We start from the raw sequence: 57,671 nt of genomic DNA on the forward strand, positions 1-57,671 counted from the left end.
CAGCTTATGCTCCACAAGTAGAGAAAGAGCAACGATGGTTGCCCATATTAAGTAAAGAACTCACGTTACCTATTCAAATACCATTAGTCAAAGGGGAGCCTAACGAAGAATATCCATTGCCGTGGTCTATCAATAAGTGGGTAGAGGGTGAGACATTAACGTACCAAAATATTAATGATCTTAACCAGTTTGCAAGAGATTTGGGAGCATTTTTAATAGAATTACAATCTATTGATGCTAGTGGGGGACCTTTAGCAGGAGAACATAATTTCTATAGAGGTGGATCTTTAGCTGTATATGATGAAGAGTCTAGACATGCGATTGAGCATAATAAAGATATTTTTAATGAAGATCTATTGAGAGAAATCTGGGAACTGGCATTAGATTCTAAATGGAATTCCAAGCCGGTTTGGGTTCATGGAGATATTGCGCCAGGGAATTTACTAGTCAAAGATGGAAAACTGTGTGCAGTCATTGATTTCGGAATCTTGGGTGTAGGCGATCCTGCTTGTGATGCGGCAATGGCATGGACCTTTTTTGATGAGGATAGTAGAAAGGTATTCAAGGATATATTACAGATGGATGAGGAGACTTGGAATAGAGCAAGAGGATGGGCTTTATGGAAAGCGTTAATCACATATAATGGAAATCGATATTCTAACCCAAAGGTAGCGAGAGAATCTTTGAATATTATCAATCTAATAGCAGATGACTTTGAATTGTAGAAATTGCCCTACATAAAACATGTAAACTAACCCATACTAGTTCATAAGTATGATAATTTATGAACATTTAGCGACTGACAACGATTATCATATTAGAATTATTATAAATAACTTGACAGGCCTTAATTTGGTTAATTATAATAATTACAAATAGTATTCAGATATGTGATGTTTGCAGATTTGAATATTGTATCCACAAAAAATAAAACTTAAAGGAGATTTAAATAATATGTCACTTATCGGAACAGAAGTCCTACCATTCAAAGCAAGCGCATTTCAAGATGGGAAATTCATCGATGTATCAGAAGAAAACTTTAAAGGTAAATGGAGTGTAGTTTGCTTCTACCCAGCTGACTTTACATTCGTATGCCCAACTGAACTTGAAGATCTGCAAAACCAATATGAAACCCTGAAACAACTGGGTGTTGAAGTATATTCCGTTTCCACAGATACTCACTTTACACATAAAGCATGGCATGAAAGCTCTGCAGCTATTGGCAAGGTAAAATACATTATGATCGGCGATCCTTCTCATGTGATTTCCCGTAACTTTGATGTTCTGATCGAAGCTGACGGTCTTGCTGATCGTGGTACATTCATCATTGATCCAGACGGTATTATCCAAACCGTTGAAATTAATGCTGGTGGTATTGGTCGCGATGCTAGTGCACTTGTTAACAAAATCAAAGCCGCACAATATGTACGCAATCATCCAGGTGAAGTTTGCCCAGCGAAATGGTCCGAAGGTGCAGAAACTCTTAAACCAAGTCTCGATCTTGTAGGTAAGATTTAAGGAGCGAAAGCTAAATGAAATTAGATCAAGAAATAAAAGCTCAACTAGCTCAATACCTAGAACTCTTGGAAGGCGACGTAGTACTGAAAATCAGTGCGGGCTCTGACGAAGCATCTCAAGAGATGGAAGCGCTGGTTGATGAAATTGCCAAGATGTCAGCTAGGATAACGGTAGAAAAAACCGAACTGCCTAGAACCCCAAGCTTTAGCGTAAATCGTGTGGGTGAAGATACGGGCGTAACCTTTGCGGGAACTCCGCTAGGACATGAGTTTACTTCATTAGTGTTGGCTCTATTGCAAGTTAGCGGAAGAGCGCCTAAGGTTGAGCAAAGTGTTATTGACCAGATCAAAAGCATTAATGGCGAATATAAGTTTGAAACTTATGTCAGCCTAAGCTGTCACAATTGCCCTGATGTTGTACAAGCACTGAACCTAATGAGTATCTTCAATCCTGGGATTACCCATACGATGATTGACGGCGGAGTGTTCAAAGAAGAGGTAGAACGCAAAGAAATTATGTCTGTTCCAAGCGTTTACCTTAACGGTGAATTTTTCGAAAGTGGTCGTATGACGGTTGAAGAAATTCTAGCTAAAATGGGTAGTACTGTAGACGCATCAGAGTTTGACAATAAAGCTCCATATGATGTACTTGTTGTTGGCGGTGGCCCAGCAGGTGCAAGTGCAGCAATTTACGCAGCGCGTAAAGGAATTCGCACAGGGATTGTCGCTGAACGCTTAGGCGGACAGGTTAACGACACACTCGGCATTGAGAATTTTATCAGTGTAAATTACATTGAAGGTCCTCAGCTTGTGGCTAAACTCGAAGAGCAAGTGAAAGAGTATGGCATTGATGTGATGAAGTTACAACGTGCCACACGTTTAGATAAGAATGATTTAATTGAAGTTGAACTCGAGAACGGTGCTGTTCTAAAGAGTAAGACGGTCATTCTGTCGACAGGTGCTCGTTGGCGCAATATGGGTGTGCCTGGTGAAGCTGAATTCAAGAATAAAGGCGTAGCCTACTGCCCACACTGTGATGGTCCTTTGTTTGCAGGCAAAGATGTTGCCGTTGTCGGCGGCGGTAATTCAGGGATTGAGGCAGCTATTGACCTTGCGGGTATAGTGAAGCATGTAACGGTTCTGGAATTTGCTCCAGAGCTCAAAGCAGATGCTGTACTGCAAGATCGTCTCTACAGCCTACCTAACGTTACTGTGCTTAAGAACGTGCAAACGAAAGAAATTACCGGAACTGATAAGGTAGATGGTATTTCTTATATCGACCGTGCGACAGAAGAAACTCACCATATTGAATTACAGGGTGTGTTTGTACAGATCGGTTTGGTTCCGAACACAGATTGGTTAGGTGACATGGTTGAACGTACTCGCGTTGGCGAGATCGTTGTAGATAGCCATGGTGCCACAAATGTACCAGGAGTATTTGCTGCTGGCGATTGCACTAATAGTGCTTATAAACAAATCATCATTTCGATGGGATCCGGTGCAACTGCAGCTTTAGGTGCATTTGATTATCTGATCCGCAACTAATCGATACTGTTAATTAAAGCAAGTAACCCAAAGTCCTCACTTTTCACAAGGTGGGGGCTTTTTTGTATGCTATCCGTATGTTATGAGAGAAAAAGGGGATTTGCAAACTTTTTTGGAGGATTTTATGAGAATTTCTCGAATACATATTTCAAATATGAATTAAGCAAAATTGAGAATTTAGCACGGTTGGAAAAACCTTTGATAATTTAAATATTACCGAAGGACAGCTTTTAAACAAAGAAGAACCGCTTTACATAGCTATACGAGAGAATCAAGCATTAAAGTCCGATGTTCCGGCCAACTTCTATGGATTCGAGTTTACGGGTACAGCGACACCTCTTCATGATCAAAACGGTCAGGTCATTGGCGGGATTGCAGTTCAGATTCGTAGACAAAGTGAATTAAAGGCTACTTATTCAATCCCAACAAGCTGGTAGAGATGTGGAGAATACTAAGAGGTCCTATCGATTATTAAAAAGGTTGCTGACCAAACGAATTTACTCGGGCTGAATGCAGCCATAGAAGCGGCTCATGCAGGTGAGAAGGGAAGAGGTTTTTAAGTCGTAGCTAAGGAAATTCGGAAATTTTCACGGGAAACCGTTTCTTCAACTCAAAACATAAATGAAACCATGTTACAGATTTAGGGGATTACGAACCAAATGGCTAATTCGATAGAGAAGATAGCGGCTATCGGACAAGAACAGGCTGGATCTGTTCAGCATACTTCTGTATTTATTGAGAAAATAAAAATAATGTCCCAAAAGCTTAACGGGTTTGCGAATAAATTGTAGCAAGAGAATCAGTTCTTTTTTTGTTGAAACAAAAGAATATTTTAAACGTATATTTAAATTCATGAATGGTATAGTAAGATAGTAGTTGAGTAACAAACTTAGGAGGAATAAATTATGTCAACGCCGCACAATGCAGCACAAAATGGTGAAATCGCCAAAACAGTATTAATGCCAGGAGATCCGTTAAGAGCGAAGTATATCGCAGAAACCTATTTGGAGAACCCAACCCAATTTAATACGGTACGGAATATGTTTGGATATACAGGCACTTACAAAGGTAAAGAAGTGTCAGTAATGGGTTCGGGAATGGGAATGCCAAGTATCGGTATTTATTCTTATGAACTATACAAAAATTATGGTGTGGAAAACATCATTCGCATCGGTAGTGCAGGTGCCTACACAGATAAATTGAATTTATTTGATGTGGTACTGGCGGATAGTGCGTGGAGTGAATCTACATACGCCTATGTACAAAGTGGTGTAGAAGGAGATGTGCAGCTGCCAAGTAAAGAATTGAACGAAGTCATTGAAGATGCGGCCAAACGTATTAACAAGCCAATTTTGACTGCAAGAATTCATTCAAGCGATGTATTCTATCATGAAGATAACGTGCCAGGCCACAATGAATTTTACAATGAACATGGCTGTGTATGTGTAGAAATGGAGAGCTATGCATTGTTCCATAATGCGAAAGTATTAGGTAAACAAGCAGCATGTATTCTTACTATTTCAGATTCGTTAGTTACTCATGCAGTAACCACGGCAGAAGAAAGACAAAATTCTTTCAACAGCATGATGGAAGTTGCATTAGAAGCAGCGATTTCTCTTTAAGATTAAGAAGTGAAAGATAAACTAAAACATCTTTATACAGAAATTGTATAGAGATGTTTTTTTTTGTGTTTTCAAGACTAAAGAGGATATACCCTTAGGTTTGTTATTGACAAGAAGAAAAATCCAGATCATAATAACATATGAGCACTTGTTCATATGTTATTATGATCTGGATCTTTTGAATACCACTGCGCGCGCATACTAATACTATCTTGCTGAAGGTAAATAGGAGGTAAATCATGAAGGACAAGAAGAATAATCACAATCATCAGATTGAGCATGTAGACGGGCAACACTCCGATCACGATCACAGCGATCACAATCACTCCCATGCAGGACATGATCATTCCCATGGGCCTCACGGTCATCATCATTTCGATCCTAGCGGAAACAAAAAGGGACTAATGATTGCATTAATAATTACAGTAGGAATTATGTTTTTGGAGTTTTTTGGCGGACTGGTCACTAACAGCTTAGCGCTGCTATCGGACAGTGGGCATATGCTAAACGATGCAAGCTCCTTAGCATTAAGCCTAGTAGCGGTCTGGTTTGCAACTAAACCTGCATCTCCCAATAAAACATATGGATTTCATCGGTTTGAAATTCTAGCGGCACTATTGAATGGGGTCACCTTATTTGTAGTTGCTGGGTTTATCATCGTGGAGGCTTATGGCCGATTCTTCGAGCCGCCTACGGTTGCAAGTGGTTCTATGATGCTGATCGCATGTATAGGTCTTTTAGCCAATGTTGCTAGTGCTTGGTCTCTTATGAGAAAAGGAGATGTAAAGAATAACATTAACCTTCGCAGCGCTTATCTTCATGTGCTTGGCGATGCTTTAGGCTCGGTAGGGGCTATTATTGCAGGTTTAGTTATGATGATTTTTGGCTGGTATATTGCTGACCCGATTATAAGCGTACTAGTTGCTCTATTAATTCTTAGAGGTGCTTGGGGAATCATCAAACATACCGTTCATGTTCTTATGGAAGGTACACCGATTACAGTGAATCCATCTGAGGTGAAGGCAGTTCTTGAGAATATCGAGGGCGTTATAAATGTTCATGATCTTCATATTTGGACAATTACCTCGGGTCTTGATTCACTAAGCTGCCATCTCTTAATCAAAGATCAGGAAGATGATCAACGTATTTTGCAGCAAGCCATTCAGTTAATAGCGGAACGCTTCAAAATCCAGCATACTACTATTCAAATTGAGACATCGGTGATATCCCATGAAGTGATGAAAGTCTAATTATATTTTATATTTTGAATAGATTAGGGGGGCTATAGTATAATAAAACTATATGGAAAGGAGTGATTGGTGCATGGAAGATCATACGCACGAGCACGAATCATGTAGCACGGGTGAACGAAAAAGTCATCACTCTGAGAAGACTAAAAAGAACCTGGTTAGCCGACTCAATAGAATTGAAGGACAAGTAAGAGGGCTAAAGGGATTAATTGAGAAGGACACCTATTGTGATGATGTGCTGCATCAAATCTCTTCGGTCCAATCTGCTTTGAACGGCGTAGGAAAGCTTTTGTTAGAACATCATATGAAGAGCTGTGTCGTAGAACGAATTCAAGATGGTGAAAATGAAGTGTTAGATGAGTTATTAATTACCATCAATAAATTAATTAAATAATTGATAATAGAAAGGATTCGTTGGAATCCTTTTTTATTTAGATTCATGTATAGTATAGGGGGGTATACTAATATTGTTAGAAAATATAATGAAGGAGGACGACCCATATGAACGTAGAGGTATTTACAACACCGACTTGTGAGGATTGCAGAAATTTTAAAAAGTTCTTGAATGAGCATCATATTCCATTTACTGAATTTAATATTGCAGATCATCCTGACCATGCAGATACGTTATTTAATCGAACGGGAAAAAGATTGGTTCCTACCATTTTCATTAACAATCAGGTGTTTTTCGGATTTGTATTTAATCGTCAAGAAATTGAGAAACAGCTGCATGTCTAATGTTCAGTTCGGACAATTTCTCTGAGCATGATAAGTTAGCTCATGATTGGGTATATATAGAGTAGGGGACTATACTAAATTACATCTTGAGAGGAGCTTTTATGATGTCACATCAAAACTACAAAGCGTGTATTGAAGAATGTTTAAAATGTATGGTGGCTTGTAATCACTGTTACTCATCTTGCTTGGAGGAAGATCATGTTGGAATGATGAAGGAGTGCATTCGCCTGGATCGTGAATGTGCGGAAATATGCGGATTCACTGCACATGCCCTGTCGATGAACAGTAAATATGCCAAGGCCTTATGTTTAGCTTGTGCAGAGGCTTGTGAAGCCTGCGGCAACGAATGTAAAAAGCATGACCATGATCATTGCCAGCAATGTGCAGAAGCATGTTTTGCCTGTGCGAAAATCTGCCGTGAAATGGCCGCTTAACTCAGTAGGACTCTCTTCAGAGAGGACGGATTCATGAGGGAGTTTTCTCAGAAACAGGATTTCTGTTACTGAGAAAACTCCTTTTTAAGTATTTAGAGTATAGCTTGTCGCTTGACATATATAGGGTAGGGGGGTATACTAAAATCAAGAAGAGGATGATGCAAACAATGGAAATCATCACAAAAGTGGAAGAGGTGTTTATATAATGACTACTGCTGCGGCGGGACAATCGCAAACTTCATTACAAATCACAGGGATGACTTGTGCTGCTTGTGCGAACCGCATTGAAAAAGGCTTGAATAAACTAGAAGGTGTAAGTGAAGCCAACGTAAACTTTGCAATGGAAAGGGCTACAGTGACTTATGATCCGAACATAGTGGACGTTAGTAAGATGGAAGCAAGTATTCAGAAGCTTGGGTACAGCACAGCTAAAGAAGCTGTAGATTTACAGCTTGTAGGTATGACATGCGCTGCTTGTGCATTGAAAATTGAGAAGACTCTGAATAAGCTGCCTGGCGTAAGCACTGCCAGTGTGAACTTTGCGATGGAAACAGCACATGTCGAATATAATCCCGTTGAAGTTTCTGTATCTGACATGCAGAAGCGGGTGGAGAAGCTTGGATACAAGGCTGTTCCCAAACAAGAGCAAGGTGACCCAGCGGAACAGCGACAACAAGATTTATCCAAGCAAAAGCGTAAGCTGCTGATCTCTGCGATTCTATCGTTTCCACTGCTGTGGGCGATGGTGAGCCACTTTTCCTTCACTTCGTGGATATGGCTGCCTGATCTTTTTATGAATCCATGGTTCCAATTGATTTTGGCAACGCCGGTTCAATTTTATATCGGAAAACAATTTTACATCGGTGCTTATAAAGCGCTACGTAACGGCAGTGCGAACATGGATGTTCTAGTTTCACTCGGGACCTCGGCGGCGTTTTTTTACAGCCTGTACTTAACAATCGTTTGGGCTGTCAATGGTGGGAGCGCGCATCATGGACCAGAAATGTATTATGAAACAAGTGCAGTATTGATTACGCTGGTTCTAATGGGTAAATTGTTCGAATCCTTGGCAAAAGGACGGACATCAGAAGCTATTAAATCCTTGATGGGCTTGCAGGCCAAGACAGCTTTAGTTGTCCGCGACGGTGAAGAATTAAGCATTCCTGTAGAGGAAGTTATTACTGGTGATATAGTACTTGTTCGTCCAGGGAATAAAGTACCTGTGGATGGTGAAGTTCTGGAAGGGATCTCTTCGGTAGATGAATCCATGCTGACCGGAGAAAGCCTCCCTGTTGAAAAGAAAGCCGGAGATTCCGTCATTGGAGCGACGATTAATAAAAACGGCATGCTTCGAATTAAGGCAACAAAAGTAGGTAAGGAAACTGCTCTTGCGCAGATCATCAAAGTGGTAGAAGAAGCGCAAGGCTCGAAAGCTCCGATTCAACGGGTCGCTGATGTCATCTCCGGTATCTTCGTTCCAATCGTTGTTGGGATTGCCGTTATTGCATTCTTAGTGTGGTACTTTATCGTAACACCGGGTGATTTTGCAGGAGCTTTGGAAAAAGCAATCGCCATTCTGGTTATCGCTTGCCCTTGTGCTTTGGGTCTGGCTACGCCAACCTCCATTATGGCTGGTTCCGGACGTGCAGCTGAACTGGGAATCCTGTTCAAAGGCGGGGAGCATTTAGAGCAAACACATAAAATTGATACGATTATCTTGGACAAAACAGGTACAGTAACAAAGGGCAAACCTGAGCTTACCGATATTTTGGTTGAAGGCAACGAGACAGAATTTCTTAGACTGGTGGGTGCAGCTGAGAAGAATTCAGAGCATCCACTTGCAGAAGCTATTGTCACAGGTATCTTGGAAAGAAATATTGAATTGCCAGGGACAGAATCATTTGAAGCCATACCGGGTTTTGGAATCAAGGCTGTCGTGGAAGGCAAAGAGCTGTTAATTGGTACTCGGCGTCTCATGGACAAATACGGTGTAGAGGCAAGTCATGCTTATAACATCATGTCTACTTTAGAAGAATCCGGTAAAACAGCAATGCTTGTGGCTATAAATAAAGGGTACGTGGGTATGGTAGCTGTTGCGGACACCATTAAAGAAACCTCTCAGGCTGCTGTCAGTCGCTTGAAAGGAATGGGAATCCAGGTCATCATGATTACCGGAGATAACGAACGTACGGCAAAGGCGATCGCAGCTCAAGTTGGCATTGACCATGTACGCGCTGAAGTGCTTCCAGAAGGAAAAGCGGAGGAAGTGAAAAAATTACAAGCGCAAGGCAAGATAGTAGCCATGGTTGGCGATGGTATTAATGATGCTCCAGCTCTCGCAACTGCAGATATTGGGATGGCCATTGGTACCGGTACGGACGTGGCTATGGAAGCTGCGGATGTTACTTTAATGCGAGGCGATCTATCCAGTATTCCCGACGCTATCTACATGAGTCGTAAAACAATGACTAATATTAAACAAAATCTATTCTGGGCACTTGGCTACAACTCACTTGGCATTCCGATTGCAGCACTTGGTTTCTTGGCTCCGTGGGTAGCGGGTGCGGCAATGGCTCTCAGTTCGGTTTCCGTTGTTCTTAATGCACTTCGTCTGCAACGTGTGAAGATCCGTAACTAAATCACTAGAGGAATGAGGACGGAGATAAGGATATGGGAGAGATCACAAAAATCGCAGTTGCACCTCCAATTCAAGTGGGGGGAAGCCTGTTTACACCAGAGCAGCTTGCTACAATAGGAGCAATTCTAGGAACGAATGCAAAAATTGAAATGACATCTTTTAAACAGCTTTATTTGGAGGTGCCTCTGGAACAACGTGAAGTGATTGTGGAGCAACTTGAGCGTATAGGATTAGAAGTATATTCAGCGGGTTTTGTCACGAAAAGCCTGATTGCTTGTAATTTTTGTAAAGGGGCTGAGGAAGCAGGTCTGGCAGTTGCACAGAAATTAAATCAGTCCATCGCAGGGATTGAAACACCTATGCCACTGAAGATTGGTTATGCGGGCTGTGCACTCGGAACCAGCGAGCCTCTGTTGAAAGACATTAGCGTTGTGAAAATGCGTAATACCTATGAGATTTTTGTGGGTGGAGAACCAAAAGGGCTTAAGACTTCAATCGCTCAATCCCTTAGATCAGGGATAAGTGAAGATCAACTTATTCCAGTGATTCTGTCATTGATTAACTACTATAAGGCCAACGCCAAAGGGAAAGAGAAATTCAGAAAGTTCATTGACCGGGTGACGATAGAATTGCTGCAACAAGTTGTTGCTGTGTAGGATAAGATTTTAATTTTAAGAGGGGCTTCCTTTATAGGAGCTCCTCTTTTTAGTGTGATCTAAGAATAATGCTACGAAATGCAAAGTTTGTAAAATTAATAAACTATTTAAGTAAATAAAGTGTTAAAATTTATAAAAATAATACCTTTATTATCAAGATAAATAGATGCCATAGGGGATGGCATGGAAGATGCGATGATCATTATATAAACAGAATGAGAGGGAAGTTGACCAAATTATGATCAATCTTAGTTCAGAGCGACAACAGCAAGTTAGCTATATTGGGATTACTGAGGCTGATTTAAATGTATTGAAAAGTAAGGAAAAAGAATTCAAGCAAATCGTAAGCTCCCTTGTAGATGAATTGTATAAGCAGATGATAGAGGAACCTGAGCTACTCCACATCATTGAACAGCACAGTACGCTTGATCGATTGAAGGAAACGCAGCAGTGGTATTTTTTATCCATGGCATCGGGTGTGATTGATGAAGCATTTATTGAAAGACGACTGCTTATAGGTAAAATTCACTCGCGTATTGGTCTGACAACAAATTGGTATTTGGGCACTTACATATTATATTTGGATCTCGCTACAGCTTATTTTGAACGGATATTACCGACTGATTGGAAACCCGTCATTCATGCATTAACCAAGATGTTTAATCTGGATTCACAGTTGGTTCTGGAAGCCTACGAATTCGATGAAAAAGCAAAAATAGAAAATTTATTAGAAAAGCAAAACCACTTGCTTACAGGTGTTAGTTCTGCGGTTCAAGAATTAGTATCCTTAATGGTTCAACTGAAAGATAGCAGTGAATCCATCGAGGAATTAGCTAGTAAGAATGCTGATTATCAAGAGAAAACACATCAAACTGTGTTATATCTTGACAAAGAGGTAGAGTCTATTCATCAAGTGGGTACAATGATTAGGGAGGTTGCTGATCATACGCATCTTTTGGGCTTAAACGCAGCCATTGAAGCGGCAAGAGCAGGGGAGTACGGTAGAGGCTTTGAAGTCGTCGCGAATGAAGTACGCAAGTTAGCTCGTCGCTCTAAAGATTCAATCGGAACGATTGATGAGAAGCTGAATAATATCAACTCCACACTGTCCAAGGTGAAAAAAGAATCGGAACACAATTCCATGTATTCTAGAGATCAGGTGAAGGGCTCTCAAGAACTGGCCTCCTTCGTGAATCTGATTGAAAAAGTGACCGTCGAGTTAGAAAACTTGAAATAATCAAGCATGTCCTCATATTGCGGATCGAATGTTATGTATTCATTTCTGGTACAAGGAGCGATGAGTATGCCTGTAGATCATCATGAACAAGATGTGGAAAATTCATCTAGAAAGATTGTGGCAGGATTATTCATGTCGCTGGATGGAGTGGTAGACTCGCTTGAAGCCTCACCTAAGAAGTGGGGGAGCAATGAAATGAATGAGACGATTGCTGCGGGTGTTGCACAGGCGGATACTGTACTGCTTGGACCACGTACTTACAAGATGTTAGCCCAGTTCTGGCAGCATCAGAGTGACGATCTACCCATGGCAAGATTCCTAAACCATTCTGACAAATATCTGGTCTCCAGTACGATTACGGAGGACATGCTCGAATGGCAACCTGCGAGCCTGATCAAGGGCAAGCTTTTCGAGGAAATAATGAAGCTAAAGCAACAGCCTGGAAAGAACATTCAGATCCCTGGTAGTCCGAAATTAGTCAGATCCCTATTACAAAATGGATTGTTAGATGAGCTTAGGCTTAATATCTGTCCCGTTGTCGTTGGCTCTGGCATGCGTCTTTTTGACGAGATCACGAATCAAGTCCCACTTCATCTTGTGGACTCAAAAGCTTACAGTAACGGTGTAGTAGGCTTAACGTATCGCATATAATCTTTGAAATGAAACACTCCTTCAGAATATTCTGAGGAGTGTTTTTTTGTTTAACAGTGCGGTTTAGACGTCGGTTTTGGAAACACCGTTTAAGCTGGGAACATAATCGGCAGCTTTATCGATGTTTACCATCTGAGCCGCTTCATTAAAGTTATTGTTATTCTGTGCATTGTTTTTCTTACTTGGTTGATGTTTGCCTGGTTCACCTTTGGGACTGGCGTTATTTTTTGGCATGACATTCACCTCCATATTCTCCCCATAGTATGAGAAGGTAGTTTGAATTTTATGCCAGACCTTGACAGGGGGGGCTTCGATTGCATTAGAACGTTGGCAGATGCCAATGGCTGCTTTCGGTGCTTCTACCGCTTAGACCCCTTCCTCTAGGGATGCTGGGGCATCCCTTTTTTTGCTGGTTACAAGCTTAAAATTTGCGGTTTTTACCACAATGATTTTCGGTGTAAAGCTATAAATAATAAGATACACTTTATTCCAGTGATGCATATTACGTGGAAGGAGCTTTGCAAAATGAATAGTAACTTTATGTTAAGCATTATGCTGGGTGTCGCTGCAATTATTGTGCTGAGAAGACTAATGTCGGAACATAGGCCTATGGGAAAAAGAGCGTTTAGGATTATGCTGCCGATTCTATTCTTAAGCCCTGGCCTACTGCTGCTGCTAAACGGTCAGGTACATCTTCAACAGAATGAAACACTGCTGGCTATACTTGTAGGATTAGCTTTCTCGGTTCCGCTGATTATTACAACAGCTTATGAGAAAAGGGATGGCCGAATTTACACCAAGAGGAACATAGGTTTTCTCTACTTTTTCGTAGGGATCTTGATCTTGCGTGTTATTCTCAGAAGTTATCTTCTCCAGATTGAACCGCAAAATATGGCTGTGCTGCTGTTTATCGTCGCGTCGTCCTACATCATTCCATGGAGACTAGCCAGTTATCTGAAGTTTAAAAAGATGATTAAATCAGACGTTTCGATGGAATAACGATACTTGTTTTAACAAAGGATCCGCGGGTAGAATGCGGGTCTTTTCTTATGGGCAACTGGACCACGCAACTGGACAATTTATGAACCAACATAATTGCGGTACTTGGCTCGTAAAAGCGCAAAAGGTTTGTGGTTAAACCAGGGGTGGTTTTCGGTGAAAGGTCTGATAGGCTGTTGTAAGATTGACTTAAGAAAGAAACAAACTCGGCTATAGGATGATTTTCAGAAAAGGATGTGAGTGATATGGAATTGCACGCTTTACACATAGAAGGTGGCATTCCGGAACAGCAATATCTACATCTTTTGCTTTCAACTGATGCTGGTATGCGCAAACGGATTTCTAGCTTCTATAGAAGGGAAGATGCGGAGCGTTCGCTTGCAGGTATTTTCCTTGCCAAAACAGTGATTGCCGACAGAATTGGACAGCCGGTTAGACGCATCCAGTTCCAGGAAAGCCCTTATGGTAAGCCAGAGGTTAGCGGACTGAACATTCATTTTAACATTAGTCACTCCGGTGATTGGGTCACATGTGCTCTCGACGAGCAGCCGATTGGAACGGATATTGAACAATGTCATTCCTTACCTCCCGCTATTGGAGATCTATGCTTCACGGAAGAAGAGAAAGTTTATCTGGCAGCAGATTCGCATGAATATCCTAATCGCTTCTACGAGCTATGGACCTTGAAGGAGAGCTATATCAAGGCTTTGGGGAAGGGGATGTCGATCCCTTTACAATCCTTTTCTATTCAAAAAAGTCAGGAAGAAAGCAGGTTCAAATGTTACATACAGAATCATTTACTGGAAGATTGGGCTTTTGAGACCTTTAATGACATAACTGGTTATCAATGTGCTGTTTGCTGCCATCCCAAGAGCATACCAGGGCAGTTGAAGTTGTGGAGTTTAAATGATTTTTACTATCCTAAGTTGGAGTTGGCGTAATGATGAATCATATAAAAGTGTTCTGTATTCCATACGCGGGCGGTTCTGCAGTCACTTATGAACGCTGGAAGAAGCGGATACCGGATAAGAATGATATGGATTTTATTCCGCTGGAACTAGCCGGAAGAGGTCGCAAGTCGAATCTTCCTTTTTATGAAAATATGGAAGAAGCCGTTGAAGATTTGTATCAGAGTATCAGCTCTGAGTTGTATGAGCCCTATGCGATATTTGGGCACAGTATGGGCAGTCTGATCGCGTTTGAATTATGTCACAAGCTGCAAGAGAAGGGGCTGCCGGGGCCGGAGCATATTTTTTTCTCAGGTAGAAGATCCCCTTTTATCCCCTCGCCTAATCATAACTTTCATATGCTATCTGATGAGGAGTTTGTACAGGAAGTGCTCAACTACGGGGGGACCACTAGACAGGCGTTGGAGCATACAGAGCTTCGCGAGTTATTTCTCCCGATTCTACGAGCTGATTTTAAATTAGTCGAGACGTATCAACCTAGATTAGACCGACCCAAATTTTCAGCCAACATCAGTGTATTCGGAGGGAAAAGGGATGTCCAGGTTACACTTGAAGACCTTCAATCCTGGGGGGAGACGACTACGGGACAGTGCCGCACCAGTATTTTTCCGGGTAATCATTTCTTTATTAACGAATCGTTGGATGACGTCATTATGAAAATTTATATCGCCTTATATTTGGAGAGGATCTTCCGGGTTGCTATACCTGGGAAATAAAGGAGGTTTCAATTTCAATGTCGACAACACCCATTAATCAATTGTCCAAATCCTCTGATCCGGTATGGCTTGAACGGTATGAGGATGAGAATATGAAGCTAGATCTCTCATGGGGAAGTCCACTAAACAGCCAAGCAGTTAAGAATGAGGATTCTCTGGGCTATGTGGATTTCACATTTTCAAGTCGAACATTTACCGCTTTCCGTAAGTTGGCACATACACACGGATTTTCGATATATTCAGGGATAATGACCCTGTATGCGATGGTGTTATATCGGTATACTGGCGAGAAGAATTTCCTTATTAATTACGAATGCTCCACCGGTCATCATGAGATACAGCCGATCCCATGCACGGTAGATTCGGGACAATCTTTTATAGAAGCCTGGGAACAAACTGAGAATCATGCGAGGGAGAATCCGCGGTATGCTGCTGAAGCTTTTATGGAGCGGACTGCAGAATGGATAAGAGAAACACGGTCGAACAGCTATGCTAAAGGTCATTCTGCAATCTATGAGAGCAGGACATTATGTACATTCGCTCCTTATGATCTGGCGCTGAATATCGTTGTAGGTGATAATGATCTATCGCTGCGCTTGATTTATAGCAAGACAGCCCTCCGCAGCGCTTCTATCCGCAGCCTGTCCCGTCATCTAAGCAGAATGGCCACTAATGCCATCCGGCAGCCATTTACCCCTATTGCTTCTATTGAAATGCTCTCCACCTTAGAAAAACGTCGCATTCTGATCGACTTCAATGCAACGGACCCCCTTCTTCCAGTACAACAATCGATTCATGAGCTGTTTGAAGAGCAGGTCAAACTTGCAGCAGAACATCCGGCAATTGTTCACGAAGGCGGTCAAATTTCTTATCGTGAACTAGATGAACAAGCGAACCGATGGGCGAATTTTCTGGCAAGTGAGAAGCAGACGGGACGGGAGACCCGGATTGGCTTATTGATGGAGAGTAGTTCTGAGCACATAATTGCTTCCCTAGCGGTCCTTAAGAGCGGAGGCGCTTTTGTACCGATTCACGTTGGCTTACCTCAAGATCGAATCACGGATATCATCGAGAGTTCAGGGATTGAAACTCTACTGTCCTGTCAAAAACATGCATTAATGTGTGAGCAGCAGGCAGCAGTGACTGACCTGAAGAGCTGTGTATACTTCGATACTGGTAAACAAATGATTCGTACCGACAAAGGATTGGAGCTTGTAACGATATCATGGGAGAACATCAGCAGCAAGAAGCCGGAGCATGTCGGAAAGCTTGAGGATTTGGCTTATATTATTTTCACTTCGGGAACAACCGGTAAACCCAAAGGTGTAATGATTGAACACCGAGGGTTGGTTAATCTGGCAACGATGTATGCCTCTGAGTTCCCTCTGGATGTGCCCAAACGTGTAGTACAGTTCGCTAATGTATCGTTTGACGCATCTATTTGGGAATGGTTGCAGGCACTGACGTCGGGAGGAACACTTTATATCCCACCCCGGGACATCATCTATAATTTCATTCAATTTGAACGATATTTAAATGATTATGAAGTAAATACTGCAACACTTCCACCTGCTTATGCAGCATCCCTGCATCCTGAACGCATACATACGTTAAGACATCTTTTTGTAGTTGGCTCGGCTTCTACACCTGCTTTATTGGAACAGTGGGGGGAGCAAGTTCAATATATAAATGGCTATGGACCCACCGAATCATCTATCTGTGCAACCTATTGGAAGAAGCCGAAAGAGCTTGCGGCAAGCAAGCTCAAAGCGGTTCCTATCGGAAAACCGATCGCTAATTTCCAACTCTATATTATCGATCCTGATCAGAATCCACAGCCTATTGGCATTGCAGGGGAGCTGTGTATAGGAGGCATTGGATTAACTCGCGGTTACTTGAATTTGCCGGAAGTCACCAGAGAAAAATTGGTTCCACATCCTTTTCAATCTGGCGAGTGGATTTATAAGACAGGTGACCTTGCCAAATGGCTTCCTGACGGAAATGTAGAATATATCGGACGCATTGATCATCAGGTGAAGATTAGAGGTATCCGGATTGAGACCGAGGAGATTGAAACTGTGCTGCTGCAACATCCAGCTGTTAAGAATGCAGCCGTCCTCGATAAGAATAACGAAGTGGGTCAGAAATATCTTGCTGCATACTTAGTACTCGAAAGTAAAATTTCTACCTCTGAATTACAACAATATGTACTGAGTAAGCTTCCAGATTATATGCTCCCCCAGCAGTTCATCCAAGTGGATACGTCATTCCCCTTAAATGCTAGTGGGAAGATTGATCGGAAGAGGCTTATTCTTATAACAACTGAAATAAATGATAATAACCTATATATAGCTCCATCAAAACCACTAGAATTTGAGTTAACACTATTATGGCAGCAGGTGCTTAGAACAGATCGGATAGGCGTACAGGATGATTTTCTCCTATTAGGTGGCCATTCGTTGAAGGCTGCGGAGATCATAAGCGCTATTCTAGAGCATTATGAGATTCGCATCACCTTGGCTGACCTGCTCCGCTTAAAGAATATTCGTTCTTTGGCGTCTTTTATCGAGCAGAGCGACAAGACGATATCCACATCGATGGATAAGGTAGCTGAGCAAGCCTCTTATCCTGCTTCTTCAGCGCAGCAGAGGATTTATACACTCTCACAGGCTCACCCAGAGAGTACTCCTTACAACTTGCCAATGGCTATTGAGATCCATGGAGAGCTGGATTTAAGCAGACTCGAGATGGCTTTAAATGAGCTGATCCGCTGCCATGAGTCGCTCCGCACCTCTTTTAGCCTTGAGGAAGACGGTCTTCGGCAGAATGTGCATGAACAAGCAGTATTGAGTCTTAAGATCGCTGACACTCAACAATCTGCCGAGGAGACGATACAAGCTTTTATCGCTCCTTTTGATCTGCACCATGCTCCATTATTTCGGGCTTTATGGAAGGAGCTTGGACCCTCACGCGGGCTTCTATTAATGGATATTCATCATTCAGTCTGCGACGGGATATCCACCGGACTTCTACTGAGACAGCTTAATGCTATATACAATGGAGAGTTGGTCGCGACTCCTGCAAGAATACAGTATAAGGATTGCTCAAACTGGTTAGAGAAACAGCGGTGTATGGAGGACGGCAGAAGAGCAGAACAGTATTGGCTGAAATTATTCGAAGGGGAGCTGCCGATTCTGCAATTGCCCATCGATTACTCAGAAAGACCTTATTCCCAAACCGCAGGAGACCATTTGACACTACCCTTAACCCGAAAATTAGCTGACAAGGTGAAGGAAGCGGCAGGCCGCAGCGGAACAACACCCTATATGGTAATGTTAGGGGCCTTTCAGCTCTTATTATCCAGATACAGCGGTCAAGAGGACATGATCGTCGGTACGGTAAACAACGGAAGAAGTCATTCGGAGATGTCATCCGTTGTAGGAATGTTTGTGAATACCTTACCCTTACGGCTACGCCAGTACGGTACACAAACGGGAAGAGAACTTCTGGAAGCAGTCAAGCAACAGGTACTGGCGGCTTCTGAACATAGCTTGTATCCCTTTGAGAAGCTGGTTGGGCAGCTAGAGTTCTCTCGCAGCCATGAACGGAATCCATTATTTGATATTTTGTTTTCGATGGAGAATCTGGAACTGCCAGACTTGCGTCTTGGAAGTGCCCAAGGCATTCCTTATCCATTCCAAGACCCTGTATCCCGGTTTAAGTTAGCTCTGATCGTAACGGAGCAAGGCAAAGAGCTCTCTTTGAAATGGGAGTACCTCACCTCCGCGTTCAAACAAGAGACGGTGGAGCGAATGAACGAGCATTACTTACAGCTATTGGAACAGCTGGTGACCAGACTGGATGACTCTATTTCAGAGTTCGAGATGATTACTATACCGGAGAGGGAGCAGCTTCTGAGCATCTTCAATACTGAATCCGTAGCGTTTCCTGAAGAAATAACAGCTTATGAATGGTTTATGTGCCAATCGGGGAAAACCCCGGAGCAGACCGCTGTGATCTGCGGCACGGAACGTTTGACATACCGAGAGCTAAATGAACAATCCAATCGCTTGGCAAGGGCACTAATAAGCAAAGGTCTGGGAAAAGACAGCATTGCCGCTGTGATGTCCCGTCCATCAGTGCATATGATTGCAGCAATCCTAGCCATTCTGAAGAGTGGAGCAGCTTATCTTCCTATTGATCCTGATTATCCAGCGGAGCGCATTTCTTATATGCTTCACAATAGTGGTGCAGAGATCCTGTTGACACAAAGCCAATTCCCAGCTCCAGATGATTATGCTATAGAAATGCTGGATATAGATCATATGGAATGGTGTCTGGATTACGGAGCCGAGGATTTGGAATCCTTGAGCGGACCGGATGATCTGGCTTATATCATCTATACCTCCGGGTCTACAGGGATGCCTAAAGGGGTTATGATAGAGCATCGCTCACTGGTCCAATTATGTCATTGGCATCACCGGGCTTTTGCACTAAATGAGCAGGACCGGACGACTCAGTTTGCCGGATTTGGATTCGATGCAGCGGCATGGGAGATCTTCCCCTCCCTTTTATGCGGAGCCGAGCTTCACCTCGTTCAGGAGAATCTTCGCAAAGATGTCCATCGATTAAATGAATATATGAATTTAAATGGAATTACGGTTAGTTTCCTGCCTACGCCGATCTGCGAGCCTTTTATGTCGCTTCAGAATCAATCCCTACGCTTACTACTAACTGGAGGAGATACTCTGAAGTCGTTTATTCCGCAACGTTATAAACTAGTTAACAATTACGGTCCAACAGAGCATACGGTTGTAGCCACTAGCTTTCAGGTAGAGGAGAGCAGCGGGAAGATCCCTATCGGTAAGCCCATTGATAATACCTCCATTTACATCATAGATCCTTATTTCAGATTACAGCCGGTAGGCGTGGAAGGTGAAATTGCTATCGCGGGTACAGGAATCGCTAGAGGTTATTTGCATAATGAAATGTTAACTAACCAGAAGTTTGTGGACGATCCTTTTCATCCCGGTAGAAAAATGTATCTAACCGGAGATCGGGGCCGTTGGCTGACAGATGGCAATGTTGAATATAAAGGGCGGTTAGACGATCAAATCAAAGTTCGTGGCTATCGGATTGAGCTTGGTGAGATTGAGGCGAAGCTGCTGCTTAACCCTGAGATTAGAGAAGCTGTGGTGATCAGTAAGAAGGGAAATAACGGGGGCAACGAATTATATGGATATTGTATCCCAGTTCACCCTGGTGTCGTTGAAGAATCGATCAGGGAGCAGTTAAGAGAACAATTGCCTGAATATATGGTTCCTGCACAGCTTGTCTTATTGGAGAGCTTACCGCTTACTCCTAACGGGAAAATAGACAAAAAGCAGCTTGCACAAAAGGTGACGGAAAAAGCTACGAATATGATTAAGTTACCACCTACGAATACCATGGAACGGATTCTGGTCGAAGTATGGAAAGATGTACTCGGTGAGACTGCGGGGATAGAAGATCACTTCTATAGCTTGGGTGGAGATTCGATCAAAGCCATTCAGGTGGCCTCTCGTTTACACAAATATGGCTTGCAACTGGAAGTGAAGCACATTCTTCAGCAAAATACGATTCGCCGAATCGCACCGTTCGTGAGGACCAAATCTGTGCGGGGAGGAGATAAGGTGAAACTGGAGTCGGCTGTGCTAACACCAATCCAGAACTGGCTGTTTCAGAATCCAGAAAGGGTACGCCATCATTTCAACCAATCCGTGCTTCTCTTCCATCAAGAAGGCTTTAGCCCTGAATGCGTTGAACGGAGTTTTGATCTTCTGTCCAGTGTACATGAGGGTCTGCGAACCAAATTCAGAAGAACCACAGAAGGGCAGTTTGAGTTTGAGGCTATAATCCAAGATTCTATCATCGAAGGTGGATTTTCAGTAAATGTGTATGACATACGAGAAGAAGAACATCCCGAACAGAGGATGAGCGAAGAGGCGGATACGCTTCAAGCGGGATTAAATATAGAACATGGGCCACTTGTAAAGCTAGGGATATTCAGAAGAACTGAGGGTGATTACCTTCTAATTGCTATTCATCACCTTATAGTAGATGGGGTGTCATGGAGAATCCTTCTTGAGGATTTCAGAAATATCTATACTCAGTTAATAACGGCAGAGCATGATACGAAAATTCAGCTTCCAGAATCGACTGATTCATTCTTCTATTGGGCGGAACAAATGAATCAGTACAATCAAAGCAAAGAGCTGCTTAAGGAGCTTGATTTCTGGAATAGAATCACCTCCTGGGAAGAAGAACCGCTGTATCCTGGTCTAACCTCCACCCATTTGGTTAACCAATCCAGCAGTGTTACCTTGCTATTTACCCGTGAACAGACGGAGGCGTTGCTGAAGGATACCCATCTCAGTTATAACACGGAAATTAACGATTTACTGCTGTGTGCAGTGAGCTTAGCGGTTAAAGATTGGATTGGACGCCGGGCCATCAAAATTACAATAGAAAGTCATGGACGCGAAGAATTGTTTGTTGATACGGATGTGACTAGAACAGTAGGATGGTTTACCTCTGTGTATCCATTGCTGCTGGAGCTTATCGATCCCGATGACATTGGAGACTCCATCAGACGAACTAAAGAAACGCTGAGGGCCGTGCCACATAATGGTATCGGATACGGTGTATTGAAATACTTGAGCACAGAGCATAGACAAGGACTTGGTGAGATATCGCCGCCAGTGATTAGCTTTAACTTTATGGGGCAAATGGATAACGAAAATGAGTTATTCAGTGTATCGAATCTCTATAGAGGGCAGGAAGTGCACCCGGAATTTAACCATAATCATGCGATAGCCTTGGAAGGTGTAATCAGCGGCGGCTGCCTTGAAATGGTCTGTCACTATAATAGGGAAACCTTAGAACCAGCTGCAATACATGCATTCGCTGAGGCCTACAGACGTAGCTTACTGGCAATCATTGAGCATTGTCAGAACCGGAGAGAAGGGGAATTGACGCCGAGTGATTGCTCATCTGGTCAAATTGATTTTGAACTGCTTGGCGAGATCTTTGAATCCATCGGCAATTAAAAACGAATGTTTAGGGGTAGAGGCAAATGTATACAAAGGCGGATATTAAGGATATTTATTTTCTGACACCTATGCAGGAGGGAATGCTCTTCCATCATTTAATGCATCCAGCTTCCAGCGTCTACCTAGAGCAATTTCATTTTAGTCTGCAAGGCGAATTTAATCCACGTATCTTTGAAAAGACGATCGCACTAATCGTTGAGAAATACGAGGCTCTACGTACCGTGTTCATTCACAAGAATGTGAAAAAAGCGGTGCAGGTCGTGCTGAAGCAGCGGGTGCAGGGTATTCGTACAGAACAGGTTATCGGGTTGGATGAGACAGCACAATCTGAATTTATAGAACAATATAAAGCATCGGACAGAAGTCAGCCGTTCGATTTAACGCTGGATGCTCCTGTCAGGTTGACGGTTATTGAGCGGAGCGACCGCCGAGTCGATGTCATATGGACGTTTCACCATATCATACTTGATGGCTGGAGTGTGGGCTTGCTACTACGGGATTTCAGACGTATGTATCGGCAGCTTAAAAGAAACAGACCGATAAGAACTCGGCAGGTGTTGCCGTTCTCTAACTATATTCAGTGGTTAGAGAAGCAGGATAAAGATTCAGCGATGGATTATTGGAACCATTATTTGTCGGGATATGAGCAGCGTGCGGGAGTTCCTGCATGGAAGCTGGATAATGTCGAAGGTGAAGCCTACTCGCTCTCAGAAGTGAACTTTACCGTAAACCGGGCGTTGACCGAGAGATTAGAGGCCTTAGCCCGAAAGAGTGGTGTTACGCTCAGTACGATGCTGCATATGATCTGGGGCATTGTACTACAGAAATATAATAATGTAGATGATGTAGTGTTTGGCTCGGTGGTCTCTGGGCGTCCACCAGAGGTGAGCGGGATTGAGCAGATGGTCGGCATGTTCATCAATTCCATTCCGGTTCGTATTCGCAGAAATGATCAGACTACTTTTGCAGAATTGCTAGAAACGGTAAGAGATCATGTAGCACTTTCTTCAGGGAATGAATTTGTAGCTTTACCTGAAATTCAGAACGCTTCGTTACTCAAGCGGGAGCTTCTGGACCATGTGCTTGTCTTTGAGAATTACCCGTTAGAAGAAGGGATTCAATTAAAAAATGAACGTGATCTTGGCTTTGTATTAAGCCAAGTGCAGGTCTTCGAACAGACCAACTATCACTTCAATGTTGTAATCGTTCCTAGTGGAGAAATCTCCATACGTTTGGGTTACAACACCAAGGTATATGATCAGGATTTTATAGAGGGCATTCAAAGACATATCGAATTAATTGCCGAAAGTCTTCTGGATCGGACGGATATGAGAATCAGCGAATTGATGCTGCTATCAGGTACAGATGCTGCTACTTCAGGATCGGCAAAGGGAACAGAGTATTCTGCTTTGGAACAGCCAGGGACCCTTACACAGTGGCTTAAGCAACAGGCTATTCAGAATCCGGATAACGTTGCACTCGTATATGGCGAAAGCAAGTTGACCTACGCTGAGCTGGATGGAAAATCGAATACGCTCGCTCGTGAGCTCAGAGAATGGGCGATAGGCCCCGGAGATATTATAGGGATTATGGCAGAGCCTTCGCTAGAGATGATCGTAGCAATCTGGGGTGTGTTAAAAGCGGGAGCTGGATATGTACCGATAGATCCTGAATTCTCGGCAGAACGGCAAGCTTATATGCTAAAAGATAGTGAAGCAAGGCTGTTAATTACACAAGAGGGCAATCTTCGGGCAGAGGAACTTCCGGTAGAAACGTTGTATCTAGATAGCAATCAAATGGAGAATGGTGCGGAGATCCAATGGCCGGATAATGATCCAACGGATACGGTGTATGTGATCTATACCAGTGGAACAACGGGAGTTCCTAAAGGAGTCGCGATTGCTCACCATAATCTTGTGAATTACTTGATCTGGTTCCAGCGTACAGCAGAGCTTCGGTCCAGTGATAAGACGGCCTTAACCTCTTCCTTTGCCTTTGACCTCGGATATACCGCTCTTTTCTCAGCAATGGTAAGTGGGTGCGAACTTCATTTACTGGATAAAGAGTTATATGCATCTCCACAGCGGCTTCTTGAATATGGTAGAGTTCATAATCTTACCTTCTTAAAAATGACACCAACACTTTACAGCACGTTGCAAAACGAAACAGAGGCTGAGGATCTGTTCTTCCCATCCTTGAGAGTGCTAGTACTTGGCGGTGAACCGATTCATGTGAGGGACGTGGAACGGACTTTCCAGCTTAGCAGTAACATTCGAGTAATGAATCATTATGGCCCTACAGAAGCTACAATCGGCAGTATTGCTCATTGGATGGAACGAGATGGATTAGAGCGATTTAGTCAGATGCCTACGATTGGCAAACCTATTGATAATACTAGAATCTACATTGTGGATAAGAACAATCATCTGATGCCGACGGGTTTAGCCGGGGAAATCTGCATTGCTGGAAATGGAGTAGGCAAAGGGTATATAAACCGTGAGGATTTGAATAGCAGTAAGTTTCTAATCCTGTCTTTATCAGGACGTGAAGAACGATTATACCGTACAGGTGACAGAGGTAGAGTGCTGCCAGATGGTTCTATTGCTTACCTAGGACGGATAGATGATCAGATAAAAATAAGAGGCTACCGAGTGGAACCCGCAGAGGTGGCATATCAGATACAGCAGCATAAGGACATCACAGATGCGGTCGTGATTGGCCGTCAGGATTCCAGCGGACAAAATTTACTCTGCGCCTATTATGTAACAGATTCAGGTCTGAAACCAGCAGAGTTAAGAGCTTTCCTGACTCAATTATTACCTGATTTTATGATCCCGACCTATTTCATGGAGCTGGCTACCTTACCTGTAACTTCTAACGGTAAAGTCAATAAGAAGGAGCTTCCCGAACCGGAAGCAGGTGCTTTCTTATACAACATCTATGAAGCTCCACGCAATAAGCTGGAGAGCAAGCTGACTTATATCTGGCAAGAGGTCTTGAATATAGAACGTGTAGGTATTCAAGATGATTTCTTCTTACTGGGAGGTCATTCGCTTAAGGCCATGGTGCTTGTATCTCGAATTCAAAAGGAGCTTAGTATCGAGGTGCCACTTAAACAACTATTCGTCACTTCCACTATAGCAGGTCTTGCGGATTGGATGGGAGGGGCGATCCAGCGAGTACAGCTACCAATCCCGGCAGCTGAGTCACGGGTGATGTATTCGGCGTCACCAATGCAGCAAAGAATTTACGCCTTAAGTCAGCTGGATGATCAATCGACCACCTATAATATGCCGAATATATGGATCGTGGATGGGGAGCTGGATCGCGTACGGTTGCAGCAGGCCATGAAAGATATTATCGGACGGCATGAAATTCTGCGGACGTCTTATCTTATGACGGAGGAAGGGCTAATGCAGCAAGTGCATCAGGAGTTCTCTTTTGAAGTCCCGGATATTACAGGAGATAGAGATTCTGTTGCTTCATTAATTGATGAGTTTATTACTCCGTTTGCCTTAGACAGGGCTCCGATGCTCAGAGCACAGACGGTTCGGGTTGAGGATGGAAGACAGCTGCTACTGATGGACATTCATCATATTGCTTCTGATGGCATCTCCACAGCGATTTTATTTCAGGAACTGATGGATCTTTATGCTGGTTATTCTATAGAAGAAGCTACTATCCAGTACAAGGATTACACTGAGTGGAGATTGAGTTCAGAAGGAGTGGAGGAGCGCGGTAAACAGGAGAAATTCTGGAAGGAACAACTTCAGGACGATCTTCCCGTCTTGAATCTGCCAAGTGATTTTCCAAGGCCAGCTATACAAAGCTTCAAAGGTGACTTTATTGATTTCACCTTGAATGGAGCGGTTGTCGATGATATTCGGCGGTTGTCTAGAGAAACGGGTGCCACTTTATTTATGGTCTTGCTGGCAGCCTATAACATTCTTTTATCAAAATACACGGGGCAAGAGGATATTATTGTCGGTTCAGTCTCCATGGGAAGGCCACATGCGGATTTGGAACGGACGATGGGCATGTTCGTGAATACGGTAGCGCACAGAAATTATCCGGAAGGTGACAAGACCGTTTTTGATTTCCTGAAAGAAATCAAGGAACGTTCGTTGGATGTATTCGAGAATCAGCATTACCCTTTCGACGAGCTGCTGGATGTGCTTCAAGTACGAAGAGAAAAAAGCAGGAATCCGATCTTTGATACCATGTTTATTCTGGAGAATATGGATGTTCCGCAGATTGAACTGGGCCATGCCAAGCTGTCTTACTATCCTTTTGATTATAAGATAGCCAAGTTTGATATGACGGTGTTTGCCGAGGAGCGTATGGATGAAATTGTTTTCCGATGGGAGTATGGAACTGATTTGTTCCACCAGGAGACGATACGGCGTTTTACAGAGCACTATTTGAATATTATACGGGAGATGACTCGGAAGACAGATGCCCCAATAAAAGAACTGCAGCTGATGAGCGAGGAAGAGAGAGCAGTCATTGTTCAGGAATTTAACGATACCTGGACGGACTATCCAAGAGATCTAACGGTTCCACAGTTATTTGAGGAGCAGGTGGCAAAGTTTCCTACACATGTTGCCCTAGTCTCTGGTGAAGAGCAAATGACATATGAGGAGCTAGATCAGCAGTCTGGAAGGTTGGCTTATCTGCTTCGAACTCAAGGTGTTGGCCCAGGTCATAGAGTGGGGCTGATGGTGGAACGTTCATTTGAAATGATCATTGGGATCTTAGGAATATTGAAAGCAGGCGGAGCCTACGTACCTATAGATCCAGAGTATTCACAAGAACGTATCGGCACCATTATTGAGGATGCACGGATTCAGGTACTTTTAACCCAAAGCTTATTAGTAACAAAAATTCATGAAACAACGAGAGAAGTTCTGCGTGAAGTGATCTGGCTCGATGGTCTGCATGCGCTTCAGGTTAACGAATCATTCATACCTTTTCCTTGTCAGATAGATTCCTCCTCTCCAGCCTATGTGATGTACACTTCAGGATCTACCGGCAAGCCGAAAGGAACGATAAGCAGTCATTCCGGCATTATTCGCATAGTAAGGAATACTAACTATATCAAAATTACTGAAGATGACGCACTGCTGCAATTGTCCAATTATGCTTTCGACGGATCTACCTTTGATATCTTCGGCGCTCTTTTAAATGGTGCTAAGCTGGTGCTAATTGACAAGGAGTCGATTTCGGATATCACGGAATGGACGAAGATGATCGAGAACGAACGCATTTCGCTACTGTTTATTACCACCGCATTATTCAACACCGTCGTGGATGTGAACGTTGAAGCTTTGTCTCAGGTAAGGAAAGTCCTCTTCGGAGGGGAACGCGTTTCTGTGAATCATGTTCGTAAAGCACTCGATACCTTTGGTGATGATAAGCTGATTCATGTTTATGGTCCAACGGAAAGCACGGTGTTCGCTACTTACCAGGAAGTAAAGGCTCTTTCAAATTCGGGGACCCTTCCGATCGGCAGACCGGTCTCCAATACCCAAGTGTTCATTGTGGATCGTTACCATCAATTGCAGCCTATAGGTGCGCTCGGGGAAATTATGATTTCCGGTGATGGCTTATCGCTCGGCTATCTGAATCAACCGGAGATGACCGCAGATAAATTTGTAGAGCATGCATATCTGGAAGGCTGCACGATGTATAAGACGGGGGATTTGGGCCGCTGGCTTCCGGACGGATCGATAGAGTTCCACGGCAGAATAGATCAACAGGTAAAGATTCGTGGATTTCGTATAGAGCCAGGGGAAATAGAGGCAGTGCTGCTACAGTTGGCTGGAGTGCAAGAGGGGGTAGTGCTCGCCAAGGACAACGGTATAGGAAACAAGCAATTATGCGCGTATCTGGTTACTGACGAATTGCTTAAGCCGACGGATATCCGCCATTACTTAAGTCAAAGATTGCCGGAATATATGATTCCAGCCCATTTCATCTTTATGGATGCACTGCCTTTAACCTCAAATGGCAAGGTGAATACTCGGGCTCTGCCTGAGCCAATGTACGGATTATTAGAAGCGGGCGATCAACTCTTTGAAGGACCAGCGAATACACAAGAAGAGCTGCTACTGCAACTCTGGAAGGAAGTACTGGGTGTTCAGAGTATCGGTGTGCATGATGATTTCTTCAGGCTTGGCGGACATTCGCTGAAGGCGATGGTCCTTTTAGCCAAAATACAGCAGCGATTTCAGCTTCATCTGCCACTTTCAAAATTATTTTCAGGTCCGACGGTTAGACAATTATCAGAGAATATGAACCTGGCGCAGCCTAACTTAGAACGGGTTGTTCCAGTGGCAGAGTTTCAGGTGTTGTACCCGGCATCTTCTGCACAGCAGCGGATCTACGCTTCATCCATGAGAGAACCGGATAGTATCGGCTACAATATCCCCTTTGCGGTATACCTGGATGGGGAGCTAGACCTTGCAAGACTGGGAGAAAGTCTTCAGGAGTTAACGAATCGTCATGAAGCTTTACGTACTGTATTTGAAGAGGTAGAGGGGACGGTGGCTCAACGGATTCTGCCAGAGCAGAAGATTCCACTTGAACATTACCAAGGGACAGAAGAGCAATCAGAGGAGATGATTGGAAGCTTTATTCGTCCCTTTGAGCTTACCAAAGGACCTTTGGTACGTTGCGGAATCGGAACACTGTCTACTGGAAGGTATCTGCTCATGCTCGATATGCATCACAGCATAAGTGATGGCAGCTCAATAGCGATTCTTTTTAAAGAGTGGATGCAGCTCTATCGTGGGGAATTACTACCACCAGTGTGGCGCCAGTATAAGGATTATGCAGTCTGGCAGCAGCAGTTCATCCGCTCTGAAAGTATGAAGGCTCAAGAGAACTACTGGATAGAGCAACTTCAGGGTGATATTCCGGTGTTGAACTTGCCAGTGGATTTTCCGAGACCAGCTGTTCGTTCCTTTGAAGGTGCCAGCTTGACGGCCACATTGAATGAGGAATTGTTCGGAAGGATCGGAGCACTCAGTCGAGAGACAGGTACGACATCCTATATGGTCTTAATGGCCGCTTTTCAAATCATGTTAGCCAAGATTACTGGAGAACAAGATCTACTTGTAGGGACCGTGGCAGCGGGAAGAACAGAGGGTGATATCCACGATACGGTAGGGATGTTCGCTCAAACCTTGGTCATTCGAGGAAATCCAGCTTTCGATAAAACAGGAAAGCAATTTCTACAAGAGATCAAAATGACTACACTGAATGCTTTTGAAAATCAGGACTATCCTTTCGATCATTTAGTTCATGCACTCGATGTAAAGCCTGATGCTAGCCGTAATCCACTATTTGACGCCATGTTCATCTATGAGAATACCGAGACAGGCCGACTTCAGTTTGGAGATACCGTATGCACACCTATTCAGAACAGTGCTGGTAGTGCCAAGACGGATCTTACACTAGTGGCTGTGGAAGAGGTAGCTGGCGGGATCTCACTGAAATGGGATTATAGTCGCCAACTATTCAAGCTAGAGACGGTAAAAAGACTTAGTCGTTACTTTACTGAGATGTTGAGCCAGTTGTGTAGCTGTCCTCATGCCAGTATCTCCATGCTTGAGATGGTGAATGGAGCTGAAAAAGAGGCGCTCTTGTTCGGCTACAACAACACTGCGGTTGAATACGAGGAAAATAATACTTTGCTCCTGTTGTTTGAAGAGCAGGCAGTATCGAACCCCGAGCAGATCGCATTAGTCCATGGCGACTCACAGATCACCTACGGAGCGCTAAACGAGCGTGCAGAGCAAATGGCAAGAGGGTTTGTCAGCTTGGGTATTCAACCTTCAGCTACGGTTGCTGTGATGCTGGATCGTTCGATCGAGATGGTTATCGGAATTCTAGCGATATGGAAAGCTGGAGGGGCTTATGTACCTCTTGATCCTGATTACCCGCAGGAAAGAATCTCTTTCATGCTGGAGGATTGCGGAGCCAAGTGGCTGCTAACTAATGAACAAGGAAGCAAGAAGATTAGTTTCTCAGGTACGGTGATTAATTTTGAAAATCCGGTGGAGCATCAGGACGAGGGAACATTGCCTTTGAAGAAATCACCAGATGACCTAGCTTATGTCATCTACACTTCGGGTACGACGGGAAGACCAAAAGGAGTGGCCGTTACTCAGCGGAGTATAGCCAATACGCTGCAATGGCGCCGTGAGGCTTATGCACTCGGGATCTCGGACACTGTGCTTCAGTTATTTTCTTTCTCATTCGATGGCTTCTTGACGAGTCTATTCACTCCACTTATCTCGGGAAGTCGAGTGGTTCTACTGTCTGATAGTGATGCTAAGGATCCGTTTGTTATCGCGGACAGTATTTCTGATTACCATGTAACTCATTTTATAGCAGTGCCTAGCCTGTATCTGGCTCTTCTCGAATGCTGTGAAGCGGAGCGTCTGCATTCGCTAAATCAAGTGACATTGGCGGGTGAACAGATTACGAAACACGTGATTGAAGAGAGCAAACGGCTGCTCCCACACACAGAGTTGATGAATGAATACGGACCTACGGAGAATAGCGTGGCAACAACCTTCTTTAGAAATTTGCAGCCGGATAGACCTGTATATATTGGTAAGCCGATTACAAACACGGAGATCTACGTACTTGGCAAGGATCATCTTCTGATGCCAGCAGGTATGGAAGGGGAGCTATGTATTTCAGGTACAGGCTTGGCTGTCGGTTACTTGAATCGACCGGAGCTGAACGCAGAGAAGTTCATTTCCAATCCTTATTTTCCTGAAAAACGCATGTATAAGACTGGGGATTTGGTGAAGTGGCTGCCAGACGGAAACCTTTGCTACATCGGAAGAATAGATCGTCAAATCAAAATTCGCGGCTACCGGATTGAGACCGATGAAATTGAGAACGAGCTGCTCCGTCATGAAGAGGTAACCCAAGCGCTTGTTATCGGCAGAAAGGATGATGAAGGCAAGTTATACTTGTGTGCTTATATTATCGGCGAGGGAAAGGTAGAAGAACGAGAATTGCGGAAGCATCTATCCTGTCGTCTTCCAGATTACATGCTTCCAGCCGCTTTTATTCATCTGGAGCAGTTCCCACTGACGTCTAATGGGAAAACGGATATTGCAGCATTGCCTGCCCCTAAGTTCACCTCCAAGCGAGGAAATGAGGATACAACTTTCCAGAATGAGTGTGAACGCAGTCTGGCAGAGGTATGGAATAAGGTTCTAGGGAAGACGGGGGTGAATGCCTCGGATAATTTCTTCGAACTCGGGGGCGATTCGATCCGGGCGATCTCGCTGGTGTCCGAAATTCATAAGCAAATGGGCATTAAGGTGGCTATTGCTGAATTGTTCCATTATCCAACCATCCGGGAGCTTGCAAGCTTACTTGAAAAAGAGCAGCGGGAGACCTTGGCAAGAGTTGTAGTATCACTGGAAGCTAGCGGATTGTACCCTGCTTCCTCAGCGCAAAAACGGATGTTTGTACTGAACCAGATGCAGGAGAGCAGCACGGTCTATAACATGCCTGTAGCGCTTATGCTTGACGGCGTTCTGGATCGTACCCGGTTAGAACAGGCCTTGGAGCAGTTGATTGCAAGGCATGAGCCGTTAAGAACCTCCTTTAATCTGAATCAAGGCAAGATTGTACAGCAGGTTCATTCCGAAGTTCCATTTCGCATGGGGTATCGAAAAATCCCTGAGGTTAGTCTGGAAAAAGCACTGAAATCGTATAGTAGATTCTTTGATGTGACTCGTGCTCCTTTATTCCGAGCCGTTCTGCTTAACATTCATGAGCAGAGAAATGTATTGTTCCTTGACATGCACCATATTGTTTCAGACGGAACCTCAATATCTGTTCTGCTTCGCGACTTAACTGCGCTATACAACGGAACAGGCCTTTCGAAGCTGGAAGTGCAGTATAAGGATTTCTCTGTATGGCAGGAGAACTTTCTACAGTCCGAGATGTACAGTGAACAAAAGAGCTATTGGATGAAGATGTTTTCAGGTGTTCTTCCCTCTAAAGATCTCCCGACCGACTACCCTCGCTCTGTAACTAGAACGTATGAAGGCAGGGACGTCTGCTTTGAAGCAGAGCCTGAATTGAGGGAAGCCCTGAAGAAGCTTTCCATAACGGAAGGAACTACCCTGAACAATGTGCTGGCTGCTTGTTATCATATTTGGTTGTCCAAGTATGTGGATAGCGAGGATGTTATTGTCGGTTGTGGCGTATCTGGTAGAAGTCATGGCGATTTAAGCTCCATGGTGGGCATGTTGGTGAATACAGCTGCTATTCGCAGCCGTCCGCAAGGGAAGAAGACCTTCAGAACCTTCCTTAGAGAGTTGAAGGAGGAGACGTTGTCTGCATTTAACCATCTGGATTTCCCTTTCGAGCATATGATCAGTGATCTGAAGCTTGCACGAGAAGCATCCCGAAATCCATTGTTTGATACCTTATTCGAGCTCCAGAGCTTGGCGGATCCAGGAGCAGATCCGGTGATGAATGGGCTTGCCGTTCAAAGGCTGGATATACGTTCAGGGTTAACCAAGTTTGACCTGGCACTGTTCGCCGGGGAAAGAAGCGATCAATTGTACTTTAGCTTCAATTATAGAACTTCGCTTTTCCGCGAAGAGACCGTAGTCAATATGGCCAACCAATATATGCGGGTTCTTCGAACCATGGCAGAGGCTCCTGATTGTTATATTCAGGAAGTGGATATCCACTCTCCGGCTGAAGAGATATACTCCTAATTTATTGTAGAAGGAGGTCAGTAAGGAATGAATGATATTCAAAAGGAGGAGAAGAGATGGCAGTAAATAAACGGGTCATGAGCGGCTTTCCGGAGCAAGAGCATGATCGGAAGTTATGGGATCTTAGCGATGATTCAGAGAAGCAGCAGTCTAAGGGGGAGCTAATCTGGAGTGGATTTCCTGAGGAACATGAACAGAGAAATCTATTTTCTGAAGAAGTCTATCAATTTCAGCAGTGCAGAATACCCTTACCCTCTGCTCTAGCTGAAAGAGTAATGGAGGTGGTATCTAACTCCTCCAGCGGAAAAGTTTCTCTACTGTTAAGAGCCGTGCAATATATGCTCTTCAAATATTGCGGTAATCAACTGATTACAACCGGGGTGCTAACGAAAAGTGCAACTGGTTCGAAGGTGGAGAGAAGGGTATATCCTGTGCTGACTTCTATCGATCCTGGTTCTTCTTTGATGGAACAGCTTGTAGAATCGGGCATCATGGAATCTTTCACCGAGGATTCCATCAAGAGATCATCTTTGAAGCCTAAAAAAAGCTTGGAGCCCCTTAAGGTAGAACGAGGAGAGTCACCTTGGAAAACGCTAGTGCTTACAGAAGCACTCGAAAGTGCAGAAGAAGCGGAAATTATTGGTGCGGAAATGGCTTTTGCTCTGGTAGAGCGAAATGAAGCAATGATTCTGGAGGTAGTATACAACGGCCTGTTGTTCTCAGCGGAGAAGGTTTCTACCCTCTCGGGCCAATTGCTTCATTGGTTAATGGAAGCCCTGAGCCATCCCAATCAACCGTTAATGCAGCTTGATATTGTTCCTCCTGAGGAGAAGAACAGATTGCTTTATGAATTCAACCCTATCGCTACTCTTTATCCGCAGACCCAAACCGTGGTTAAGCTGTTTGAATCGAAAGTACTGGAGACGCCGGATGAAGCGGCGGTCACATCCGGCAATCAGCAATTTACTTACCAGAAACTTAATGCAGCTGCCAATCGAATTGCTCACCAGTTGCAAGCACAAGGCATAGGTTCGGGCTCCATTGTAGGTATTATGGCTCAGCCCTCACTGGAGATGTTCAGTGGCATACTTGGCATTTTAAAGTCAGGAGCTGCTTATCTGCCGATTGATCCCGAATATCCGCTGGACCGTATTCAGTACATGCTGAATGACAGTAAAGCAGAGGCGATGCTATACCAGACAGAACTGGAACTGCCCAAACATTATGGAGGAAAATTACTTGATCTGAAGGTTTTGGGGGAAGGGGACGAGGAAGAGAGCTTAGGTAATCCAAACGTGCCATATACTCCTGAAGATCTGGCTTATGTTATTTATACATCAGGATCAACAGGAGCACCCAAAGGTGTCATGATTGAGCATCGAGCTTTACTCAACCTATGCTTCTGGCATCTGGATCAATTCGAGGTAACGGCTACCGATCGTGCAACAAAATATGCTGGGTTCGGATTTGATGCATCAGTATGGGAGATATTTCCTTACTTGCTGGCTGGTGCTTCCATCCACATTGTTCCTGCGGAAGCTAAGCTTGATATGGTGATGCTTAATCACTTTTTTGAAGAGAAGGGGATATCCATTAGCTTTCTGCCCACTTCCATCTGTGAAAGATTCATTAGGCTGCCAAATCATAGTCCATCACTTCGTATCCTGCTTACAGGTGGTGATCGGCTGAAGCAGACGCGAAATACACCTTATAAGCTGGTGAATAACTACGGCCCCACAGAGAATACCGTTGTCGCTACCAGCTATACCATTTACGATTCCCGCTTAGCCAATCATATAGGACGCCCAATTCATAACACGCGGATTTATATTGTTGATGAGTATGGAGCATTACAACCAGAGGGAGTGATTGGGGAAATGTGTATCGCAGGGGATAGTCTCGCACGAGGCTACCTGCATAATGAAGCATTAACTGCAGCTAAGTTTGTTAGCAATCCCTTCGAGCCGGGAGAGAGAATGTACCGTTCAGGTGATTACGCCAGATGGCTTTCCGACGGAAACATAGAATTCATCGGAAGAATGGATGACCAGGTCAAGATTCGAGGGGTTCGTATTGAACTCGAGGAAATCGAAAATCGATTGTCTCAATATCCAGAAGTAGAGGGCTGTGTAATCACAACCCGTGAGAATGAGGAATCTGGTAAATACCTTGTTGCTTATTATGAGGCCAGACAGGAGATTCCGGTTTCGCAGCTTCGATTGTTCCTCTCAGAGACCTTACCCGAGGCATGGATGCCTTCGACTTATATGTATTTGAAGCAGCTACCGATCACCCCGAATGGGAAAATCGACAGACGCGCTTTACCGGAGCCTAGTGTAGCACGACCTATGCTGGAGGTTCTATATTCCTCATCCAAGACGGAGACTGAACAGATGCTTTCTCGGATTTGGGGGGAGCTGCTAGAGGTCGAGCAGATTGGTCTCGATGATAACTTCTTTGATCTAGGCGGGAATTCTCTGCTTTTAGTATCAGTTCATGCCAGATTAGAGGAGGAGGCTCCGGGAAAAGTAAAAGTCGTTGATTTGTTTGATTATCCGTCCATATCCAAGCTTGCGTGCTTTATAGATGAGAGTTCACAGCCAGCGGTGATCGAACCCGTTCATACAGAAGTAATGCTTAGAGCGGATTGCTTGCGAAGCCTCGAGGAAGAGGAAGGGGATGGAAACATTCGATTCCGTCTAGAGGGATGGAGAGCGGAGCAACTGCGTGATTGGGAGGAAGGGTCTACCTTTGATCTACCTAGCTTGTTCTTAGCTGCATTCTTCTATCAGATATTTGAAATGAGTGTGCAAGAAGAAATTGTGGTCCAGGTCCTTTCAGAGGATCTGCAATGGATTGTGCCGGTTACAACAGATTTCGATGACATTTATCAATTTAATGAGCTTCTTGAACAGGTATCTACAACTATTTCAGGACTGAAAGGCTCAGATGGCTATCCGGTCTATCAAGCTATTGATTGGCTGGAAACGGATCGCTTGAAGAACAGCAAATCGATCGTGCCATACTTCTCTTATAACGAATATGAGGAGAATATGAGTCTTCACCAGGCTGATTTATATGTGCAAATTGTTGAGGATTTAGAGGGCTATGAATGTATCTGTGATTATCGTACAGATCTGTGGAAAGAAGCTAAGGTTTTTGAATTTTTGGAGAAGTACGCGGACAGCGTTGTCAAAATGCTTGAGGTCCAAATATAGAAGAGGAGTGATTGTACATGGGCAAAATCGCATTTTTATTTGCAGGTCAAGGCTCTCAATATGCTGGAATGGGTAAAAATTGGGTGCCGTTATACCCCGAAGCTCAAGAAGTATATGAAGAGGCAAACGAAGCTGCTGGATTCGATCTAGCTAAGCTGACTTTCGAAGGCAGTATAGAGGAACTAACCCGTACGGAGAATACGCAGCCTGTTTTAGTGGCCATGAGTGTTGCCGCTTATCGCGTGTATATGAATAGAATCGGCGCCCAGGCGGATCTGATGGCTGGACATAGTCTTGGAGAAATTTCCGCATTAGCTTGCGCCGGTGCGATATCCCTGACGGATGCCATCCGAATTGCCCGTAAAAGAGGGCTGCTAATGCAAGCCGCAGCAGCCGATGGAGCAGGAGCCATGGCTGCGATCAGCGGAGTGGATCAAGCAGAGATTGAAAAACAATGTGCGTTGGCATCGCGGGATGGATACTCAGTTGCTATATCCAATATTAACGCTCCTTCACAAATTGTGATTTCAGGTAATAAAGAAGCAGTCCAATCGGCGATTGAAGCTTTAAAGAGTATTGGAGGACGCGCAGTTCTTTTAAAAGTGGGGGGACCCTTTCACAGTTCATTGATGGCACCAGCAGCAGAAAGTTTCTCCGAGGAGCTGTTGAAATACAGCTTTAAGAAAGGGCCGTTTGGAACTCCAGTCCTCTCGAATATCTCTGGTCGTCCTTATGAAGGTGGAGAACAAATTGTTGCCAATTTAGTGAAACAGATAGTCGCTCCGGTTCAGTGGGTTGCCAGTATGAAATATTTGGCTGAACAAGGGGTCACCACAGCGATTGAGTTTGGGCCAGGCGCCGTACTCACTAATCTTATGAGCAGAACAGCGCCTGAAATACAAACCCTCTCTTTTGATAAGTCGCCATCCCTTGAAGTAATCAAGGAGACCGTTGAGCAGGTTCAAACCGTTCCAACATCAGGTTCTCGGCCAGCTTTATCACTGCTAGCTCGAAGCCTAGGGATTGCTGTCAGTACTAGAAACCGCAATTGGGATCAAGTAGCCTACAAAAAGGGAGTATCTGAACCCTACAAACAAATTCAACAACTGCAAGAGAAACTTGAGCAGGAAGGAAGAGAACCTAGTTTAAGTGAAATGAAAGAAGCTGTGCTTATGCTGGAAAGCGTGTTTAAGACCAAGGGCACACCGCCAGAAGAGGCAGTGGAAAGATTCGAGCAGCTGTTCGCAGAGACGGGTACCGGCCATTTATTTCAGGATTATAAAGTAATGGTATGAGCGTAGGCTGATCACGGGACTAGATGGAGGTGAAGGGCATGGCCAACAATGATTTTAAGTTTGAAAGCGGAAGGCGGAAGAGAGATACGGAAGCTTCCAGACCCGGAACAAATAGAACGGATCAGGGATCCAGACGGGATATTGCAGTGATCGGGCTCTCCTGCCAATTCGGGAGCTCTAAGAATCGCTATGAATACTGGGATGCTTTAAGCACCGGAAAAGACCAGATTGGACCTTATCCACAGGAACGAAGAGCCGATGCTGAAAACTATCTTAGACATTTTATGAATGCTGATGACGCAAAGAAATTAAACTTTTCTGAAAAAGCATATTTGGAGGAAATTGATAAGTTTGACTATCAGCTATTCGCTATTTCTCCTACAGAGGCAAGTTTGATGGACCCGAATCAGCGACTGTTTCTAGAGGCAGTGTGGGGGGCCATTGAAGATGCCGGATACGGAGGTAAGAAACTGGTAGGCAGTAAAACCGGGATTTATGTTGGATACTGCAATATTTCATTGGAAGAATACTTACGCTTTATAGAAATGGCGGATCCTTCTCTATTCAACATTTCCATCCCGGGAAATATTAAGTCCATTATCGCGAGCAGAATCAATTACTTATTCGATCTTAAGGGTCCGAGCATGTTGATTGACACCGCTTGTTCTTCGTCCTTAACAGCGGTTCACATTGCATGCCAAGCTATACGTAACGGAGACTGCGATTTGGCTGTAGCAGGTGGGGTGAAGCTGAACCTGATTCCGGGAGTGAAGAGTGAGAACGAAGATATTGGTATCAGCGCTTCAGATGGCAGAACCCGAACTTTTGACGACAGCTCGGATGGTACGGGAGGCGGCGAGGGTGTGGGAGCCATACTTCTGAAACCTCTGCATCAAGCCATGCTCGATGGCGACGATATCTATGCGGTCATTAAAGGCAGCGCTATTAATCAGGATGGCAGCTCGGTGGGGATTACGGCCCCTAATTCTGCCGCACAGGAAGCTGTGATTCTTAAGGCGTGGGAGGATGCCAGAGTTAATCCTAACACCATTACTTATATCGAAGCACATGGAACAGGCACGAAGCTGGGCGATCCGGTAGAAATGAATGGATTGGAGCGTGCCTTTCGCAAACATACGGATAAGAAGCAATTTTGTGCAATAGGCTCCGTGAAGACGAATATTGGACATTTAGACGGTGCGGCAGGCATGGCGGGCATGATTAAGGCTATTCTTTCACTTCATTATAAAAAGCTTCCTCCTAGCCTGCATTTCAAACGCCCGAACCGGAGCATACCCTTTATCGATTCCCCCCTTTACATTAATGACCGCCTAATGGAATGGGAGTATGAAAAGGGGCCACGGAGATGTGGAGTCAGCTCTTTCGGCTTAAGTGGCACGAACAGTCATGTCATTCTGGAGGAGGCACCTCCTGTAATTCATAAATCTTGCGCATCTGGGGAGCGATTGTTGACACTGTCGGCGAAGAGTAAGGAAGCTCTCAAAGCTTTAGTTGGACATTACGGTGAGCACTTGCTGGCCGAACCGGAAGTTGCACTGGAAAGTCTATGCTATACAGCAAATACAGGAAGAGGACATTACAATTACCGTTTAGCGCTGCTTTTGTCGGATAAGGAGGAACTTCGGGATCTTATACAAATTCTGCTGAATCAAGATCCAGAGAACGTTAATTCTCCCAGAATTTATTACGGAGAGAGCAAACTGATCTCCCAACTGAAAGAGAGCAGAGAGCAGGGCGAAATCACTAAGGAAGATAAACACCGCCTGACTTGTGAGGCTGAGGAATGGATCATCCGCTTAAAACAACATGCAGATACGGCTTCTCTTGCCGCATTGGCTAAGGTATACACGAGAGGTGCTGAAGTGGAATGGGAGCATCTGTATGAGGGGCAAGAAATTCACAAGACGAGAGCTCCTTTATACCCATTCACTAGAAAAAGATGCTGGATAGAAAGTAAAGGTCACCATGAGCGCAGACCTGCTTCTGAGAAAACCATTGGTCATCCTCTATTGGACAGATGCTTAGCTAAGTCGATAGATACTCAAATTTACTCCACGATATTTAGTATCGAAAGACATTGGGAGCTTCGCGAGCATGTGCTTGGAGGGCATTCTATCCTTCCTGGAACATCTTATATTGAAATGGCCCGTGAGGTAGGTAGTCAGTATTATGGAAGCCAGAATATCGAGCTGAGAAATGTCCTCTTTACACTACCTTTAGTCGTGGATCAGGACGAAGAGAAAGAGGTTCAGACCAGTATTCGGATGTTCGCTGACCATCTGGAATTCACGATTGTGAGCAAAGCGCGACCGGAATCGGAGTGGGTGAAGCATGCCGAGGGATTTATTTATCCATTTGCTAGCGGGAAACCTAAGAAGCTGGATATCAGCGAGATTCAGCAGCGTAGTCTCCACCAATTGATCATCGATGATGAGGCCCTGGCAGGAGCACTTGTGCACACTGGTCCTAGATGGAGAAATATTCGCAAGCTTTATATTGGTGATGATGAGGTACTTGCGAAGCTAGAAATATCTGAGGCTTATGTGGATGAGATGAAGAAATATTATTTATACCCATCCTTGCTGGATGGTGCGGTTAACGCTGCTAATGGTACTGCGGGAGAGGGGCTGTACTTACCACTTCACTACGAAAAAGCCAGATTCGCAAAAGCAATCCCTGGTCGATTCTATAGTTATCTTAGGAGAAAAAGCATGTCCAAGGCCAGCGACGAAGTAGCAGCCTTTGATATTTCTCTGGTGGATCTAGATGGCGAAGTCTTCGGCGAGATTGAAAACTATACGATTAAGAAGTTGCATGAGTTCGAGACGAAGCTGCAAGAGATCTCAGGAAAGCAGAGTAAATATCATGAGATTTGCTGGATACCCAAACCGAGAGATGCTCAGCTGACCGAAACTCAGACTCAACCAAAGCGAATGATCATGTTGGCGAATGACAGCTCTATTTGTCAGAAGATGTCTAGGTATTTAGAATCCTCCGGGGTAGAGGTTACGCAAGTCCTTCTCGGAACAGTGTTTCAGCAGATTGATGGGAGAACCTTTATACTGCCTAACACGCTGGAAGGATTTGCACAATTGCTTCAGGCTACCAAACATCTATCAGCGGACAAAATCATTCACGCTTGGGGTTTATCGGAAGACGAGAGCCCGGCAACTGTGGAGCGAGTGAATGAACAAATACAACTGGGCGTAATTAGCCTCTTTCACTTATCTAAAGCTTTAGCGGGTACAAAGAGGGGAAGAGAGATGGAGCTTATTGTTATGGCTACTGAAGCTTTTGAAGTGAACGGTGAGGAACAAACAATCCATCCTCATCATGCCTCACTTTTCGGGCTAGCTAAAGTAATCAGCCATGAAAATACCAAAATTCCAGTTCGCTGCGTAGAGCTCGATGGAGATGAGTCTGTATCCGCAGCCAGTGCAGAGATACTTATGCCTAAGCAGGAATTCACTTCGTCTTATCGAAATGGCGTTCGTTATGTAGAGCAGTTCACTGAACTTCAACTTCACCGGGAACTTGAGAATGGATTGAAGATCCGACCGGGTGGAGTATATGTAATCACGGGTGGAACAGGAGGTATTGGGCTTGAGATAGGTAAATATCTTGCTTCCTTCGGAGATATAACCATTATTCTCTTAAGCCGAACCGCTTATCCAGCGAAAGGGCATCAACCGGAACTGGCGAAACAGAAATTGCAGGCTGGATATCATCGGCTGCTAGACGCAGTGAGAGAGATGGAGAGCTGCGGAGCTACAGTGGAATGGATGTCAGTAGATATTACGGAAGAGCACCAGCTTGAGCCTGCGCTTGAACATATCCGCGCGAAGTATGGAACGCTGAGCGGCATGATCCATTGTGCAGGTGTAGCTGGGGAGGGTTACATCATCCGCAAAGAAGTGGAAGAAATGGTGAGAGTGCTTAAGCCCAAGGTACAAGGGACGTGGCTGCTCGACAAGCTTACGGAGAAAGATCCATTGGATTTCTTTATTCTCTGCTCATCCTTGACCTCGGTCTTTGGCGCACCTGGACAGAGTGATTATACCGCCGCGAATGCTTATCAGGATGCGTACTCATTTTTCAGAAATAAGCAAGGTAGAAAGACCCTCACCATTAATTGGGCAGGCTGGAATGAAACCGGAATGGCTCTGGACTACGGTGTCAGCGAGAAGGCGGGCATGTTCAAACCCTTAACTTCTGTAGAAGGGATTCTGGCCTTAACAACTATCGGCAGCTTAGAGCATCGACAGGTGCTTGTAGGTGAAGTGAATGATTCGATTTTTGCTGAATCGATTCCATTTCTTCCGGTCAGCTTATCGCCTGCGCTGAATGCTAAATATAAACGAAGTCATACGAGCAGTAATAATTTAGAGCAAGTTGATAACCTGGATGCTGCGATTACGATCAAAGGGAAGGATCGAGAGGCATTAACTCCAACTGAGCTCCGCATCGCAGGCATTTGGGCGAAGGTTCTTGGCATGAGTGAAATCGACATCTATGACAAGTTCTTTGAGATTGGTGGGGATTCTCTTCTGGCTTCACATCTGCTGAAGGAAGTAGAGAAGGTATATCCCGGTGTTATCGACATTACGGATGTATTCATTTATTCAACCATTCTAGAAATGGCAGGCTTTATTGAAAGCAAGACCGTTCCTGCAGTTATCGAAGGCGTGAATGTAAGCAGTAGCTTTGAGGATAACATTGATTTCATATTGGAGCGGCTCGCGTCTGGTAAGCTTGCTGCGGATCAAGCGGAGGCCTATATACAGGACTAATATTGTGAGGAGATGGGAAGATGCAGCAAGTTAAAAAGTATATTTTGGAACAAGTAGCTGGACAAAATCTGTCACAAAAAGATGCTAAAAACCTCCTATTAGAAATACACAATTCGGATAACAAGCAAAATAGTGATGTTGCAGTCATTGGGATTGCTTGTAATTTTGCAGATACAGACTCTCCAGAGGCTTACTGGAATCACTTAGAGAACGGGGAGTCCTGCATGGTGGAATACCCGGAAGAACGCAGAAAATATTTTTCTCCTCTAAGTGATAACGCCCATTATGCGGAGTTCCTTGGCCAGAAGCTGATGTCAGAGGAAGAGAAAAAAGAATCACAGAGTGTTAAAGCTGGCTATATCAAGGATATTGAAATGTTCGATGCGGGATTCTTCAATATTCCTCCACGCGAAGCACGTTTTATGGACCCTGCACAGCGACTGTTCTTGCAAACTGCATGGAGTGCTGTTGAAGACGGAGGGTATGGCGGAGATCGTATTGTCGGCACCAATACTGGTGTCTATGTAGGAAGAGACTGCACCTCTGGAACGTTCTACCGCTTCTTGACGGAACCGGACCCTATGCATTTGACGGGGACATGGGAAGGCATACTGGCTAGCCGGATTAACTATTTGTTCAATCTGCGTGGACCGAGCATGGTGGTCGACACCGCCTGCTCTTCTGGTCTGGTGGCTATTCACACCGCCAGTCAAGCCTTGCGGAATCAGGAGTGCGATATGGCAATTGCCGGCGGAATTTCCGTGGGAACCTCTGCTCAAGGCAATACTGAAGACGGAAGTGATGACGTACTTAGTTCGGTGGCCTCCACGGATAACATCGTCAGAACCTTCGATAAGAAATCTACAGGTACAGTATTTGGTGAAGGTGTTGCAGCACTGCTGCTGAAGCCGCTACAAAAGGCACTTGCGGATGGAGATCATATATATGCCGTAATCAAAGGAAGTGCAGCTAATAATGATGGTGCTTCCAACGGAATTACTTCTCCTAATCCAATCGCACAGGAGGAAGTAATCACCAAAGCTTGGGAACAGGCTGGAATTAACCCTGAAACCATTGGCTACATTGAAGCACATGGCACGGGAACCTTGCTTGGAGATCCGATTGAGATCAAAGGTCTGAGCAATGCGTTCCGTAAGAAGACGACCAAAAGTCAATTCTGCGGGATCGGTTCAGCCAAGACGAACATGGGACATCTGGTTGGTGCATCTGGTGTTGCTGGTATTCTGAAGGTGATCTTAAGTCTTAAGAATAAAAAAATACCAGCCAGCCTCCATTTCGAGGAGCCGAATCCACACATTCCATTCACGGATTCCCCACTGTACGTTGTAGATCGACTCACAACTTGGGATAAGGGGGAACATCCTCGCAGAGGTGGTGTGAGCGGGTTCGGATTTAGCGGTACGAACTGCCATATCGTGCTGGAGGAGGCACCGGAAAGAATGGAATCGAGCAAGGAAGCAGCAGATGAGCAGCAAATGCTGACGTTATCCGGTAAAAGCAAAGAAGCGTTGGTGCGTATTGTCGATCGCTACAATAAATACTTAGCAGGTTCACCATCGGCCAGTCTAGCCCAAATCTGCTACACCTCTAATACTGGCCGCGGGCATTTCGATTACAGATTGTCTGTTGTTGCCCGAAACGTAGAGGAGCTTCGCAGCAAAATAGCCTGGGTACACCGCGAAGGCTTAGAATCAATCCAAGATCAGCCGGATATCTATTTTGGCAAACATAAGGTGGTCTCTGATAAGAAGAAGCTGAAGGATGAAGGTGAAATTTCCGAAAGCGAGAGACGGATTCTTACGGAGAAAGGGAAGCAAGCTACCCTATTTCTCACGAAAATCCATACGGAGCCTGAGACGGCTGATCCCTACCGCCAGCTAGGAAAGCTCTACGTAGAAGGAGCTATGATCGACTGGTCTATCTTGTATCAAGGTCAGGCGATACAGAAGGTGAGTCTACCAGTATACCCTTTTGAACGAACTCCTTACTGGGGAGAGATTAAGGTCAGTAAGTTGAAGGTAGCAGCGGAACCTGTGAAAGAGGGGAATTATCCTTTGATTGACCGCTGTATTCTCAAGTCCTACAAACAGGAGATTTATTCGGTCTCTCTAAACACAGAAAAGCACTGGGTGCTGAAGGACCACATGCTATTTGGTACCTGCATCGTACCAGGCACCGCTTATGTGGAAATTGCCAGAGAAATTGGGAAAAGATATTATCCGAACGGCGGTCTGGAACTGAAGGATATCATCTTCCTTTCCCCAGTTTCGGTAAGAGAAGAAGAGAACAAAGAAGTACAGTTTATCGTGCAGAGGGAACGGGATCATCTCCACCTGATCGTAGCGAGTGAAGCGAAGCAGGAGGAAGAAGCTGCTGGAACGTGGACCGCCCATATGGAGGTAGATATTTATCCGATGTCTGATGTCCAAGATGTATTTTATCCTCTAGAGCAATTACAAAATCAGAGCGGACGCCGTGAGTTGATTGTCGATAATGATGCATTAACGAACAAGAGTGGCAGAGTTACCTTCGGTCCAAGATGGCTGAATGTAGTGCAAGTCTACTTAGGAGAAAAGGATGTTGTTGCCGAGCTAAACATTCCCGAAGCCTTCGTTTCGGATTTGGAGCAGTATGGATTACATCCCGGCATGCTCGACAATGCCGTTAATGCCGCTACACAAAGCTTCGGTGAGGGTATGTATCTTCCTCTCTCCTATAAGAACTTCAAGTTTTATAGAGCAATGCCTGAACGCTTCTATACCCATATCCGCAAAATTGAGAAAGAGTCTAAGAACAAAGAAACGATCAAATTTAATATTTCTTTGACAGATATGAACGGCAAAGTATTCGCAGAAATCGAAGAGTACACGATTAAGCGAATTCAAGTGAAACAATTTAAAGAATCGAACCAGCTTCATCATTACTACAAAACATCATGGGTAGCTGCTCCGATCATGGAAGAAGCTCCAGCTTTCGCTTCCGGAGAAAAGATTCTCATTCTTAAACAAGATTCAGAATTTACGCGGTCACTAATGGCAGAATTGCATAATAAGGGCATGAGCATCGTTGAATCGCAGTGGGGAGAGGCTTATGAGCAGATCGATGACAACCATATCATCATTGATGGTACGGAGTCTGGATATCGCCGGATGTTCGAAGATCTGGCTGGCAGTGGAATTCATAAAATCATTCATACCTTGTCATTAGCTGGAGAACAACAAATCAATGAACTCTTTGAACTGAAGCAAGCCGTGAAGCAAGGGGTAGACAGCCTTTACCATTTGAGCCGGGCGTATGTTCAGAGCAAAGTGAAACAGGAATTTGAACTTATCATTCTTACAGATAATGCTCATGAAGTGAATGGGGAAGAACGTGTTATTCATCCGCATAATGCTGCATTGCTAGGCTTAACGAAGGTAGTGGCTCAGGAGTTCCCGGAACTATCCTGCCGCAGTATTGAAATAGACCCGAACACTTCGGCTGAACGTGTTATTGCTGAGCTTGGAACCACAGCTCCAAGCTTTCGGGTAGCTTATCGTGAGAACGAGCGATATACCGAGCAATTGGGCCATGTGGATTGGGATCAAGTCAAGTCGGAGCCGGTTGAGATTACGGCTGATGGGGTCTATGTGATCACTGGTGGTACCGGTGGTATCGGGTTGGCACTGGCACGGCATTTAGCTTCCAAACAGTCGGTGCGTTTAGGCTTGATTAACCGGTCACAGCTGCCAGATAAAAAAGAGTGGGCAACCATTATCGAACAAGGCGAACAACAGTCCCTTATCGACAAATTATTGAAGATTCAAGAAATTGAGAAGCTGGGATCTGAAGTGCTATGCTTCAGCGCAGATCTTAGTAACGAAGATGAGGTAACGGAAGCCTTAAGTACCTTGCGCCATAAGTTCGGAAGAATTAGTGGGGTATTCCATGGAGCGGGTGTAGCTGGTGATGGATTCCTAATTCGCAAAGAGAAGGGAAACTTTGATGAAGTTATTCATCCAAAGCTGTATGGAACGTGGCTGCTGGATCATTTGACAAGGGAAGATCAATTGGATTTCTTCATCAGCTTCTCTTCCATCGCTACCTTGTTCGGTTCAAGAGGCCAAGGCGATTACACAGCAGCCAACAGCTATCTGGATGCATTCTCCTCCCAGCGCCGCAGGGTGGCAGGCAAAACAGCTACAGTAAACTGGCCAGCTTGGAGTGAGGTCGGAATGGCAGTGGACTACAACATTTCTGAGGATGTAGTGCTCTTCCGCTCCGTGAATAATGAGCGGGCTTTTGAAGTGATCAGCCAGCTCCTAGAAACGGATCTATCCAATGTGATCCCTGGTGAAATCAATCTTACGCTACTCTCAGCGATCGAGCCGCAATTACCGATGAGTCTGTCTCGCTCTTTACGAAAAATGCTCAGCAAACATCAGCAGCATGCGGGGGCGGCAGGGGGTTCCGCAACACCACAACCTCTTGGAGAAATCACCTTTAGTGGGAAGGGTGAAGATGAATACACCGAGACTGAACGCACCATTGCCTATATCTATGCCCGCGGTTTAAACATGCCTGTGATCGACATCTATGAGAGCTTCAACGCGATGGGTGGTGACTCAATTATGGCCACCGAGCTGTTAAAGTACATCGATCGTGAATACCCAGATCTCGTTGATATTTCTGATATGTTTACCTATTCGAATGTAGCTGAGATGGCGGAATATATCGATACCAAACGAGGGGTAATCCAACCATCTTCCGCGCCTGAGAATAAGGATGCTACAGAGGAAGAATATCTGGATCAATTACTTGGACAGTTTGAGACCGGAGATGCGGATATGGCTAGTGTCCTTGAGTTTATCGCCGCAGATTTGGAGTAAGGAGGGGGAGCATGAGTGAGACGGAGGTTATCAATCGCAAAATCCTGGAGCTTCTTCAAAAAGGTGAACTCGATAGAGGTACAGCCTTAACTATGCTGAAAAAGATGGCTCCAGTTAACCGTGACATTGCGATTATCGGTCTGGCTTGTAAACTGCCGGGTGCTGACCATCCACAGCAATTCTGGAGCAACATGGAGATGGGTATCTCCTCGGTTATTCCTTTCCCGGAAGGCAGAAAGCAGGACATGGATGTCTTCCTTCCGGAGCATCTGCGTGGCAGTGATCCTTATTTCAGCGGTGGATATTTAGAGAATCTGGATCAATTTGATGCTGAATTCTTCCGGATTCCTTCGAAGAAGGCAGAGAGTATAGATCCCTATCAAAGACTCTTTCTAGAAACAGCCTATGAAGCGCTCGAAGAGGGGGGATATGGGGGAACAAAACTCCATGGCAGTAAGACTGGTGTATATGTTGGCAATGATCATACCCATCGCATGTTATTTTCTTACTTGGATGTTCAAAGAACGAGGGATGCAGATACGCTCTTAGGCTCATGGACAGGAATTCTGGCCAGTCGGATCTCAAATTATTTGAATCTTAACGGTCCTAGTCTAGTTGTGGATACCGGTTGTTCTTCCGGCATGGCAGCCGTACATACGGCCTGCCAAGCCATTCGGAATAAAGAATGCACTATGGCCATTACGGGTGGTATTAATCTCTTTCTGTATCCTATCGTTCAGAACAGCATGCTTGAGACTAGCAAAGATACTACGCGAGTCTTTGACCGCAGTCCTGGAGGGGTAACCTGGGGAGAAGGAGTAGTAGTTCTCTTATTGAAGCCCCTGCAGAAGGCCGTACAGGATAGGGATCACATTCATGCGATCATAAAAGGCAGTGCTCTCAGTAATAATGGAAGCACAAGTAAACTGGCGGAAATGAGCGCAGAGGGAATCCGAAATGCGATTACTGATGCTTGGGAAGATGCCAAGATAGATCCTGAAACGATTACCTATTTAGAGGCACACGGACTCGCGACAAAGCTTGGCGATTCGATAGAGCTTAGCGGAATCACTTCTGCTTTCAGAACACGGACAGATAAGAAACAGTTCTGTGCGATAGGCTCTACGAAAGGAAACATTGGTCATCTGGTTGCCGGTTCAGGTGTTGCCTCCTTGCTCAAGGTGATCGGTGCACTTAAGCACAAGACGCTGCCTCCAAGCGGAGGCTTTCAAGAGCCAAATCCCTTTATCCCATTTGTTCAGTCTGCCGTTTATGTGAATGATCGAAAGGTAGCTTGGGAGGTTGAAGGCACTCCGAGAAGAGCGGGAATCAATTCTTATGGCTATAGCGGAACCAACTGTCATCTAATTGTGGAGGAAGCTTTCAGTGACAATGGCAGCAAAGAGGTTGAAGTCTCCAAAACAACTTTGCCAGAGAAGGAACACCGTCTGAAAACGCATATCTTCACACTTTCAGCCACTAACGAGACTTCGCTGATCCGATTGGTGAACGCGTATATCTCCTGGATTGAGGATCACCCTTCAAGCGCTATAGGAGACTTATGCCATACAGCCAATACAGGGAGAGGTCAGCATGAGTACCGTTTGGCTATTCCAGTTACGAGCCTAGAGGAGCTGCTTATCCGTCTTCAGGAGATCATCAGCAGTGGCATAAGGTATTTACGGGATAAGGGAATATACGCAGCAGGATCATCTGACACTGCGATCACCGAAAGCCAGAGGAGAAAACAATCGGAGGCAGCAAACCTGCTTCTCCAAGCAGCATTGCAGGATAGAGAGGCACCCGTAGAACAGACGGAAATTGCGCGGGAGATCTGCCAATTATTCGTTAACGGAGCCGTACTGGACTGGAAGCTATGGTATAAGGATTCAAGCTGGAACAAGCTGAGCGTGCCGGTGTATCCCTTTAACCGTACTCGCCACTGGGCTCAATAATCAATTATCTAAGAGGAGTGAGAGTTAATGATATTGGAACTGAATGGCATCGTAAAACGCTACCAGAATAAAACGGCTGTAAATCAAGTAAGTCTGACGGTAAAAGAAGGCGAAATCTTCGGTCTGCTAGGCCCGAATGGTGCAGGGAAGACAACTTTGATTAGTACTATTTGTGGATTGAGTGATCCTGAGGAAGGCGAGATTCTTCTGTTTGGCAAAACGATGAAATCCGCAGGAACGGAAATCAAAAAGCAAATCGGTGTTGTTCCGCAGGATATTGCCGTAATCCAAGGGCTGACTGCCTACGAGAATGTAACGTTTTTCGGCAAGCTTTATGGATTGAAAGGAAAGCTTCTTAAGGAAAGGGTAGAAGAAGCATTAAATTTCACAGGTTTATGGGACCGCAGAAAGGATAAGCCGGGCAAATATTCAGGAGGCATGCAGCGCCGATTAAATATTGCTTGTGCGATCGTACACCAGCCGAAGCTGATTATTATGGATGAACCCACGGTTGGCGTAGATCCCCAGTCCAGAAATCATATTCTCGAATCTATCTGCGAATTAAACCGGAGAGGCTCCACTATCATTTATACCTCCCATTACATGGAGGAGATTGAGGAGATTTGCAGCTCCATTGCCATTATGGATGAAGGTCGTTTAATCGCTTGCGGCACTAGTGAAGAACTAAAGGAACAAATTGCGAATGAGGAAAAGACTTTTATCGAAGTGGCTGCGACGAGTCAAATGTTTGCAGACAGTCTGAAGAATGTAGAAGGCGTAACTGAGTGCTTGGTAGATGAGAACAGGATTACAGTCGTTTCGACAAAAGGCAGCAATAACTTGACCCGTATGATTGAACGGTTAACCAGCGCACACGCCGAGATTATTACCATAGGTGTTGAGCGACCTAGCCTGGAAAGCGTCTTTCTTACTCTAACCGGAAGGACCCTTCGGGATTAGGAGGTACCTTATGAACATTTTATATATCGCGTATTACACGATCATCACGAACGTTAGGGATTACCGGACGTTTGTCAAAAGATTGTTTATGCCGCTGCTGATCACACTAATTCTAGGAACCGCGCTGCAAGGGGTTTTTGAGCCAACTAAGCTGGAGAAGACCTCCGTCGTATACTACAACGCGGATGCAGGGGATGTCTCCCGTAATTTCGATGAGTTTCTTAAGCTCGAAGCGATCACCACATTGCTTAACGTCAAAGAGGTGAAGAGTGAAGAGGAAGGGATGACGAGCGTAAAAGATGGCGATGCTTCCGCATTCATCTATCTGAATCAGGATTACTCGAAGGCGATTATGGATAAGAAAAAGAGCGCTATCTCTATCTATAGCAATAACGTGAAGAACAGCCGGGTAACGATTGTACAGAACATTGTAGACAGCTTTATCATCGGTGCTAATACTACAGAGGCACTTGCTAAGCTGGATTCCAAAATGAATTATGATGCCAAGTCTGGAGGGATAGAAGAGGTTCCCGTTTCTGTTGGTGGTAAGACACCGGGATCTATGGACTATTATGCAGTAACCATGCTCATGCTTACCCTGATGGCAGGGGCATTATACGGTAGTGATGAGATGTCACAGGACTTCACAGGCGCGCTTGGACGTAGGCTTCGCAGTTCGCCGATGAGACCTATGCAGCATTTTGTGGGTAAGATCATCGGTTGTGTCACCCTATTGTTCGTGCAGGCTATGATCGTCTACTTCTTTACTAAAGTAGCATTTGATGCGAACTGGGGAGCAAATCCAGGAATGATTATGCTGGTGGTGCTGACACTGGCCGTGCTTTCAACTGCCTTGGGAGTTATGATCAGCATGTTGTCTAAGGATCAGGCACGCTCTACATCTATTCTAAATATGCTGGTGCCGATCATGACTTTTATTGGTGGAGGATATGTCAAGCTAGACCTTGAGCAGCTCATGTATTTATCGCCTAATTATTTAGGGCAGACGATTATTTTCAATAATATTTATGGAGGTACAATAGGTTCGGCCTCATGCTTTATTGCCTTATGGACCATTATTGCGGTAATCTTTATCATTTCCGGATGGGGAGCTAGGAGGAAGTTAGCATGATTATATTCCAAAATAATCTCAAGCGGTTGTTCAAGAAGAAGGGTAAGCTTATCACCATGTTGGTTATACCTATTGTGTTCACAATGATTATTATCGGAGGTTCCGTACAGCAGAGTAAATATAAGGTTGGTATTGCCGACGAGGATAAGACGCCTTACACTCAAATGATTCAAGACAAATTATCGAAGGACAGTCGGTTGATTGTACTGAAGAAAGAGGATATACAGGATCAATTAATTAATAACAAGATTGATTACGCGATTCAAATCGATCAAGGGCTCACGGAAAAATTGATTCAAGGGCAGGACGCCAAGATTAAGACCTTTAGTGTGGAGGAATCCGATGCGACGCTCCCCATCAAAATGGATATTCAAAGTTTTACTAATGCTGCTGCAAATATAGGGAAATCCTCTGGAGGGAGCAGCGAGAGCTTTTATGAGGGATTAAAGCTCTATCAGAACGGAAGCTTCACTTCCGAACTAAAGGTCATCGAAGACAAGGGGCGGGACCTCAGTCAATCGTTGCGAGCCTTGGGATTTCTGGTCATGAGCATGGTATTCTTGATTACAACTTCTACAACGATGATTATCGAAGATAAGACCTCGGGTGTATACAAGCGTCTCTTGTATTCACCCATGAAACAGAAGAGCTACATGCTTCAGAATATTCTGAGTTTCTTGGGCTTATCGGTCTTCCAGATTCTTATTGTGTTTTATGTCATGATTAAGGGCTTCAAGCTTGATATGGGAACGCATCTCGTAACACTAATCCTTTTCTTTATGTTATTCTCGCTAGTATGCATCTCCATGGGTGTACTAGTCAGCAGCTTCTCGTCAACAACCAGGCAGGCCAATGCGTTAATCGGTTTGATTAATGTTCCTATTTGTATGCTGGGTGGATGCTTCTGGCCAAGAGAAATGATGCCTTCTGTACTGAAAGGAATCAGTGAGTTTGTTCCGACGACCTGGATCCTTATCGCAGCGGAGAAAATTCTGAACGGCAAAGGTTTCTCTTCCCTTTATCTGGAGACGGGGGTATTGCTATTGTTCTTCCTATTGCTCTTCTTGTTAAGCAGTATTCGTAAGCCGAGAATCGTATAAATAAGCTAATCGAATATGCTGGAAAAGGGCCGTGCTCTAATGTGAATGATGTTCACTTTAGAGCACGGCCTTAATCTATTTTTTCTCTATGAATCTATCTTAATGTATAATTCTATCATATTTTGTATATAATGCATGTGTTGCTTATTCAAAATATAATAGACAAGGGTAGGTGAGGAGATTGATCTCGGATAAGAAACAATCCCTGATATTTATTGCCATTGTATGGGCCATGGCGCTTGGCATGCTGCTGCTCCCGGATTCATTACAAGGCATATACGGGTATACTCCGTTTTTTGCGGTGTGTATCATGATGTTTCTCGTTGTAAGGGATGGATACAGTTCGGCAGGCTGGAGAAGGCTGGGCTTTAAATTTAGAGGAGGACAAGAGTACATATTGGCTTTGCTCATTCCCTTATTTTCACTGGGAGCGGGCTATACAGTTTATTGGAGTGGATGGAAATCAGGCTTGATTTCTCCCGATTCATGGATCGAGACGGGTGTTTACTTGGCTGTGTATATTGTGCTTGGTTCGCTGTCCGCCTTGGGAGAAGAAATAGGCTGGCGAGGCTGGCTCCTCCCGCGTTTTCAGTGGATGGGCAGAGTGAGCTCAAGTATAACAATGGGCTTCATTTGGGCATTATGGCATTACCCGGCAATTCTTGGCCCTCGTGCTTATCATTCTTCAGGGAACCGTTATATTGTAGTAGGCTTGTTCACCCTATCTGTTGTTTTTGCAGGAATCGTTATAAATGAATTACGCCTGACCTCAGGCAGTATCTGGCCGGCTGTACTTTTACATGGAACTAATAATGCTGTAGACAGCGTGTTTCGTAATATTTCATCTACTTCGTCACCAATGCTGGAATATATTGCGGGGGAGAGTGGGATAGTCCCCGTTATCATATACGGCGCTACGGCCATCTGGATACTTAATCACAACCGAAGAAAGAAGCGGCAAGCAGCTACATCCGATCTGATGATTTAACGAGCTTTGGATAAACGTAAAAGAATGGCGGGAGATTGCAATAAGGTTTTCGGTGTGAAGCAGCTACTTCTATCATATGATAACGGTATAACACTGCTCATTGAAAAGGAAGTGAGTGTATGCCTAGTTTATCGGATGAGGAGGAGCTGGGTGAGTACCAAGGAGATCTGGAGGATCTATCTACCCGGGAATTATTAGTAGGCACCCGCATGAAGATGGTTTACTCGCTAGTATTACAAATGCTGGGGAAATCACTATTTATGAATCGTCAGAATAATAGTCTCCCACAGGACTACTTGGAGGCTCATCCATCTAAGAAGGATGAGTTGAACGTCAGAGAACCCTAAGCCACAGTAAGCGTCATATTTTTCCTAGTCTTCATTATAGGAAAGGTGGCGCTTTTTTTAATATAAGCATTCTTATACTGTGCACTATTATCTTCATGTCGTTTCTTGTATTTTGAACTATAAGGAATAATATGGGTTAGGGTATATTATTTTCAAAATAATTGTTTTAAAATGGTAAAGTGGTTATTTTCTCAAGGGTGAGGGATCGAATGGAACAACTGAGGGAGAATGTTGAGGCTGAACTACGGGAATTACTCAAAAAATACTTTTTAGTAGGATACCTACATGAGACAGCTGTAGCTTTTCTGGAAGTGAAGTTGAAAGAAACCTTATTGTTCAGCAAGTTATGTGTCATTCACTACCGGATGTTTGCTGGTGAACAGACAGATATTTATCGTGCAGCCGCATCCATTGAGTTAATGATACTCGGACTGGACATTATTGATGATTTGCAGGATCAGGATCAACCCTCCACCATATGGTGCCAGACGCCACCTGAGATCTCCTTAAACATAGCGATAGGCTTCCTTACGCTGGCACATCAAGGTTTACTCGATTGTGACTTTCCGCAGGACAGGCTAATGAAGGCATCCGAAATTATGAATCGGCAGATGCTTACGGCCATCAATGGTCAGACCCTAGACCTTATGAATGAATCCAAGAACGAAGAAGAATACATAAGCATAATTGAACAAAAGTCTTCGGCACTGCTTATTTCTGCCTGTATGATAGGCGTTATTCTCGCTTGCGGGGATTGGAACGAAAAGGTAGCGGTTTATATCAATGAAGTGGGCATTGCTGCTCAAATGAAGAATGATCTCCGTGATTTGCTAAACTGGGAAGAGAAAAATGACTTTTTGCATCGCAAGAGAACAGTGCCTACCTTATATTTACTGAAAATGGCTGCTAATGAGGAACAGGATTGGTTGATTGATTATTTTAACGGTAAAGGCACAACAGAAGGGATATTAAGTCGTAGGCAGGAGATCGAGCAGATATGTAATGATTCTGGTACGTTGTTGTATTCGTCCGCTCGGATGCGTACACATTATTACAAATTTCTAGAACTCGTGGATCAGATGGAACTGGAAGCCCATTGGAAAGAGCTTTTACTTCTTCAGTTAAAATAATTACACAAGCTTCCTCACCGAGACCGCAAGTCCACGCAAGTGTAACCGCAATTAAAAACTGCGGTAAATATCAATCACATTGTCGTTTTACATCCCTATTTCTATTGATATATTGAGAGCAAGAAGAAAAAAGGGAGGAATTAACAATGTTGAAAGAATGGATCCAAGTTTTGTTAGAAGAGCCAATGAAGGTTAATGAGCTTCTGTCGGGAAAACTGCAACTTGCTGGTATGCCAGCTGCTGAGCAGCTAGCTTTAAAGGATACATTTCTTCGTAAGAATAGTAAGAGTGATGAATTCATAACGGATGCCTGGTTCTAAAACATTAAGATCAATTCGGGGGACCTCAAATGTCAGCTAAAATTCGTAATTACATCATAGCGGGATTGATTTGTTTGTTTTCTTTTCTTTTGATTCACTCTGTACAAGTAATATACTCTAATGTACTGCTCGGAGTGGGAATAGAGAAGAATACAGAGGGACAATATGTTATCTCTGAAATCAGCGCGTCTGAGGAAGGCTATAAACAGAATTTACGATTAGGAGATATCATAGTTCAGGTCAATGGTGTAGACGTCGAACTAGCGGATAAAGTGGTGCGGTATAATGTCCTGGCGCAGGTCCAATCAGTGGATATTATCCGCACCTCAAACGAAGGAAACTCCATTCATATGCATGTCAATATAAAGAATGAGTATTCACTTTATCACAAGTTTACACAGCTTGTAGTCCCTGGAGTAACGTTACTTTTTCTAATGATATTAAGTCTCTTTTTGTATCGCAAAAGGGCAGGAGAACGTTCGGCTGAATTGTTAATTTTATTTTTTTTGATGGTGAGCGTAACTTACTTTGCGGGTTATGCCTCAAGCAGATCAGATCTCATCGGTAGGATCACTTTAAGTTGTATGCTGCCTTTAATTCCGGTGGTGTTTATCCACTTTCTCCAAGTTTATCTGAAGCGGTTTAATATCCAATTTATATCTACTTTTCTACTCAAGGTATACTATGGATTAGTCATTCTTCTAAGTATACTTACAACCTTTAGTTTAGTCATATATTCGTGGGATAGATCTTTATATTCCTTTATGCGTCTGTTTGTTATCGGGTTCTTTGTGGTTGGCATCCTATACAGCATATTTAAGCTGTTATCTCTATATATCAATAATCGGAAATCAGCATTTAAATCTATGTTCAAAATTATGCTTACCGGACACGTTCTTGCGTTTACACCGTTTGTTCTCTTCTCTGCTGTACCCATTGTTTTTGGGGTTAGCTTGATTCCTTTCGAGGTCACCACGATCTTCTTATTTTTGATGCCGGTTACCTATTTTTATCTGCTAACTGCTAAACAACTATTTGATATTGATTTTGCTTTTAATCGCTTTAAATATTATCTGTTAATTGCCTTTCTTCCAGCACTAATGATTGTAGCTGTACTTGCGATCATACAGAGTAGGCAAGAATATGATTGGATCAAATGGGTTCAGATGTTCTTGGTGGTTTATTTATCGATTACGGCCTTCTTATTTTTCAAGGAGAAAATAGATTATTATTTCCGACCTAGGCTTTTTCGTGAACTTTATCATTATCAAGGCAGTCTGGAGAGATTCTCCAAGCAAATTTCCAAAGTGATGAAGCGATCTGATTTGGAGGCTGCACTTTACAAGGAAATCAATGAGATTCTACCGGTTAATCGGTCGGCTTTTTTTGAGATAGATGAGGATTTGAGTAATCTCGCACAAATCGTGGACAATTCGGAACAAGAGATCAATATACAATTTGTTTCGATATCTCCAGTTCTTAAAGTAGGCGAAGTAGTCCAGCTTCAGCAGGGGATAGCACTCGTAATCGGCCGTCACAAAAAGAAATTCCACCTTTTATGGATTGATCATAAGAAGAATCACACCAAGTTTAATACAGATGAACTAAATTGGTTAAATACCATTGCAAACTATGCAAGCATTGTCTATGAGAATTTATATCTGATAGAAGGTCTGATTGAAGACCTTGAAGCTGAAATGAAAAAAGATCAACATGCGGCACCATGGGTTCTTCGTCTGATCTTTAACCTATCTGAGAATGAACGAAGAAAGCTGGCGGCGGATTTACATGATTCTGCGCTTCAGGATCAACTCATTTGGCTTCGTAGACTTGAAACGCTAATCTCGGATCATGTTATTCCCAATGAAATCCTACCTGAGTTGCTTCAAATTAAAGAAGGTTTATTAGATGTTATCCATCAAATTCGTGAGACCTGCAATGAGCTACGCCCGCCACTACTAAGAGAGACTGGAATCGTCAAGGCACTAGAAATTTTGTTTGAATATGCTCAGTTACAGTCCAATTATATTATTACCTTTAAATCAAGCCCAATAGGGGCGCTAAGCGAAGATCTAGTGATTGCCCTTTATCGAATTGTACAGGAACTTCTGAGAAATGCCGGAAAGCACGCCAAAGCGAATCAGATTGAGATTGAGCTTGACCAGCAAGAGCAACTCTATTTCCGTTACAAAGATGATGGAATAGGCATGAATATCTTAGATATTAAAGAATCTTTTCAGCATATGGGTCTGTCCGGAATTAAAGAGCGTGTAGCAAGCTTAGAAGGAGAGTGCCTGTTTAACTCGGAGAAGGGTAAAGGGCTGGAGGTCATTATTTATTTACCGACAACAGCTTTTGCGGAAGGAAAGAACAGAGGAGGCGATGACGATGATACGTATCTTGTTGGTTGATGATCATCCTTCAGTAGGAGAAGGGACTAAAAATATGATTGAGCAGGATGCTGATATGGAGGTTACCTTTGTTTTGTCAGCAATAGAAGCTTTCGATATGCTGGAGAAGCAAGAATTTGACGTGATCTTATGCGATCTTAACATGCCTACGATCAGCGGACTGGAATTCACCAAAAGAGCTGTTCAGCTTGATCCTGAATCAAAAGTGGTGATTTATACCGGATATGAAATCAGTGCACATTATAACCTGTTGATGGAGTCAGGGGTTACAGGATTTATCTCTAAGACTG

General features: G+C 44.1%; 34 protein-coding genes (2 of these 34 cut by a window edge). 33 read left to right on the forward strand and 1 reads right to left on the reverse strand.

Annotation, left to right across the window (positions count from 1 at the left end):
* The 14 genes from ACQKMP_RS26045 to ACQKMP_RS26110 all read left to right on the forward strand — a co-directional run.
* On the forward strand, nt 1–725 hold the 3' portion of the coding sequence (locus ACQKMP_RS26045) for an aminoglycoside phosphotransferase family protein (protein WP_427471803.1). The gene continues 154 nt to the left of window position 1, outside the view; 725 of the gene's 879 nt are visible here — the last part of the coding sequence; the start codon falls outside the window, past its left edge; the stop codon is at nt 723–725.
* A 229-nt stretch (nt 726–954) separates the two neighbouring features.
* A complete protein-coding gene (gene ahpC, locus ACQKMP_RS26050) occupies nt 955–1,518 on the forward strand; it encodes an alkyl hydroperoxide reductase subunit C (protein WP_042192019.1) in 564 nt (187 codons plus the stop codon).
* Between the two features lie 14 nt (nt 1,519–1,532).
* On the forward strand, nt 1,533–3,062 hold the full coding sequence (ahpF, locus tag ACQKMP_RS26055; RefSeq protein ID WP_042192017.1) for an alkyl hydroperoxide reductase subunit F: 1,530 nt from the start codon (nt 1,533–1,535) through the stop codon (nt 3,060–3,062).
* Nucleotides 3,063–3,529: 467 nt separating this feature from the next.
* Nucleotides 3,530–3,622 (forward strand): methyl-accepting chemotaxis protein, encoded by a 93-nt coding sequence (locus ACQKMP_RS26060; protein ID WP_427471932.1) that lies wholly within the window; start codon nt 3,530–3,532, stop codon nt 3,620–3,622.
* A 99-nt stretch (nt 3,623–3,721) separates the two neighbouring features.
* Nucleotides 3,722–3,853 carry a hypothetical protein gene (locus tag ACQKMP_RS26065; protein ID WP_427471805.1) on the forward strand — a complete coding sequence of 44 codons (132 nt, stop codon included), beginning with the start codon at nt 3,722–3,724 and terminating at the stop codon, nt 3,851–3,853.
* A gap of 114 nt (nt 3,854–3,967) precedes the next feature.
* Entirely contained in the window at nt 3,968–4,684 is a 717-nt protein-coding gene (gene deoD / locus ACQKMP_RS26070; protein WP_427471807.1) for a purine-nucleoside phosphorylase, read from the forward strand.
* 239 nt (nt 4,685–4,923) lie between these two features.
* Nucleotides 4,924–5,934, forward strand: a complete 1,011-nt coding sequence (locus ACQKMP_RS26075; RefSeq protein ID WP_081951218.1) for a cation diffusion facilitator family transporter — start codon at nt 4,924–4,926, stop codon at nt 5,932–5,934.
* 73 nt (nt 5,935–6,007) lie between these two features.
* Nucleotides 6,008–6,328, forward strand: a complete 321-nt coding sequence (locus ACQKMP_RS26080; RefSeq protein ID WP_042131123.1) for a metal-sensitive transcriptional regulator — start codon at nt 6,008–6,010, stop codon at nt 6,326–6,328.
* A 107-nt stretch (nt 6,329–6,435) separates the two neighbouring features.
* Nucleotides 6,436–6,672, forward strand: coding sequence for a glutaredoxin family protein (locus ACQKMP_RS26085; protein ID WP_042192013.1), 237 nt, complete (start codon nt 6,436–6,438; stop codon nt 6,670–6,672).
* Between the two features lie 104 nt (nt 6,673–6,776).
* On the forward strand, nt 6,777–7,106 hold the full coding sequence (locus ACQKMP_RS26090) for a four-helix bundle copper-binding protein (RefSeq protein WP_042192011.1): 330 nt from the start codon (nt 6,777–6,779) through the stop codon (nt 7,104–7,106).
* A gap of 205 nt (nt 7,107–7,311) precedes the next feature.
* On the forward strand, nt 7,312–9,744 hold the full coding sequence (locus ACQKMP_RS26095) for a heavy metal translocating P-type ATPase (protein ID WP_042192009.1): 2,433 nt from the start codon (nt 7,312–7,314) through the stop codon (nt 9,742–9,744).
* A gap of 32 nt (nt 9,745–9,776) precedes the next feature.
* The gene (locus tag ACQKMP_RS26100; protein WP_427471810.1) at nt 9,777–10,400 is read left to right on the forward strand and encodes a nitrite reductase; all 624 of its coding nucleotides are present in this window, start codon (nt 9,777–9,779) and stop codon (nt 10,398–10,400) included.
* Between the two features lie 238 nt (nt 10,401–10,638).
* Entirely contained in the window at nt 10,639–11,637 is a 999-nt protein-coding gene (locus ACQKMP_RS26105) for a protoglobin domain-containing protein (RefSeq protein ID WP_427471811.1), read from the forward strand.
* A 66-nt stretch (nt 11,638–11,703) separates the two neighbouring features.
* Nucleotides 11,704–12,288 (forward strand): dihydrofolate reductase family protein, encoded by a 585-nt coding sequence (locus tag ACQKMP_RS26110; RefSeq protein ID WP_427471813.1) that lies wholly within the window; start codon nt 11,704–11,706, stop codon nt 12,286–12,288.
* A gap of 63 nt (nt 12,289–12,351) precedes the next feature.
* Here ACQKMP_RS26110 and ACQKMP_RS26115 read toward each other — a convergent pair whose 3' ends face one another.
* Complete coding sequence (locus ACQKMP_RS26115) at nt 12,352–12,522, reverse strand: hypothetical protein (protein ID WP_156113190.1); 171 nt, start codon at nt 12,520–12,522, stop codon at nt 12,352–12,354.
* Between the two features lie 291 nt (nt 12,523–12,813).
* On the opposite strand from ACQKMP_RS26115, the gene ACQKMP_RS26120 reads away from it, so the two are divergent.
* The 19 genes from ACQKMP_RS26120 to ACQKMP_RS26210 form a co-directional block, all read left to right on the forward strand.
* Complete coding sequence (locus ACQKMP_RS26120) at nt 12,814–13,287, forward strand: CcdC protein domain-containing protein (RefSeq protein ID WP_042192000.1); 474 nt, start codon at nt 12,814–12,816, stop codon at nt 13,285–13,287.
* A 245-nt stretch (nt 13,288–13,532) separates the two neighbouring features.
* On the forward strand, nt 13,533–14,228 hold the full coding sequence (locus ACQKMP_RS26125; RefSeq protein WP_427471816.1) for a 4'-phosphopantetheinyl transferase family protein: 696 nt from the start codon (nt 13,533–13,535) through the stop codon (nt 14,226–14,228).
* Nucleotides 14,228–14,971: a thioesterase II family protein gene (locus tag ACQKMP_RS26130; protein ID WP_427471818.1), complete on the forward strand. Its 744-nt coding sequence runs from the start codon at nt 14,228–14,230 to the stop codon at nt 14,969–14,971. The genes ACQKMP_RS26125 and ACQKMP_RS26130 overlap by 1 nt, the downstream gene beginning before the upstream one ends.
* Before the next feature lie 17 nt (nt 14,972–14,988).
* Nucleotides 14,989–22,059, forward strand: coding sequence for an amino acid adenylation domain-containing protein (locus ACQKMP_RS26135; RefSeq protein WP_427471820.1), 7,071 nt, complete (start codon nt 14,989–14,991; stop codon nt 22,057–22,059).
* Nucleotides 22,060–22,085: 26 nt separating this feature from the next.
* Nucleotides 22,086–32,825 carry an amino acid adenylation domain-containing protein gene (locus ACQKMP_RS26140; protein WP_427471822.1) on the forward strand — a complete coding sequence of 3,580 codons (10,740 nt, stop codon included), beginning with the start codon at nt 22,086–22,088 and terminating at the stop codon, nt 32,823–32,825.
* A 56-nt stretch (nt 32,826–32,881) separates the two neighbouring features.
* A complete protein-coding gene (locus ACQKMP_RS26145) occupies nt 32,882–36,043 on the forward strand; it encodes an amino acid adenylation domain-containing protein (protein ID WP_427471824.1) in 3,162 nt (1,053 codons plus the stop codon).
* 17 nt (nt 36,044–36,060) lie between these two features.
* Complete coding sequence (fabD, locus tag ACQKMP_RS26150; protein ID WP_427471826.1) at nt 36,061–37,338, forward strand: ACP S-malonyltransferase; 1,278 nt, start codon at nt 36,061–36,063, stop codon at nt 37,336–37,338.
* Between the two features lie 38 nt (nt 37,339–37,376).
* Entirely contained in the window at nt 37,377–42,149 is a 4,773-nt protein-coding gene (locus tag ACQKMP_RS26155; protein ID WP_427471828.1) for an SDR family oxidoreductase, read from the forward strand.
* 20 nt (nt 42,150–42,169) lie between these two features.
* Nucleotides 42,170–47,038 carry an SDR family NAD(P)-dependent oxidoreductase gene (locus ACQKMP_RS26160; RefSeq protein ID WP_427471830.1) on the forward strand — a complete coding sequence of 1,623 codons (4,869 nt, stop codon included), beginning with the start codon at nt 42,170–42,172 and terminating at the stop codon, nt 47,036–47,038.
* An 11-nt stretch (nt 47,039–47,049) separates the two neighbouring features.
* Nucleotides 47,050–48,993: a beta-ketoacyl synthase N-terminal-like domain-containing protein gene (locus ACQKMP_RS26165; protein ID WP_427471832.1), complete on the forward strand. Its 1,944-nt coding sequence runs from the start codon at nt 47,050–47,052 to the stop codon at nt 48,991–48,993.
* Between the two features lie 27 nt (nt 48,994–49,020).
* Nucleotides 49,021–49,953, forward strand: a complete 933-nt coding sequence (locus tag ACQKMP_RS26170; RefSeq protein ID WP_042191992.1) for an ABC transporter ATP-binding protein — start codon at nt 49,021–49,023, stop codon at nt 49,951–49,953.
* Between the two features lie 10 nt (nt 49,954–49,963).
* Nucleotides 49,964–51,085, forward strand: a complete 1,122-nt coding sequence (locus ACQKMP_RS26175) for an ABC transporter permease (RefSeq protein ID WP_042191990.1) — start codon at nt 49,964–49,966, stop codon at nt 51,083–51,085.
* On the forward strand, nt 51,082–52,185 hold the full coding sequence (locus tag ACQKMP_RS26180) for an ABC transporter permease (RefSeq protein ID WP_042191988.1): 1,104 nt from the start codon (nt 51,082–51,084) through the stop codon (nt 52,183–52,185). The genes ACQKMP_RS26175 and ACQKMP_RS26180 overlap by 4 nt, the downstream gene beginning before the upstream one ends.
* Nucleotides 52,186–52,366: 181 nt before the next feature.
* A complete protein-coding gene (locus tag ACQKMP_RS26185; RefSeq protein ID WP_427471836.1) occupies nt 52,367–53,173 on the forward strand; it encodes a CPBP family glutamic-type intramembrane protease in 807 nt (268 codons plus the stop codon).
* A 119-nt stretch (nt 53,174–53,292) separates the two neighbouring features.
* A complete protein-coding gene (locus ACQKMP_RS26190) occupies nt 53,293–53,520 on the forward strand; it encodes a hypothetical protein (protein WP_042191987.1) in 228 nt (75 codons plus the stop codon).
* A gap of 209 nt (nt 53,521–53,729) precedes the next feature.
* Nucleotides 53,730–54,650, forward strand: a complete 921-nt coding sequence (locus ACQKMP_RS26195; protein WP_042191985.1) for a polyprenyl synthetase family protein — start codon at nt 53,730–53,732, stop codon at nt 54,648–54,650.
* 146 nt (nt 54,651–54,796) lie between these two features.
* Nucleotides 54,797–54,970 carry a competence pheromone ComX gene (gene comX, locus ACQKMP_RS26200; RefSeq protein WP_156113188.1) on the forward strand — a complete coding sequence of 58 codons (174 nt, stop codon included), beginning with the start codon at nt 54,797–54,799 and terminating at the stop codon, nt 54,968–54,970.
* Nucleotides 54,971–54,999: 29 nt separating this feature from the next.
* Nucleotides 55,000–57,381 (forward strand): ATP-binding protein, encoded by a 2,382-nt coding sequence (locus tag ACQKMP_RS26205; protein ID WP_427471839.1) that lies wholly within the window; start codon nt 55,000–55,002, stop codon nt 57,379–57,381.
* Nucleotides 57,359–57,671: the start of a response regulator transcription factor gene (locus ACQKMP_RS26210; RefSeq protein WP_042191982.1), read on the forward strand. The gene runs 344 nt beyond the window's last position; the window shows 313 of its 657 coding nt (coding positions 1–313); its start codon is at nt 57,359–57,361; its stop codon lies beyond the right edge, outside the window. Before ACQKMP_RS26205 ends, ACQKMP_RS26210 begins: the two co-directional genes overlap by 23 nt.

The organism is Paenibacillus sp. NPDC101420 (assembly GCF_050277435.1).
GTDB lineage: Bacteria > Bacillota > Bacilli > Paenibacillales > Paenibacillaceae > Paenibacillus_AQ.

Excerpts from the sequence above, each read along its gene's own strand:
- comX (WP_156113188.1), top strand. The coding sequence starts at position 54,797 with ATGTTGAAAGAATGGATCCAAGTTTTGTTAGAAGAGCCAATGAAGGTT.
- fabD (WP_427471826.1), top strand. The coding sequence starts at position 36,061 with ATGGGCAAAATCGCATTTTTATTTGCAGGTCAAGGCTCTCAATATGCT.
- ACQKMP_RS26135 (WP_427471820.1), top strand. The coding sequence starts at position 14,989 with ATGTCGACAACACCCATTAATCAATTGTCCAAATCCTCTGATCCGGTA.
- ACQKMP_RS26105 (WP_427471811.1), top strand. The coding sequence starts at position 10,639 with ATGATCAATCTTAGTTCAGAGCGACAACAGCAAGTTAGCTATATTGGG.
- ahpF (WP_042192017.1), top strand. The coding sequence starts at position 1,533 with ATGAAATTAGATCAAGAAATAAAAGCTCAACTAGCTCAATACCTAGAA.
- ACQKMP_RS26205 (WP_427471839.1), top strand. The coding sequence starts at position 55,000 with ATGTCAGCTAAAATTCGTAATTACATCATAGCGGGATTGATTTGTTTG.
- ACQKMP_RS26120 (WP_042192000.1), top strand. The coding sequence starts at position 12,814 with ATGAATAGTAACTTTATGTTAAGCATTATGCTGGGTGTCGCTGCAATT.
- ACQKMP_RS26155 (WP_427471828.1), top strand. The coding sequence starts at position 37,377 with ATGGCCAACAATGATTTTAAGTTTGAAAGCGGAAGGCGGAAGAGAGAT.
- ACQKMP_RS26195 (WP_042191985.1), top strand. The coding sequence starts at position 53,730 with ATGGAACAACTGAGGGAGAATGTTGAGGCTGAACTACGGGAATTACTC.
- ACQKMP_RS26175 (WP_042191990.1), top strand. The coding sequence starts at position 49,964 with ATGAACATTTTATATATCGCGTATTACACGATCATCACGAACGTTAGG.
- ACQKMP_RS26085 (WP_042192013.1), top strand. The coding sequence starts at position 6,436 with ATGAACGTAGAGGTATTTACAACACCGACTTGTGAGGATTGCAGAAAT.
- ACQKMP_RS26160 (WP_427471830.1), top strand. The coding sequence starts at position 42,170 with ATGCAGCAAGTTAAAAAGTATATTTTGGAACAAGTAGCTGGACAAAAT.
- ACQKMP_RS26095 (WP_042192009.1), top strand. The coding sequence starts at position 7,312 with ATGACTACTGCTGCGGCGGGACAATCGCAAACTTCATTACAAATCACA.
- ACQKMP_RS26130 (WP_427471818.1), top strand. The coding sequence starts at position 14,228 with ATGATGAATCATATAAAAGTGTTCTGTATTCCATACGCGGGCGGTTCT.
- ACQKMP_RS26110 (WP_427471813.1), top strand. The coding sequence starts at position 11,704 with ATGCCTGTAGATCATCATGAACAAGATGTGGAAAATTCATCTAGAAAG.
- ACQKMP_RS26115 (WP_156113190.1), bottom strand. The coding sequence starts at position 12,522 with ATGCCAAAAAATAACGCCAGTCCCAAAGGTGAACCAGGCAAACATCAA.
- ACQKMP_RS26065 (WP_427471805.1), top strand. The coding sequence starts at position 3,722 with ATGGCTAATTCGATAGAGAAGATAGCGGCTATCGGACAAGAACAGGCT.
- ACQKMP_RS26140 (WP_427471822.1), top strand. The coding sequence starts at position 22,086 with ATGTATACAAAGGCGGATATTAAGGATATTTATTTTCTGACACCTATG.
- ACQKMP_RS26075 (WP_081951218.1), top strand. The coding sequence starts at position 4,924 with ATGAAGGACAAGAAGAATAATCACAATCATCAGATTGAGCATGTAGAC.
- ACQKMP_RS26100 (WP_427471810.1), top strand. The coding sequence starts at position 9,777 with ATGGGAGAGATCACAAAAATCGCAGTTGCACCTCCAATTCAAGTGGGG.
- ACQKMP_RS26190 (WP_042191987.1), top strand. The coding sequence starts at position 53,293 with ATGCCTAGTTTATCGGATGAGGAGGAGCTGGGTGAGTACCAAGGAGAT.
- ahpC (WP_042192019.1), top strand. The coding sequence starts at position 955 with ATGTCACTTATCGGAACAGAAGTCCTACCATTCAAAGCAAGCGCATTT.
- ACQKMP_RS26145 (WP_427471824.1), top strand. The coding sequence starts at position 32,882 with ATGGCAGTAAATAAACGGGTCATGAGCGGCTTTCCGGAGCAAGAGCAT.
- ACQKMP_RS26170 (WP_042191992.1), top strand. The coding sequence starts at position 49,021 with ATGATATTGGAACTGAATGGCATCGTAAAACGCTACCAGAATAAAACG.
- ACQKMP_RS26180 (WP_042191988.1), top strand. The coding sequence starts at position 51,082 with ATGATTATATTCCAAAATAATCTCAAGCGGTTGTTCAAGAAGAAGGGT.
- ACQKMP_RS26080 (WP_042131123.1), top strand. The coding sequence starts at position 6,008 with ATGGAAGATCATACGCACGAGCACGAATCATGTAGCACGGGTGAACGA.
- deoD (WP_427471807.1), top strand. The coding sequence starts at position 3,968 with ATGTCAACGCCGCACAATGCAGCACAAAATGGTGAAATCGCCAAAACA.
- ACQKMP_RS26165 (WP_427471832.1), top strand. The coding sequence starts at position 47,050 with ATGAGTGAGACGGAGGTTATCAATCGCAAAATCCTGGAGCTTCTTCAA.
- ACQKMP_RS26090 (WP_042192011.1), top strand. The coding sequence starts at position 6,777 with ATGTCACATCAAAACTACAAAGCGTGTATTGAAGAATGTTTAAAATGT.
- ACQKMP_RS26125 (WP_427471816.1), top strand. The coding sequence starts at position 13,533 with ATGGAATTGCACGCTTTACACATAGAAGGTGGCATTCCGGAACAGCAA.